Source organism: Verrucomicrobiota bacterium (assembly GCA_019247695.1).
Classification (GTDB): Bacteria; Verrucomicrobiota; Verrucomicrobiia; order Chthoniobacterales; family JAFAMB01; genus JAFBAP01.
In genome coordinates, this window is sequence record JAFBAP010000154.1 from 1 (window position 1) to 45,057 (window position 45,057).

Genomic DNA, 45,057 nt, shown 5'->3' on the forward strand with positions numbered 1-45,057 from the left:
ACGACAGAGTTCACACGGCGAACACGGCGAGCCACGGCGACCACGGCGGGAAGAGGGGGAAAGAGTTCGGCGTTCGGGGCTCGGAGTTCGGAGGCGTCGTAGAACCGGGTCCGATCTTCCCCGAAGGTCGCGCTCACCCGGCGGAAAGACAGAATCATCCGCAGAACACGCAGAAGAACGCAGAAAAGAGAAAACATCCACAGATTACACAGATTGACACAGATTAAGGGGATCTGGCGACAACTCAAAGGTTGACACTCGCACCCGCTCCCCATGCTGCCGCTCCGAACTCCGAACTCCGAACTCCGAACTCCGAACTCCGAACTCCGAACTCCGAACTCCGAACTCCGAACCCTTTCCTCTTCCCGCCGTGTTCGCCGTGTGAACTCTTACGTGGTGGCCGCCGTGTCCGCCGTGTGAACTCTGTCGTCGTGCCCGCTTTCTCCCGCTGCGGCCGCCGTGCGACCGAAAGCCTTGCAAGCCGTGGGATTAAGTCGATAATCGGTGCTTATGTTGCATACCCTCAAGGAGCCGACGAGGGAAGTTGTTACTCCTGCATTTAAAGAGCAGTACATTAAGGCTTTCAACTGGATGATCCTGGCGCGAACCGTGGAGGAAAAGCTGGCCAATCTATGGCGCGCGGGCAAGGTTGCCGGCGGGGTGTATACCGGCAAGGGCCAGGAGGCGGTCAGCGTCGCGATCGGCATGGCACTGAAGCCGGGCGACTTGTTTGGGCCGGCCATACGTGACCAGGCCGGGCGGCTGGCCTTTGGAGAGCCTTTGCTTGATGCGGTTCGCACTTACCTCGGGTCACGGCTGGGGCCGATGCGCGGCCGGGACGGAAACGTTCACCGGGGCAGGCTGCGCGAGGGTACCTTCGCCATGATCAGCCACCTCGGCTCACTCGTATCGGTGGTGGCCGGGGCTTTGCTGGCGCGGCGCATGCGGGGCGAACAGAACGTGGTCGGGGCGACTTCGCTCGGCGACGGGGCGACTTCGACCGGTGCATTCCACGAAGGCCTGAATCTTGCCGCGGTTGAAAAGCTGCCCCTGGTTGTGGTGGTGACGAACAATCAGTACGCGTACTCTACTCCCAACGGCCGTCAGTTTGCCTGTCATGATTTGGTCGATCGTGCGATCGGGTACGGCGTCGAGGGTTACGCCATGGATGGGACCGACGTTAAGGAATGCCTGGAGATGGTTCACCACGCGGTCGGCCGGGCCCGCGAGGGCAACGGGCCGCAGTTGATCGTGGCGAATTGCCTCCGTTTGTCCGGGCACGCGGAGCACGACGACGCCAGCTACGTTGACCCGCACCTGTTTGCCAGCCCGCTTGGCCGGGACTGTATCGACGTGGCCAGAGACTATTTGCTCGAGCAGGGTTGGGCCGACGCCGAAACCGTTCGCCAATGGCGTGAACACGCCAAGGCTCAGGTCGAAGAGGTGGCTCTGAAAGCCCAGCGCGAATCCGGCCCCGATCCGGCCGACGAGGATTGGTGCGCCTACGCGACGAGGGGCTTTGCGAGATTGGAAGCGTCTGTTTCGTGAAATGAGCGTCACGTACCTGGAAGCGATTCGTGAGGCGCAGGCGGCTGCGTTGCGGAACGATCCTCGCGTTTATATCTACGGTCAGGATATCGGGCACCACGGCGGGGCCTTTAAGGCAACCAAAGACCTGGCCCGGCTCTTCCCGGGAAGGGTGCTCGATTCGCCGATCAGCGAAGATGCGATGGTAGGAAGTGCCGTCGGCGCCGCGATCGAGGGTATGCGCCCGGTCATCGAGATGCAGTTCGCAGATTTTTCTTCCGTCGGGTTCAACCAGATCGTAAATCAAGCCGCCACGCTCTATTGGCGAACGGGGGTTCCCTGCCCGATTACGATCCGGCTTCCGTCCGGAGGCAACCCCGGCAGCGGGCCATTTCACAGCCAGACGCTGGAGGCCATCTATTCACATTTTCCCGGGCTGGTGGTGATGACGCCCGCGACGGTCGAGGACGCTTATTCAATGCTCCTCGAAGCGATCCGATTGGATGATCCGGTCATTTATTGCGAGCATAAGTTCCTGTATAACCGTCTGAAAGCGGATTCTCTCCCCGAGGACAGCCTGCCGACGGGCCAGGCGCGCATTGCCCGGAGCGGGCGCGATGTGACGGTGGTGGCGTACAGCGCCATGGTGCACGAAGCGCTGGCTGCAGCGAACAAACTGGTTCAGGAGAACATCGAGGCCGAGGTCATCGATTTGCGTGCCGTGAAGCCCTTGGACGCCGATACGGTCCTGGCTTCCCTGGCAACCACCGGCCGCTTGCTCTGCGTGGCGGAAGCGTGGCCCTGGGGCGGGGTTAACGCGGAAGTCATCGCCCGCGTGGTGGCCGAAGGTTTCGAGTTCCTGGATGCACCGCCCATGCGGATCAACAGCCTCGATACACCCGTGCCGTATAACCCGAAACTTTGGGCGGCCCACAAACCCTCGGCTGAGCTGATCGCCCAAAAGATCCGGGAACTGCTCGCCTGGTAATCATTTTCCTCCTATGTCGCAAGTCCCCATCGTCATGCCTCAGCTCGGCGAATCGATCGCCGAAGCCACGATCATCCGGATTCACGTGTCTGCAGGCGAACCGGTCGAAGCCGAACAGGAAATCATGGAGGTGGAGACCAACAAAGCGGTGATGGCGATCACGGCGCCGTGCACCGGCACCATTGCGGAGATTGAAGCGGACGCCGGAGAGACGTACGCGGTCGGGACGGTGCTCGGGCACATCACCAGCGATTCTCCTCTGGAGGAGGTTTTCGAAACGCCTCTGGCCCCGAGCACGGCTCAGTTGTTCCGCATGGAACCGCCGACAAGCGCCCAGGCAGCGGCTGGAGCGGCCGTCAAACCTGTCCCAGCCTTACCGAAAAGCGGCAGCTTCGTTGCCCCACGGGTACGCGCGCGCCTGGACGAGGGGGCGTTGCACGCGTCGGAACTCGACGTGGTTGCCGGCACGGGACGCGCCGGGCGAGTCACCATCCGGGATTTTGAAAAGTACCTGGAGAGTTTTGACGGCCTTCCGAGCCGGAAGTGTTCGTCGCTTCGTCTCGGGGTCGCCGATTCCATGCGCCGAAGCTGGTCCCGCCCCCTGGCCACGGTCGGCACGCCTCTGAATCTGGAACCAATCCTTGCGCACCGGCGGCAAGGCGGCGCGAGTGCTGCCGGGGTCGCACTTTACCTGGTCCGGGCGCTCGGGATGGCCCTCGGTGAAAACCCCGGGTTTGCAGGCCGCATTTTAGCTGATCGCCTGGTGCTTCCCGAGTCCATCGACATCGGCGTGGCCGTGGAGGTGGAGGATGGCGTCATGGTGCCGGTCCTCCGCAAAGTGGACGCGACGGGTCTGGGACAGCTCGCCGAAAGCTACCGCGACCTGCTCAGCGCCGCCAAGGTCCGGCGGCTTCCTCCCGAAGCGCAAGGGCCCGCGGTGGCGTCAGTCACCAATTTCGGACCGCTTGGGATCACCTGGGGAACCCCGATTCCACTACCGTATGAAACACTCATCATCGGCCTCGGACGCGGGGAAATCCGTCCGTTCTGGGATCAGACGAAGCAGGCCTTCATCCCCCGACGGGAGGCAGAACTCACGGTCACGTTCGATCATCGCGTACTGGATGGCGGAGCGGCCGGTCGTCTCGTGGGACGACTCCTTGGATTGTTGGGCAAACCCGAACAGCTTTGAACCGATCTTTAACCGTTTCCGCACCGCGCTAAGATCAGCCGGGTAGAGGCCGCTCCACCCGGAATGGCAACGCGAGGCTCAAACCGACATGGACTGGTATGCCGATCCTGGTGCTCGTAACCGTTTCTGCCTACACCGATCGGGCTAAAAAGCTGGTGCGTTCAGCTGCCCTCCTGTTTGAAATACCTCCGGACGAGTCTGCCGATTCCCCCCACGCCACGGCCAAAGCGGCTCAATTGGCCGTTCGAAGCGCCACCGATCGACTGAATGAGATGTGGAACCTGGAACAAACGGCAACCGGACTCATCATCAGACACCTGATCGTCCCGTCCAAGCCGCCCTGGGCACAATTTCGCCCCGCAGACTGGCATTTACCCGGCGGGGTCGAAGTCTGGGTCAAGTGAGGAATGCCACAAATGCCACAAGCGGAAAAATACCCCAATTCAGCGGATACCCTGATTTGCAGCTTTCTCTGCCTTTTCAGCTGGCGGCGCTGGGTCCCTGCCATGAATCACGGAAACAGAAGAATGCCCCGACTTAGTTCCTCATCCGTGCGGCCTCAGGAACTAACGTTGCACTCGGGTTCTCCTCACTTACGGCATTTCACTCGACATCCGGCACCCGGCCCTCGCCGCTTCTGCATTTGAGGGGTTTTTCCGATTGTGGCATTTGTGGCATTTCCGTGAAGCAGCGCGTACGGGATTCGAACCCGTGTACCAGCCTTGAGAGGGCTGTGTCCTAGGCCTCTAGACGAACGCGCCATTCTTAATGAACACCTTAAACACCTTGAACAACCCGTGGTGACCTTGCCGTTGTCTCCCCTGTATTTAGGCGAGACCGGCAAAACTGCAAAGACATTCGGTATCGGTTGCCGATCATGATAACTTCGGGTGACTCCGCCGCTCAGGTGCGGTAACGTCAGCCGCATGGAAATCGACTGGAACACCGTTTCGGCGGTCGCCACCGTGGTCGCGGCGATTGGTTCGTTTGTGGCTGCAAGCATCGCCGTTTTCACCGCGTCATCTGCGAGGAGACAAGCGGAGAGCACGCAAAAGCTGATAATGGAACAGAGCAGGGTTTTGTTAGAAGCCGCCAAGGCGAATGCCCTCGCTACCCGATTGCGCTACTATGAGGAGCAACGCAGCCGGGCGATGCGGACGGTCCAGGGCTCGAGTTTGAAGCAGTTGACGGATGAACAGGAACATCTCGTGTACCAGCTCGATGAGGTTCTCAACCAGCTGGGGGTAGGGATAAACCGCGAGTCAGCCCATTCACCCCATAATGAACTGGCGAAACGGGTTCGCGCCGACCGGCAACCGGCTGACGCTGAGGCAGCAGCTTCCGGGACCCGCGAGTAGCGGCCGGCCGGCCTCTCGGGCGGGACGCAAGGGGCTTGCATTGGCCGGTACCGGCGGCTCTGAGCGCAGCGGCGTGCAACGAAGGCGCGCAGCGGCGGTCATTGTGACGCGCGTGCGTTCTTCGCGTTGGCCTTGCGCTTGTCGAGTTCGCGCAGCGGAATCGTGCGACGGATATTCGCCTGAGTCATAAGGCCTACCTGTCCCCACTCGAAGCCGTTGATCATTCCGGCCAGGCGCGGCTCCAGTCTTCGCATGCGCGCCCCGAGGTAATGGTAATAGAGCCTGAGGTATTGCCGCCTGTCTTCAAAGGTGGCGGCGCGACCCGCGTAGTACTGGAGTGAGATCGCGTAAGGATCCCGCTCGGCCAGGGTACGAATTTCCCGGAAGCGAATTGCATCCTTAATCTTTTGCCCGGCGCTCGACTCGGTGGTCGGGGGAATGGTGCCTTGCGGTACAGGCCCGCCGGGCAGCAAATCGAACGGGTTCGGTGCCGGCGTGCGGCGCGGCTGGGGCAGGGCGTTGGTTTCGGGCAGCAAGTCCGGGGCAGTGCTCTCCGGAGGGGTAGGCAGGGGCGTCATCAACGGCTCCGGGAGAGCGGGCGCTTCGGCCGCGGGAGTGGTGGTGCCGGTCGCCTCCGGCACCGGCGTTGGCTCCTGCGCATGGCTGACGCCGAGGACGCCTGAGAGAGCGACACCAAACAGACTTCCGAGCCAAAACCTAGCCGCCTTTGCCATCAGTCGGGCAGCTTAGCGAAGCCGCGGCCGAAAGAAAGCATGGACCGAAAAATTTGACGCTAAATCGTCCGGGACCATCGACGAGAGCGCTCGCGCCCTATGCGGTTCGGAGGGCGTAAGGGGTTGTTCTTTGCCTTACCCTCCACTTCCTGCCCGCGGCACCCCTGCCTTTATTTTCCCCTACCCCCGCCAACGTGCAGCATCTTGGGTAGGTGGGTAGGTGTTAGGTCCCGCAGGATTAACCGTTCGTAGTTGGCAACCCCCTGAATTGGACGTGAAACAAACAGTTAGGATTTTCAGCGCCTTCTACCTTGATACCCTTCTCAGGAGAGGCAAGCGTACAAAGCCGAGCCCCTGAATGCGCCGGGCGTCGTGCCCTCAGCAGGAGTCGGACCCGCGCTGCCGTCAGAGCTCATCTTCGCCGTAGGATTATATTACCGCACGGCGCCGCCCGAGGGTGCCGCGGTCCTCGGGGCGGGGCCGATGCCGGCGGTTCAAATGTGGCCGGCCAAATTTTATTGCTTGGGCCTTTTGCGGGCTTTGGTTAATCTCTCAGTCCCCCTTGTAAACCGATGACCCCTTTTACCGTGCCCGAACGGATCCAGCTCAAACGCATCAAGGGCTGGCGCCTGCCCCCCAATTGCGTTGTGGTCAGCCGGCCAAGCCCTTTCGGCAACCCTTTCACCCTTGAAGACGTCATCCTGGAGCGCGGGGGCGAGCTCAACCCCCGGGTGGCGCGGGCCGAGGCGGTCCGGCGCCTCAAGGTTTGGCTTGGGCTGGAATCAGACCCCAGCGGGCGGTTCGCCGGCCTCTATCCTGACCGTCGAGCCGCGGTGCTGCGACGCTTGCCGGAACTTCGGGGCAGGCGTTTGGCCTGTTGGTGCCCGCTCGTCTACCCGGATGGCTCCCGTTGCCCGTGCCACGCGGACGTTCTACTCGAGCTCGCCAACCGGTAACAGCCCTCAGGCGTGATCCCAGGACCATTCACGCCGGTGTGCACCCCGGTTGAGCCGGGGTGGGTGTTTGCCCCGGAAGGGCACCTGACCTTAGCGCGGCACTACCCTCGCAACTTCCTCAACCTCAGGGAAATCGGGCCGGCGGGATTTGAACCCACGACCTCTTGAACCCCATTCAAGCGCACTACCAAGCTGTGCTACGGCCCGGAGGAAATGAGGCGGAAAAGGTGGGCTGAAGGTAAGGTTTTTGCAAGCGCAAACTAATCCCGCGCCTCGAGCAAGCGGCGGGCGCAACCTTCATCGGTAACCAGCCCATTGATCCAGCCCCCGCGCACGGCCCCTGAAACGGCGCGGACCTTGCGAATCCCCGCGGCGAAGGCAATGACCGGCCGGCTGGGCGGAGACCGCAGGGGAACGCTGGTCACCCTCGCATGCGTGCCGGCCTTGACGATCTGGCCCTGGAGATTAAAAGCCCAGCCCATGATTTCACCAACGGCGCCGGCCTGCTGGAGTTCGATCACCTCCTCCTTGGTGACGAATCCATCCCTTTGGACCGGGCATCCCGGGCCGATCTCCCCGACCCCGACGAAGGCGACGTCCGCCTGAGCGGAAAGGTTCTCGACGACGCGATAGAGCCGATGATGGCACCATTGTTTCCTCTCCTCCGGCGAATCGGCGAACATAGGGGCCGGCAGCAGAAAATATTTGCTTCCGGTCTTTTCGGCCGCGCGGAGGGTGACATCGTACCGGTTGCTCGAACCGTCCTTGGCGAACGCACCCACAAGCGAGACAAGACGATGCTGAGGCCGCGGGATCTCGGAAAGCTCCTCAACCACGGCCTTGAGCGTACGTCCCGTGCTCAGGGCGATAACCTTCGGTTCTCTCGCCGAGAAGTACGTTTCCATGACCTGGGATCCCGTTACGGCGAGTTTGCGTAACAGGTGCTCCGTGCCGTCACCGTTCGTGGGTACGATTTCACAGAGGCTCAGGTTGAATCGACGGCAGAGCTGATCCGCCAGTTCGACGCAATCCGCAATGCGGTGGTGCACCCGCACTTTGACGATTCCTTTTGCCAGCGCCATGGCGACCAGCCGCTGCGCTGCCGGACGAGATATCTTGAGCTTGCGGGCGATCGTCTCCTGCGTATTTCCGGCAACGTAGTAGAGCCACGCGGCGCGGGCCGCGAGATCAATCTTTTCGTCCTGTCTTGAAGACGCCGACATGCAGTTCTGGGTTTATTAAGGCGGAAAAACGGCCGCAGGCGCAAGCCATCTCGTATCCAACCGCTTCGGCCAGGCAGGAATCACCGCGCCAGCCGTCGTTCCCGGGGTTTTCATTCATGCGTACCGGATTCGGGTGGACATCTCGCCCAGTTCCAGGAGACGGCGCTTGATTTCCTCAGAAACAAGTTGCCCGTCATCAAAATCCGCACCGGTGGCAAAGACAAAGCGGGGGATGACCAGGCACCGGAAATCAAGCATGAGGCTGTTGGCAAACGCCATGACGGACATGTAACTGGTGTAACCCCCGGCCGCACAGGCGAAACCGACGATTTTGCTTTCCCACGCCTGGCCGGTGAGCTCGAGCAAATTCTTGACCGTAGCGCTCAGGTCGTAGTTGTAAATCGGCGCAGCCACCACGATCACCCGGGCCGCCGCCACGATCTGATTGCACCGGATCACCTCGGGATGCCCGTAAGCCGCGTCGCCGTCGCACAGCGGCAGGTCAAACTCACGCAGATCCAGAATTTCCGCTTCAAGCGCATTCGTCTCGTAATAGTCCAGCAGGTACGAAGCAAGCATCCGGCTGCGGCTCTGCGGCTTGCGCGATCCCGCTACAACGAGGTATTCAGAAGCCATGCGCACACTTAAGGGCGAACTTGTTTGCAAGCGCAAGTATTTGCGGCCGGTCGCCCGGTGATAAAAATTGTTCGTCAAAGGCGGGGCGTGCGTTATGGTAGCGCCCTTCGCATCAGTTTCGGGGCGTAGCTTAGCTTGGTAGAGCGCCTGCTTTGGGAGCAGGAGGTCGCGCGTTCAAATCGCGCCGCCCCGACCACTCGTAACCATGCTGCGGATCGACGTCCTTACCCTGTTTCCCGGGCTCATCGAAGGGGCTTTTCGGGAAAGCATGCTGGGGAAAGCCCAGGAGAACCGGCTGATTCAGATTCAATGCCATAATCTGCGGCGCTGGGCGCCCGGGCGGCACCGCGTCACCGATGAGCCGCCGTACGGCGGCGGCCCCGGCATGGTTATGAAAATCGAGCCGATTTCCGGCGCGATTGATGAACTGCGAACGGAGGAAACGTACACCATCCTCATGGGCCCGGCCGGTCGCAGGTTCGACCAGGAGCACGCCAGGCGCCTCACGAATAAAGCCCACCTGATTCTCGTCTGCGGACATTACGAGGGAGTGGATCACCGCGTGGCTGAACACCTGGTCGACGAGGAGCTTTCAATCGGGGACTATATCCTGACGAACGGTGCGATTGCCGCTGCCGTCGTCGTCGATGCGGTTTGCCGGCTGGTGCCCGGCGTTCTCGGCAGCGGAGAGTCGGCCGGTGAGGAATCATTCTCACACGATCTCCTGGAATACCCGCAGTACACGCGTCCGGCAGAGTTTGCCGGCTGGCGCGTGCCGGACATCTTGCTATCGGGAAATCATGAGGGAATCCGGCAATGGCGAAGGGAACAGGCGCTGAAAATGACCCGGGAGCGGCGGCCTGACCTTTTGGGCGACAGCGAAAAGATGTAAAGTCAAGGGAAAGGGTGTCCTGACGCTGAAGGGGAACCGTGATCAAATTATTTTCCAAAAGAGAGCCGCGCAACCACCGCAAGCTTCTTTTCTTTTTTGTCTTGGGAACGGCCGGAGTGATCGCGGCGGCCCTGGTATTCGCTTTCTATTTCTGCTGGTCCCTCCGCTTTGATTTGAAGCAGGTCGGCGAGATCCCGGAGCGCTCCTGGATCTACGACATGGACGGCAAGCTGTACACACGATTGTACGGCGAGAACCGGATCCTGGTCGAGCCGGGCAAAGTTTCGCCCTGGTTCAAAAAAGCGTTGCTTGCGCGGGAAGACACCCGCTTTTACAAACATCATGGCGTCGATTTTGTCGGCATCGCTCGTGCCATGGTCCGCGACGTGACGCACGCCTCGATCCGCGAAGGCGGGAGTACCATCACCCAGCAACTGGCGCGCAACAGTTTTCCGCTAGGGGGCCGGAACCTGAACCGCAAGATTCTGGAGGCCTTTGTGGCCTGGCGGATTGAACGCGCGTATTCCAAGGATCAAATTCTCGGGTTTTACCTCAACCGCATTTACTTCGGGTCCGGCGATTACGGCCTCGAAACGGCGTCGCAGGCATATTTTGGGAAGGGCGCGGCCAACCTGACGCTGCCTGAAGCGGCCCTGCTGGCGGGGCTGATACGGAGCCCGAACCGGTACTCGCCCCTGCGCAATCCCAAAGGGGCTGTCGAGCAGCGGAACGAGGTGCTGGACCGCATGGCGGAGCTCAAGGTCGTTTCCGCCGCTGAGGCTGACCAAGCCAGGCACGCCGCCCTCAAGCTGGCGACCCGGCGCTCCCCTGCCCCGCAGCAGAACTATGCGATGGATGCGCTTTACCGCGAGTTGCAGGGGTTGGTCAGCCAGGACGCCATCGATGGCGGCGGGCTCCGCATCTACACCACGCTCGACCCGGCGCTGCAGTCGATCGCGGACGAGGCCGTCGACGTTTCCCTTAAGCAGGTCGAAGGCAAATCCGGGTACGGCCGTCCGACCAAGGCCCAGTACGATGCCAAACCCCACAGTGACGAAGACGCGACGACCTACCTGCAGGGAGCCGCGGTGGTCCTGGATAACCGGTCCGGCGCGGTCCGCGCCCTGGTCGGGGGGCGCGATTACCACGAAAGCAAGTATAATCGTGCGTTGCAGGCCAACCGGCAGGTCGGCTCCACGTTTAAGCCGTTCGTGTACGCCGCAGCCTATGCCCGCGGGATGATGCCGGGTTCAAGCATCAATGATGGGCCGATCGTCAAAGGCGAGATTGCAGAGGCGCCAACCTGGAATCCGGCTAACTCCGACCGGAATTTCGGCGGGATGCGGCCGGCCCGGGACGGGCTGATCTTCTCGCGAAACACGATGACCGTCCGCGTGGGGGAACTCGCTACGCTGGATCGAGTACGCGCACTCGGGTTGGCGGCCGGGTTTGCCAAAGATATCCCGCGGTTTCCATCGGCTTACCTGGGCGCCTTCGAATCCGACCTGAAAGACATCACGGCCGCGTACAGCGCCCTGGCGGCGGGCGGAGTCCGGCGCGAGCCCTACCTGGTCGAACGCATTGACGACGCCGATGGCCATATCCTGTACCAGGCACACCCGGACCAGAAGCAGGTGTTATCGCCCGCGGTCGCCTGGATGATCTCGGAAACGTTGCGCGGCGTCATCGAACGCGGAACGGCGGCACCGGCCAAGGGCATGGGGCTGGATCGCTACGCCGCCGGTAAAACCGGTACGACCGACGATTACAAGGATGCCTGGTTTCTCGGGTACACCAACTCGCTCACCTGTGGCGTCTGGGTCGGCTTCGACCAGCCTCAAACGATCCAGGCGCGCGGCTACGGGGCCACGCTTGCACTGCCCATCTGGGTCAGGATCATGGAAAAGGCAGGACGCCAAAAGTATCCGGACGGCGAATTCGTCTGTCCGGAACCGCTGGTGCACACCAGGCTTTGTTCGATCTCAAACCAGATTGCCACGCCCGCTTGCGATGCAGCCGGAACCGCCTACGATATCATGCTTCCGCAATCGATGTGTCCGCAGCAGTCCTGCCCGGCTCACCGGGGCGAACCGGTGCCGCTGCAGACCGAGGACCGGCCGGAAGACGATAATTTGGCGAGGCGGGTATTCCGAACTTTCCGGCACTTATTCGGCGGCTAACGAGATTCGGCGTTCGGCGCTCGGCGACGGAACTCACACGGCGGTCCACAGCGGCAAGAAGAGTTCAGAGTCCGGCACTCGGTTGGGAATGTCGAGTCCGGGGTCTCTGGATCCTTCTGCATGTTCTTCATACGGGCTGCACGCATCACATAGCGTCTCCGAACCCCGAACACCGAACTCAGAATTTATCCGAGCTGGTGCCAAACGTCAGGTACGGGTAACCGTTCAGTGCGCGCTCATACGAACTTAACATCCGCATCGCCTCCGTCGGTTTCAGCCGGTCGGATTTGATTGCGGCATCCAGCTGTTTTTTGAGCCGGCGCACGAGCTCGTTATTTTCCCATTGTGTAAGCGAGAGCACATTGCCGATGGTGCTACCCTCGATCACTTCCTCGATGTACCAGCCGGACTCCTCGTGTTCGTCCAGGAACAGGTGCACTTCGTTCACCCGGCCAAACAGGTTGTGCAGGTCGCCCATGATGTCCTGATACGCGCCCAGGAGGAAAAATCCGAGGTAGTAAGGCTCGCCGGGCCGCACCCGATGAAGCGGCAGGGTTTCCTTTACGTCCTGCAGGTCGATAAACTTATCTACCTTGCCGTCCGAATCGCACGTGATGTCGACCAGCGTGCCGTTGCGATCGGGCGGCTCATCGAGGCGATGAACGGGCATGATGGGAAACAGGTGGCCTAGCGCCCAGTGGTCCAGGAGCGATTGGAACACCGAAAAGTTGCAAAGGAACTGGTCGCCCAACGAGGTTTCGAGTTCTTTGATTTCATCCGGCACATAACGCATGCCGCGGCACAACTCGACGATGGAGCGCGCGACCTGCCAGTAAATCGTCTCGATTTTGGCTTTGCTTTCGAGATCAAGCAAGCCGAGTTCAAACATTGATTGCGCCTGTTCTTTCACCTGCTGAGCGTCGTGGAGGTTCTCCATCCGGTTCTGCTTGGTGAGCGTCCGCTGGATCTCGATAATTTCCTGCAGCAGTTTCGGGTCCGACGACTTAATCTCGAGGGAAAGGTCAGCCGGTCCTTTTTCGATCGCGCCAAGCGCTTCGACCACCAGGACGGAATGGTGAGCGACGATCGCCCTTCCGCTTTCGCTCACGATCGTCGGGTGCGGGACCTTCTCGGAGTCGCATACGTCCATGATGTTGTAGACCACATCGCGCGCGTACTCCTGCAAGGTATAGTTTATGGAACTGACAAACGCCGTCCTGGAACCGTCGTAGTCCACCCCGAGTCCGCCGCCGACGTCCATGAACTCCATCGGGTGCCCCATCTGATGAAGTTTGGCGTAGAAGCGGGCCGCCTCACGCACCGCGCGCTTGATCACGCCGATGTCGGGCACTTGCGAACCCACATGAAAGTGTACCAGACGAAATGCCTCTGTCAGGCCTTGCGCCTTGAGGTAGGTGCTCGCCGCTACCAGATCCGCCGTGGACAGGCCGAACTTGGCGTTTTCGCCGCCGCTGGTAGCCCATCTTCCGGAGCTCTTGGCCTGCAACCGGACGCGCAACCCAAGCAGCGGCAGGACATTAAGCTCTTTGGAGATCTGCACGATCTGCTGGATCTCCTCGAGTTTCTCGACCACCATAATCACCTGTTTGCCCAGCTTGTTGCCGAGCAGCGCCGTCTGGATAAAGGCCGCGTCTTTGTAGCCGTTGCAGATGATCAGGCTATCCGGATCCTCATGGGCGGCCACCGCGGCGATGAGTTCAGGTTTGCTGCCCGCTTCGAGGCCGAAATGGAATGGGCGGCCGGCGTCCAGAATCTCTTCCACGACCTCACGCAGCTGATTGACCTTGATCGGAAACACCCCTTTGTAGGTGTTGCGATAACCCGCTTCCGCAATCGCCGCGCCAAAGGCACGGTTGATCGTCTCAACGCGGTTACGGAGCAGATCCTGAAATCGGATCACGAGCGGGAAGGTCAATTTGCGATCCCGGGCTTCTTGAATCACCTCCATCAGATCGACCGCCAGGTTTTCGTTCTGGGTCGGCATGACCTGAACGTTCCCGTGCCGATTGATCGTAAAATAGCCGTTGCCCCACCGATCAACGTTATACAGCGCAATGGCCGAAGGTATGTCCCAGATTTCAGACATGATTGCGCCAACGTATTGGGCGCACCCTCCGATTGCAACGAACAGGTCCAAAAAATCTGGACCGGCCGTGCCCGATTCCGCAGGGGTTACTCTTCCTCTTCTTCTTCGCCCGTTTCGGTGCTTTCCTCTTCCATTTTCCGCAGCACCTCGGACATGTCCTCCACCTCGTCCCAGACCTCCCTGCTCACATAAAGCGGTGAGTTTTGCTGGGTCGCCATGGCGATGCAATCGCTGGGCCGGGCATCGATCTCGATGATCTTTTTCTGATGCAGCTCGTTTTCGGCGCTCAGAATCATCCGCGCGAAGTAAGTGCCGCGCTTCAGGTCATTGATGATGATCCGCTCGACCTGTGCGCCCAATGCGCGGAGGATGTTCGCCAGCAGGTCATGCGTCAACGGCCGCTCTTTTTGCGTTCCCCGCATGAACATCGTGATAGCCGCGCCGACGCTTTGATCGACGTAGATCACGAAAACCTTTTCCGGATTGCCGAGGAACACCGCGCACCCACCGCTGGTCGGGATGACGGCTCGCACCTGCACCTCTACAACCGCTTTACTCATGACAGCAGCCTAGCCACGGAAAGTCAGCAACGTCAACGGTTCGACCGTTTAAATCCGCCGCCCGCAAGCCCGGCCGCCGGAAACCGTTGCGAAAACGGTGGATGCTCATCTCAGGCGGCCCTCAAGCGCCTCAATCAAGCGCTCCTGGATGGCGGCGTAAAAATTGATCTGCAGCAACGCAAGGTCACGTCGCGAAAAGATGACGGGCGGCTCATACTGGAGCAACTCGGTGTCGGTGAATTCGTAGCGGGTTGCGAGAACCAACCGGGCCTGGTTCAACACGTTCAGCCAGGCATCGGCGTGCGCCAGGGGGAGCGACAGCGTGGCGAAACCACGTCGCTCCCGAATCAGCGCCAGATCTTCCTCAACGACTCGCCGCGAGGAAAGGAACAGGTGTTCCAGGTCGGGACGAACCAGTTCCTCCCAGTCGGCGGCGAGGCCGGCTTCGGCGCTGCCGCCCGGGTCCGGGTACAACCGCGACTTTACCTTCGGATCGTCCTCGCCCTGGGTCGCGGCCGGAATCTGCTTCAGGAGTTCCGCTTCGATCGGTTCAACCTGGCTGAAATCGATTTTTTCGCCTTTCCCGCGGTTGATCCTCATTGCTCTGCCTTTTCCAACGTCGCCAGGAGCAGATAACTATGAAGGTGCTGCACGAACAACTCAGCCTTTTCCCGGGCGCCCGTCCAAAGAATAGACCGTCCCCGGTGATGCACCTCGAGCATGTGGCGCTCGGCCCGGTCCCGTGAATACCCGAAGACGCGCTGGAAGACCATCGTGACGTAACTCATCAGGTTTACGGGGTCGTTATGGACGACCACATTCCAGGGTAAATCCAGCGCGATTTTCGCCTTTTTCTCGGCCAGCGTTTCAGCCATAACGCGGCGCACCTCCTTGGGCGCGGATCAGGTTATCACCGAGCGCAGCGTTTACTGCCGGGACGGCCAGGTTCATTGCCCGGTCAACCGAGGCGGCAGGGCAGCCGCCGCTGAATAACTCCTGCATCAAATAAGCCAGGAGCGCCGTTCGCAGCGGGACCGAGAAGCCTGCTGCCCGAAGCACAAAAAACGTGGCGAAATGTCCCGGAACCCTCCCGGCGCGTACCTCCGCGGCGAACCGCTCCTGAATGCGGTCACTTAGGGGCGGCTTTTGAAAGAGGAGCACGGACCCGGCATTGAGGCTGCGGGCGCGTTCGGCGGGTGAAAGCTGAGCATCCAGTGCCGCGGCCGTTCCGCACAATTCACGCAGCGCCTGCGCCTGGGCGGACTGGAAACCTGCGATCAGATGCGGCAACAGGACAGGCTGGAAGCGGAGGCGCACCCATTGCTGCCAGGATTCCGTTACCTCGGCGGGCGACCCCGGCGCCCAGGTGATTTGACCAACTGCACCCGCGTTCGGATTACAGCGATAAACGATCTCGATCAATTGCTGCATGCACCCTGTAAGAACCAATACACTCGGATCTTACCACGCTTGCGGGTGAGCGCCACTTCCTCTGAGAAACCGGCACGGACTCCCCGCCCGCTCATCGCGCAGGGCCGGCAAAACGATGCCCGACGGCAACGGCCTCGCCTACGTCCCGATGAACCAAAGAAGCGCTCCCGTCGCAGGCTGGACGGCGGATGCGGGATAAACCGGATCGCGCCGCAAGACAGCCTCGATGATGTGCGCCTTCTTGGGATCGTTAACCAGGAACGCAACTTTGCGCGCCGCATTGATCAACGGGTAGGTCGTCGTGATCCGGTAGGTATTGAATTTCGGAACGAAATTGGCCACCACGCTTCGCTGCGTCTCCGTCAGAGCCTTGGTGTCGGGAAACAACGAAGCGGTATGCCCATCGTCGCCGAGCCCCAATAAAATCAGGTCGTGCCGGTACGTCTGTTCGCCAAAACGCATGGCCACCTGCTGCAGGATGTTTTCGTATTCCAGGGCGGCTTCTTCGGGCGGATGGTCTCCATGCATCCGCAGAACTTCACCCGGCGTGGTGACCAAGAGAAACGCTTCGGAAGCCATCCGAAAATTGCTCTGTGGATCGTCGGGCGGCACGCAGCGTTCGTCGCCGAAGGTGATAATCCATTTAGACCACTCGCAGTCGAGCAAAGCTAACGCGGCATAGACCGCCCGCGGGGTGTTTCCTCCGCTCAGGGCCAAACGGAAATGGCCGTACTCATCAACGGCTTGTCTCGCACAGTCCGCGATGAAATGGGCGGCATCGTCTGCAAAGGACGTGGTGCGAATGATTTCAGGCTTCATAGCAAGTTCACTGGAACAAGGAAATCGAGGGTCGCAAGTTCAAGTTTTGCTTCTTCAAAACACAGGCGCAAAAGCGTCGCTTTCTTCACCCGCACCCGCTCCGGCTCGCACCCGAGCAGGTCGGCAACCGCCCGGCTGAGATCGGGTTCGTGGCCTACAATCAAGAGGCTGTCGCAAGACTGGTGCTCCCGCAAAAAAGCGCGCAACCGTCCCGGCGTCATCCCGGAAGCCAGATCGCGACTGGTTTTGACCTCCGTAGCGAGCGGTTTGGCCAGGAACTCCGCCGTTTGCACGGCCCTGACGAGCGGGCTGCTGAAGATCGGACCCACGTCAAGCTCCTGTTCCGCACAGAACCGTCCGATCTTCGCTGCCTGCCGTTCGCCTTTTGGGGTCAGGCGACGCTCCGCGTCCGTGGTCTTCGTGGGTTCCGCATCGGCGTGCCTCACAATGTAGAGCTGCTGCATGGGTCTGGTTGATCAAGTCTGAGGGTCGGGACGAAAAGCGAGTCAAAGGGAGTCAGGGACCGCAGGTCCGCCGCGGGCAGGCAGCCGTTGGTCAGGAAACGCCGCTCTTAATCGGGTTCACCGCCGGAAGGGGCCCGAAAGCACGCAGAAATCCCGCCTCGATGGCCAGGGCTTCCTGCACGTTACGGCCGAGATGGTCCTGTAATTGCTCCAAACCGCGCATTCGCTCCAGCAGGTCCCCGGCGCACCAGCGTTCACTCATCCGCCGGGTGCACTCCTGGTATTCCGGCAGCGACGCACCGGTGCCGGTGAAAACGGCGCGCAGGGCGTCACCGAATAGTTCGATGAGTCGAAAGAGCAACTTTGCGCGCGCGTTGACGTACCGGCTTTCGGTCAGCACCGACAGGCGCGCCTCTTCATTCTCCACCCAGCTGCCGTCCGTCGTTTTCTGGTACACCTCCAGCTGGCGCTTTAAATCTTCTTCATGCTCAGCTTCGATGCGCCCCCGCAACCGGTTCAGCGACTCCTCAAAGCTGCGGGCCAGCCTCAGGCTGCCGGCTACCGACAGCTCGGCCCCGGCACAATACCGCGCCACCCGGTCAAGGACGGCGGCGGCTTCCGGGTCGAGCTCCGGCGGCTTCAGGCGCCGCAAAGATACGTGCACACACCGTGACCGGATCGTTTCCAGGAGTGCGTCGGGCAGGGCCGTTGCCAGAATCAGCACGGAATTAGCCGGTGGTTCTTCCAACGTTTTCAGAAACGCGTTGGCCGCCTGCGGCATGAGGCGATCGGCATCGCTGATCAGCCCAAACTTCCACGGTACACGCGCCGCTTTCATCCGGAGCGCGTTCTCCAGCGACCGGATCTGGTCGACAAGGATGCGGCGCGACTTCGATTCCGGCTCGACCTGGTGGTAGTCCGGATGGTGAGGGTCGAACTTCTGCTGGTTGATCGCCTCAAAAAATCCCGCCGTCAGCTGCCGCTTGCCGCTGCCCTCCTCTCCCGAAAACAGAAAGGAATGCGGCAGGCGCTGATGACGGTACGCGTTTACCAGGTATTCAAGCGCTTCGTGGGCAGAGAAAGCCATGGACAAGTTTCCAGATTTCCTCTTCGATTTCGTCCCGTTTACGGCTGCCGTCAATGACGCAGAACCGATGCGGCTCGGCCCGTGCCAGGCGGAGGTAACCTTCCCGAACTTTTTCGAAAAAGGACGGCGGCTGCGATTCCATGCGGTCTTTGGGTCCAACCGGCCGCACCCTTCGCAAAAGGCGCGCCTGCGATGCCGGCAGATCGAGATCAAGCAGAAACGTGAGGTCCGGCCGGAGCCCGTCCGCAGCGAACCGGTTCAGGGCGTCAATGAAGGCCGGATCGAGTCCCCGAGCCACGCCTTGGTAGACCACGGTCGAATCCGTAAACCGGTCCGAAAGGACGATTGCGCCGCGCGTCAGCGCAGGTTTGACGACCTGCTGAACCAACTGGGCCCGGCTCGCCGCGAAAAGCAACAGTTCCGTGCGCGCATCCAGCTCATGCCCTTCTTCGGCGTGCAGCAATAAATTACGGATCCGGCAGCCTACGGCGGTCGATCCCGGTTCGCTGACTTCAACCGCCTCGCGGCCGGCGGCGCGTAAGCGGGCCGCCAACCGGGATGACTGAGTCGACTTGCCGCACCCTTCGCCACCCTCGAACGTGATCAATGCACCCGGCATATCGCGGTTATCGCGCTATGTGCCGCGAAAAACAAATCGCTCCCGGCACGAAACAGCGCTGGCCCGTAAAACAGGAACCATCCACAGATTACACAAATTGACACAGATTAGGGTCACACGGCGGCCGCAGCGGGTGTGGCGGGCACAACGTAAGAGTTCACACGGCGAACACGGCGAGCCACGGCGACCACGGCGGAAAGACAGAATCATCCGCAGAACACGCAGAGAACGCAGAAAAAAAGATTACCAGACCCGGCGCCTCTTCATTTGTGGCATTTTTCCGCTTGTGGCATTCTCTGCCGCCCCGGACTCCGAACTCTTTCCCCCTCTTCCCGCCGTGGTCGCCGTGGTCCGCCGTGGTCCGCCGTGTTCGCCGTGTGAACTCTTACGTCGTGCCCGCCTTTTCGCTGTGCCCGCCGTGTGACCCGACACCCGACACCCGACACTCCTCTTTTCCATTTGTGGCATTTTTCGGCTCGTGGCATTTGTGGCATTTCATATGAGAACTCTGGGCGAGATTGCTCGATTTGTGGATGGCGAGTTGCGCGGGGATCCTTCAGTACAGGTCACACGGGTGCTGCATCCGAGCCTCGTCGAAAGCGCGGAAGACCTTGCACTGGTCCTTTCCCCCAACGCCGTCTCCTTCCTGCACACGGGAAAAGTCCGGAACGCCGTGATCCCGGCCGAAGTCGGCGAATTGCAAGTGCCGACGGCCAATCAGATCATCGTGAGGCGTCCCCGCCTGGTTCTTGCGTTGCTGATGCAACTTTTTGAGCGGCCCGCGTTCGTTGAGCCTGGCGTTCACCCTTCCGCGGTGATCGACGGTTCCGCCCAACTCGGTTTGGACGTGTGCGTCGGGCCCCATTGCTGGGTCGGCCCCCGCAGCGTGGTGGGTGACGGCACCCGGCTTGTGGCGCACGTTTCGATTGGGGCGGAAGTCCGGATCGGCCAGAACACCTTACTGCACGCCGGGGTTCGGGTCGGCGACCGTTGCTGCCTCGGCCACCGGGTGATCATTCAGCCGAATGCGGTGATCGGCGGAGACGGGTTCGCGTTTGTCACGCCGGAGCGCGGCAGCGTCGAATCGGTGCGTGAAACGGGCGAGGTGCAAGCGTTCAACACCGACATCGTCCGGATCAATTCGATCGGCCACGTGGTGATTGAAGATGACGTCGAGATCGGCGCCAATACCTGCATCGACCGGGGGACCCTGGGCGAGACGCGCATCGGCAAAGGCACGAAACTCGATAACCTCGTGCAGGTCGGCCACAACGTCACCGTCGGCGAAAATTGCCTGATCGTTGCGCAGGTCGGTCTCGGTGGGAGTTCGAAAGTCGGTGACCGGGCGGTAGTGGGCGGCCAGGCCGGGCTGCCCGATCACCTCAGCGTCGGAAGCGACGCAGTGGTGCATGCTCAGGCCGGCATCACGAACCACGTACCCGAGCGTTCCGTCGTGATCGGAGCGCCTGCCCAGCCCAAACGCGCCTTTCTCGAACGCGAGGTTCACCTTAAACGGCTCCCGGGAATGTTCAAGATCGTCAAAGACCTCCAGCAACGGCTGGAACGGCTCGAAGCGCAACTCGCCGGCGACGAGCGACCCGAAGCCGATGAATCCGGTTAGCAGGGTGCGAGATTGACACGGTGGACGGTCTGAATACCCTTGAGCGCCTGGATGAAGACCGTCGTTACCAGCCCAGATGCTCCGGCCGCGTTGGGACCTTATTCCCAGGCTATCGCCGCGGGCTCCCTGCTTTTTTGCTCCGGGCAGGTCCCGATCGATCCCCGGACCGGCGAACTGGTGGCTGGTGATATCCGCGCCCAGACGCAGCGGGTCCTGCAAAACCTGGCCGCCGTCCTCGGAGCCCACGGTTTGGAACCGGGTGATATCGTTAAAACGACGGTTTTTATGACCGACCTCAGCCGGTTTGCCGAAATGAACACGGTTTATGGCGCGTTTTTCAAAGAAGCTTTCCCGGCGCGTTCCACCGTTCAGGTGGCTGCCCTGCCCAAAGGAGCGCAAGTGGAAATCGAAGCCATCGCCCTTCAACGATCACGATCCTGACCTGTGCCGGAGTCTCTGTTAGATACCTTCACCCACACCGGAGCACTGCTTTCAGGGCACTTCGTCCTGAGCTCAGGACTGCACAGCCGCCGCTACTTTCAATGCGCGCTGGTGCTCCAGCACACGGATCTGGCGGCTCGAATTTGCGGTGAACTCGCGGCCAAACTGGCCGATGTTGAAGCGGATGCCGTGATTTCTCCTGCTCTCGGCGGCATCATCGTCGGGCAGGAGGTCGGCCGGCATCTGGGTAAACGGCACATTTTTGCGGAGAAAGCAGACGGGAAACTCACCCTGCGGCGAGGTTTTCAAATCGTCCCGGGGGAACGTCTCGTCGTCGCAGAAGACGTCGTGACGCGGGGTGGAAAAGTTAAAGAAACGATCGAGATTGTTAAGGCGCACGGCGGCCGAGTGGTGGCCGTGGGCAGCATCGTGGATCGCAGCGGGAACGTGAAACCGGATTTTGGATGTCGCTTTGAGAGCTTGATTCAACTTCAGGTTGAGACTTTTGAACCCGACCGCCTGCCGCCCGACCTGGCTGCCATTCCTGTAACTCGACCCGGGAGCAAGTGAAATTGGTGTTATGGTAAGTTGGATTTTAAAGGCAGTGCTCGGTTCTAAGAATCAGCGCGAGCTCCGGCGCATTCGGCCGATTGTAGAAAAGATCAATAAGCTGGACAAGGAGTTCGAATCCTGGTCCGACGAGCAGTTTCGCGAGAAGACGGCGCAGTGGAAAGCCGAATTGGGCAAAATTGACGACCCGGCGGCTTTGGCCCGTCGGCTCAACGAAATCCTGCCCGAGGCGTTTGCCGCCGTGAAAAACGTGGCTCGGCGCCTTTGGGGCAAGACGTGGCCGGTCTGCGACCAGCCGGTCACGTGGAATATGGTGCATTTTGATGTCCAGCTGATCGGGGGCATCGCTTTGCACGAAGGCAAGATTGCCGAAATGGCCACCGGTGAGGGTAAAACCCTTGTCGCCACCTGCCCGCTGTACCTCAATGCGCTTACCGGACGCGGGGTTCACCTCATAACGGTTAACGATTACCTCGCCCGGCGCGACGCCGAGTGGATGGGTGAAATCTTCAAGGCGCTCGGGGCCACGGTCGGATGCATCCAGCACGACCAGGATCCCTCCGAGCGCAAGGCGCAGTACGACTGCGACATCACGTACGGGACCAACAGCGAGTTCGGGTTCGATTACCTCCGCGACAACGGCATGGCCACCACCAAGGACCAACAGGTGCAGCGGGGCCATTACTACGCAATTGTCGATGAAGTCGATTCCATCCTGATCGATGAAGCCCGTACCCCGTTGATCATCAGCGGGCCGGCCACGGTTTCATCCCACCAGTACGACCGGTTTAAACCGCTCGTGGAACAGCTGGTGAGACGCCAGACCATGCTTTGCAACCGCCTTATCAGTGAGGCGCGCGAAGCCCTCGACAAAAAGGATTTCGAAACCGGCGGCAGACTGCTGTTCAAGGTCAAACTTGGCCAGCCGCGCAACAAGGGCCTGCTTCGTAGCATGGAGGATCCTGAGAACCGGAAGGCGCTCGATAAGGCCGAGCTCTCCTTTTACCAGGATTCAAGGAAAGAAGATTTGGTGGCGCTCAAAGAGGAACTCTACTTCACCATCGACGAGAAACACCAGGAAGCGGATCTCTCCGAGCAGGGCCGCAGCTTTCTCAACCCGGATGACCCCCAGGCGTTCACCCTGCCTGACCTGATCCACGAGTTTACCGAGATCGACCTCGATCCCAACCTGGTCCCGGCGCAGAAGGATGAGCACAAACGGCAGCGCCAGCAGTATTGCGACGCCCAGGCGGAACGGATCCACAACATCTCGCAACTCCTGCGCGCGTACTGCCTGTTCGAAAAGGACGTCGATTACGTCGTCGAGGAAAATAAGGTCGTCATCGTCGACGAACATACCGGGCGCAAAATGCCGGGGCGCCGCTGGAGCGACGGGTTGCATCAGGCGGTGGAGGCCAAGGAAGGCGTGCAGATCGACCGCGAGACGCAGACGCTCGCGACCATCACGATCCAGAACTATTTCCGCCTGTATCATAAGCTCGCAGGCATGACCGGTACCGCCGAGACCGAGGCGAACGAGTTTCACGACATTTATAAACTCGACGTGCTGGTGATCCCGACTAATCGGCCGGTAATCCGGAAGGATAACAATGACCGGATCTATAAGACCCGGCGCGAAAAGTACAGCGCCGCCCTGGACGAGATCAAAGGCTGCCACGCGAAAGGCCAGCCCGTCCTGGTCGGTACCGCGAGCGTCGAAGCGTCCGAACTGCTTTCCCGGATGCTTAAACGCGAAAAAATCCCGCACAACGTGCTGAATGCGAAATACCACCGGCAGGAAGCCGAAATCGTGGCGCGAGCGGGCCAGCGCGGTACCGTGACGATTTCGACCAACATGGCGGGCCGCGGCACCGACATCAAACTGGGTGACGGCGTGGCCGAACTGGGCGGGTTGCATGTGCTCGGCACGGAGCGTCATGAGTCTCGCCGCGTTGACCGCCAGCTGCGGGGACGCTGCGCGCGTCAAGGCGACCCCGGTTCCTCGCGTTTTTACGTGAGCTTCGAGGATGACCTGATGCGCAATTTCGGTGCTTCGGAACGCATGACGTCCATGATGGAGCGTTTCGGGCTGAAAGACGGCGAGGAGCTGGAGCACCCCTGGCTCAATAAAAGCGTCGAAACGGCCCAGAAACGGGTTGAACAGCGCAATTACCTGATTCGGAAACGCACGCTCGATTTCGACGACGTGATGAACAAGCAGCGCGAGGTCATCTATTCCCTGCGTAACGAAACGCTGGAAACGAGCGAGCCGCGCAAGCTGATTTTTGAAATCGTCGATGAAGTGATCCCCGACCGGGTGAAATCCTTTGTTGAGAATCCGGACGGCAGCGACCCCGATTACGATGGCCTGCTGCACTGGGCGAACACCACGTTTCCGCTCGGTCTGACTCGCGCCGCGACGGAACTGGACAAGAAGACGCCGGACGAAACCGCCCAATTCCTCGTCGAAAAGGTCAAGCAGTCTTACCTCCAAAAGGTGGGTCACGAGGAAGCGGACGCCGTGGTCGGGCTGGAGCGCTACATCATTCTTAACGCCATCGACCGCCTCTGGCAGGAGCACCTCTACGCGATGGACGGGCTGCGCGAAGGTATTTACCTGCGCAGTTACGGTCAGAAGGATCCCTTGGTCGAGTACAAGGCGGAAGCGTACGACATGTTCAGCCAGTTGATGGCCAGCATCAAAGGCGAGGTCTTGAGTAATCTGTTCCGGAGCACGACCAACCTGATGGCGTTCGAGCATTTCCTGGCCACCTTGCCGATTAATGTGATCGCGCCGGCTGACACGCCGCAGCCGCCCGGACCTCCTCCTTCGGAGCCGGCGGCCGGCGCCGGCCTGCCGCGTCCCCCATCTCCGTCAGGTTCGCCTCGGCCCGCTGCAGCGCCGGCAAGACCCGTTTCGGGCCCGGTGCCCGGCCGGGAAAAGCCGGCCTCGGCCCATGACAAGCCCGAAAGCGATGCCAATGGCGAGTTTGAACTGGTCTTTCCGACCAGCCGCCATGATCCGCACAAGGTGGGCCGCAACGACCCCTGCCCGTGCGGCAGCGGTAAAAAGTTCAAGAATTGCTGTGGCCGGCAGGCGTAAACCTGCATTTTAAGGCTGGAAGGACCTCGCAACAGGCAACTATCAGGTTGCGAGAGGCGTTTTGTGCCTTTATATTGCGCAGGCAACCCGGGAGTTTGTGGGTCCGAAGCGTTGGAGAGTCCTGATTAGCGGGGCGTCGCGTCATTGGTTCCATGCTCCCTGATTGGACGAGGATCCCAGGCGTCGAGGCTATCGCGGCTCCGGGCATTTCAGCTCACGTTGTAAACGCTGAGCCCTCGTGCGGTTGCGGTGAAGGTGTTGGGTTTGAGGGTAAGTTCGGCCCAACCTGTTCTTTCTCAGTGTGCATAGTGCATGCCCTTCACCTGATGAACTTCACAATGGTGAATCAATGAAATCTCAATCTATGCAACAATCGGGACGACGGCACCGCCGTAGTCGCCGTCGACGTCCAACCAACGGAAGCAGTGCTCCTGGAGCCCCTGTGAAAACTCCTCCCACCCTGCTGCAACGTATCCTCGACTTTTTCCGTGGGAAGAAACCGCCAGCCCCGGTCGTGCCTGCCAAGGCCGTAGAAAAACCGGGTCCGAATGGGGCGCCGAAAGAGCGAATCAGCCGCAAGCCTGAACTGGTCGAAGTCACTTCTCCCCGCTTGTATGTTGGTAACCTTTCCTTCGATGCCACTGAAAGCGACCTCTTCGAACTTTTCAAAGGCGTTGGCCAGGTGCGTAACGCCGAGGTTGTGTGTCACAAGTACACGCAGCGGTCAAAAGGGTTCGCATTCGTCCAGATGACCACGATCGAGGAGGCTCGACGGGCCGTTGAAGAACTTCACGATAAAGAATTCCTTGGACGCAAACTGGTGGTTAGCGGCGCCAAGACTCCGGACATGGAGCAGCGGGCCGCCTGACGCCGATCAAACGCTGTAAACCCGCACTCGAAAGGGTGCGGGTTTTCTTTTCTGCCCTCGACGATGTCCACGACCCCGGTCGCCAACTCTGGTCTGCGCTACGTGATCTTGGGTGGTTCGACGGCTGCGGGCAAAACCGACCTGGCGGTACGAATCGCCGAAGGGCACGGCACGGAAATCGTCAGTGCGGACGCCTTTCAGGTGTACGACGGGCTCGACTTGTTGTCGGCAAAGCCGTCGCGGGAACAACGCAAACGGGTGCCCCATCATCTTGTCGGCTTCGTGCCGTTACCCCAGCCCTACGATGCGCATCAGTTCGGGCGGCACGCGCGGGAGGCGATCGCGCGAGCAAATAGCGCCGGCAAAATCCCGCTGGTGGTTGGCGGGACCGGTTTTTACCTGCACGCGTTAACCTCCCGCCTGCCTGAACTGCCTGCTCCCGACCCGGAACTGCGGTCCCGCCTTGAGGCCATGGCCCCAGAGCACCTGATAAAGGAGCTTCACACGCTCGATCCGCACGGTTTCAACCGGATCGATCTGCAAAATCCTCGTCGCGTTCTGCGTGCGGTTGAAGTCTGCCGGCAGACCGGAAAACCATTCTCCTCCTTTGCCATCGTCCCGGAGAGCGCGCCGCCGTCATTCGTCCTGGTCCGGTCGAGGGCTGAACTCCGGCAGCGCATTGACAAACGCGTCGAGGAGATGTTCGCGAAAGGCGTGGTCGATGAAGTGGCTTCCGCCGGACAAGCCGGCCCAACCGCCTCGCGGATGATCGGCCTTTATCTGATCTGCGATTTATTGGCCGGACGGATCTCGGTGACCGAGTGCGTCCGAGCCATCCAGCAGCAGACCCGCCAGTACGCCAGGCGACAGGAAACCTGGTTTCGCGGCAAGTCTTATGTGCCGGTCAGCGCCGAGGAGGCCGCCGATGTCGTCGGTCGTGCGTTGGATAATTGCCACGAATGAAAACAAAGGAAGCGGCCACACCCCCCGGCCCTTCACTAAACGGCAGTGCCTCTATGCCTTGGCTTCGGCCCCGTCGTCCGCGTTGTTTTCCTCGCGGGCTGGCGTCGGGCGCGAACGCGCCGGCGCCCGTAAGGCTGCAAGCTCTTCAGGACGCAGTTCTCGGAATTCGCCCGGCTTTAATCCCCGCGCCATCAGCGGGCCGATCCTGATCCGCTGCAATCTGCGGACCCGATAGCCCAGGGACGCCAGCACCCGGCGGACTTGCCGTTTGATGCCCTGGGTGAGAACCACCCGAACCTGATCCGAACCGATTTTATGCAGTTCATCAAAGCGTGCACGGCCTTCGGCCAGGTAAACGCCCTGCCGCACTTTCGGCAAGTCGGCCATGTCAAACTCCCGGTCAAGCGTGACCAGGTATTCTTTTCGCAACTTGTAGCGCGGATGCGTCAGCTGGAGGGCAAGCTCACCGTCATTGGTCAGAAGCAGTAATCCCTCGGATTCCAGATCCAGCCGGCCGACATGCGCCAGTTTCGGGAGACCCGGCGGGAGTATATTGTAAATGGTCTTTCGCTTCCTGTCGTCGGACCGGGTGGTCAGGTACCCTTTGGGTTTATTCAGCAGGACGTAAACAAACCCCTGCGCGCGCACGGTCCGCCCGTCGACCCTGACCTGATCGGCCGGGGAAACTTGGGTCACCAGATCCGATGCGACCTTGCCATTTACCCTTACCCGTCCGGTCCGGATGAACGTTTCTGCGCCGCGCCGTGAAGCGACACCGGCCAAAGCGAGAAAACGGTTGAGCCGCATAAATGCAAAAGCGCTGGCGTCGACGAGGACGACAGCGCTCCACTAACGTCGCACCAATTCTTCTAAGCGTCGGGCTTGGTCTTGGGCAGCCCGATGACCCGGTCACCCGGTTTGAACAATCCGCGTTTCTTCAACAGTTCGACCCGCTCAAAGCGCTTCAAAACGTTCCGCTTCGCCTGGATCGCACTGGCCCCTTTTAAACTCCGATGCTGTGACATGGGTTGCTCCTGGTTGAGCCGCAGAAACTACCGGCTAAACCTGCAAAAGCAAACGGTTTCAGATCAGCCCGAGCTTCATCCTGCCGACTTCGCTGATCATATTCTGGTTCCACGGCGGGTCCCAGACCAGCTCAACATCGGCTTCGTCCACACCCGGGATCGCAAGGATCTTGCTGCGCGCATCCTGGGCGATCGCCGGCCCCATGCCGCATCCGGGCGCCGTCAGGGTCATTTTCACCTCAACGCTGGTGCCGGTTTCAGGCGTTTTCGTCACCTGACAATCGTAAACCAGGCCGAGGTCAACGATGTTCACCGGGATTTCGGGGTCGTAAACCGTCCGAAGCTGGTCCCAAACTTCCTTCTCATCCACGTCGCCACCGGCGCGCTGCTCCTGCCGGCTCGCCCGTCGCTCCAGGCCGAGAGAATCGGCATCCTCTTCCTTGATCCGGAACAACCCGTAGTCGCAGGCGATCGTGTAGCTGCCGCCAAGATCCTGGGTGATCACTACTTTGGTTCCCGCCGGTATGGTCGTTTTCAAGCCGGCTGGAATTTGGATCGCTTCGCAATCGCGCCTGAGTTCGATCTCGTTCGTTTCGATCATGATTTCTTGGTGATTACTACTTTCTTCGGCGTTCCACTGGTAAACTGCTGAATCAGCGTCGGCGCGGACGTGGCCGGGCCGTCCTTGGTCCCCTCACCGGCTTCGGAGCCGAGCGCCGAACGCAGCGCGCCTTCCACCAGCTGGGCACAATGAATCTTTACGGGAGGCAACGGTCCCAAAGGCGCGGCGAGTTCCTGGCCCGACATCGCCAAGGCTTCTTCCGGCGTTTTCCCGGCAATCAGCTCCGTTGCCAGGCTCGCCACCGCGATCGCGGTTTCGCACCCGAAGGTCTGGAAGGTCGCCCGGTCGATCACCCGTTTGCCACCTTCCTCCCTGAACTTCACCCACATGCGCAGCATGTCGCCGCAGTCCCCCCTACCGACGGTTCCAACCGCGTCAGCCCCTTCCAGTTCCCCTACGTTCTTCGGGTTCCGGATGGCCTGTTCAACCTTTTGTGCAAAAGCGTCGGGAACACTCATCACTCGTATGCGTTGTTCACTCCAAATCGTATCGCGGAAGTTCAGGGTCGATCTGAACGCTCCATTGGTCAATGCCCCCCTGCAACGATTTCACCCGCGTGAAGCCGTGGCCGGCGAAGTATGCGGCAGCATCCAGGCTGCGAACCCCGTGGTGGCATAAAAATACGAACTCACGATCTTTAGGCCAGGAAACCAGTATCTCCTGCATGAGTTCCTGGGTCAGAAAAACGGATTGCGGCAGGTGAACCGCGTCCCATTCCTCCCGGCTCCGCACGTCAACGACGGGGATTTGTTCACCGGCTTCCAGCCTTGCCGCCAGCTCCGCCGGTGGGATCTGCATGGCCAGATCGGCCTGGTGCGCCTGAAGAATGGTTTCAATGGCTTCGTTTACCGGCAGGTCCTGGTTGCGGCGGCAAACTTCAGCCAGGGTTTCATCAGGCCGGAACCCGCAGCTGGAACAGCCGCCAATGTGGTAGGCCCGGAATAGCGCTCGCTGGGCGCCCGGATATTCCTGCAGAAGGTCCGCCATCATGATTGCAGGGTCGATCGTGGAAGAAACGCTCACGACAGGAAGTTTGCACCGGTACCTGGGAAAAGCAAAAACCGCAGCCTTGAGGAGGTTCCCCGCCCGGCCGATTATCGGGGAATGGAAAAGGTGTATTACCAATGCCGGCGCTGCGCCAATTGTTGCCGTTGGCCGGGGTTCGTCCGAGTAACCGATCGCGAGATCGCAGCCATCGCGCGGCACCTTGGGATCGACGAAGACGCCTTTATCCAGCGTTACACCCGTCTGCGGCCCGATCGCGACGGCTTGGCCTTGATCGATAAACCAAACGGCGAATGCTTTTTCCTGGACGGCAACGTTTGTACGCTGCAACCGGTCAAGCCCGGGCAGTGCCGCGAGTTTCCGAACGGATGGAACTTTCCAGGCTGGCGGGACGTCTGCGAGGCCATCCCCATTAGAGAGTAACGGGTAACGGGTAACGGGTAACGGGTAACGGGTAACGAATAGCGGGTGTCGAGTGTCGAGTGTCGAGTGTCGAGTGTCGAGTGGCGGGTGGCGGGTGGCGCATCGAAGGCCACAAGCCGAAGTTGTACCCGGTGGAGAGTGCCGCGCGTCAGCCCAGGAAGAACTGTTCACCGGCGGTGTGGAATCGACGCCATGAGCATGAGCCGTCGACGTCACCCCTCCGCGGCATTTACTCAACGCGACACCCGACACCCGACACCCGTCACCCGCCACTCTCCTCCATTTGTGGCATTTTTCCGCTTGTGGCATTTGCTCAGCGGTGGAACGGGTAATCGTGCATCGTGCGCCAGACCCGGCCACGCATCGAGACGATTTCCGCCAGCATGCCCAGGCTGTCGCGGATCACGCGAACCTTTGAATCGGGCGAGTTGGACCAGTGTACCGGCATTTCGCGGATGGAAAATCCCATCGCGCGAGCCAGCAGCAGGACCTCGACGTCGAACGAAAAACCGTCCGTTTGTTGCCGGCTGAAAATTTCACGCGCGGCGGTTTGCCGGAAGCCTTTGAAGCCGCACTGCGTGTCCTCCAGGTCCAGACCGGCCAGGACTTGAACGAGGCGGTTGAAGGTCTGCCCCATCCGTTCGCGTAACGGGCTTTGCCGGTGCAGGATGCGGCTCTGCGGATGCCGGCGGCTCCCCACAACCACGTCGATCCTTGGATTTTGCTCAAAAATGCGGAGCGCAGTTTCCAGGTCTGAGAGCGGGGTACTCAGGTCTGCGTCGGTGAAGAAAACGAGTGGCGCCCGGGCCTTCAGCATGCCGGTGCGGACCGCGTACCCTTTTCCCCGGTGCATCTCGTTTGCGATCACCCGGAGCTCCGGAATTCGTGTTTGCGCCGACTTTGCCACTTCCAAAGTCGCGTCCGGACTCGGTTCGATCACGAGCAAGACCTCGGTGGGAAAGGTCCACTTCGCGGCGTACTCGTGTACAACCGACAAGGTCTTCGGCAAACGTAGGGCCTCTTTATACGCAGGGATGATGAGAGAAAGGTACGGCCGAAACTGTTTGGACATGGCGCAGAGTTCGCATATATATCAGGTCCTTTTGGCGAAAGCTCGAAATGGTGAGACGTAATTTTTTTCTTCCTCTTCTCATCCTGATCGTTGCAGCCGTTCTCCGTTTGATCTGCCTCGATCTAAAGCCTCCTCATTTCGATGAAGGCATCAACGGCTGGTGGAGCGACGAGATGGCGAAAAAGGGCTTTTACGCCTATGACCCGAGCAACTACCATGGCCCGCTGCATTTTTATGTTTTGTTTGCCTTTCTGCGGGTGCTCGGACGCAACCTCTGGGCGTTGCGCCTCCCGGTGGCCATTATGGGCACCGCGACGGTCGGATTGGTCTTGTCTTTCCGGCGTTACCTTGGCCCCGGGATAGCGTTCCTTGCCGGGTTGGCCCTTGCAATCTCGCCGGGATACGTGTTTTACAACCGTTACTCCATTCACGAAACGTGGCTGGTGTTCTTTTTGATCCTGTTCTTCTGGTCGCTTTGCCGGCTGAATGCAGGTGCCGACAAGCTCGCCACCTGGACTCTGATACTAAGCGCGGCGGGCATGATCCTGACCAAAGAGACGTACGTCATTCACCTGTTCGCAACGCTTGTTGCAGGCGTTTTTGTGATCGTCACAGGACTCGCGAATCGAGGCGAATCAGCGCTGCCCCGATGGCGCCACCTTGACCGGACCGCCTTCCTCGGTTCCGCCCTGGTCGGGGTTTTTCTGATCGTCCTTTTCTATTCCGGCACTTTTCTCAATTTTGCGGGCCTGCGCGGGCTTTTTGAAACCTTCACGCCGTGGACCAAAACCGGGCTGGAAGCCGCCGGTCACGGCAAACCCCAGTACGATCTGTTTAGCCTGGTTCCTGGCGGCCTGGCCGCCATCGGACCGTTCGCGAGGCTGCAGGCGTTCCGGTTAAACTGGTATTGGATCAAGCTCCTTACCGTCTATGAATGGTTCGCGCTGGCCGGGGTGATTCTCAGCCTGCCTTACCTCTTTACCGGCCGGCGCGCGCTACGTTTTCTGGCTGTCTATGCCTGGTTGACGCTGGTCGCCTACAGCCTGATTCCGTACAAGACCCCGTGGTGCATCATTTCCATCGCATGGCCCTTTTTCTTCCTGTGCGCGGCCGGCCTCGTCTGCCTTCGCCGTCTGGTCGGACTCATCCCTGTCGTGGTGGTTGCGACGGCGCTGCTCGGACACGACGCATGGTGCATGTTCCGGCTGAACTTCCGGCAGTACGATGACCCGCGCCAGATGTACGCGTACGTTCAGACCTATCGCGATTACCGCGCCTTCGTCGGACCGATCCTGCGCGAAATCACCCTGCACCCTCAGCTCAAGAACCAGTTGAAGGGTGAAATCCTGCTTTCCAGCTATTTTCCGATTCCCTGGGTCCTGGGTGACATCTCGCACATCGGCTACTACGATAAGGAAGAATCGTGGCCGAAGAACCTGGACGCGGATTTCATCGCCGCCCCCGATGAGGTCGCGCCCGAGGTGGAGGCCAGTCTCACCCAACCCTACCTTGAGACCGCGTTTCGTCTCCGGGACGGGATGGGCATGTGCCGCGCCTTCTTTCAATATGAGCGGTTCAAGGACGTGTTTCCCGGGCGGCAACCTGACTTTGTTCCGGAACAGGCTCAATGAGGTCCCTCGCTGCGGTTCTGAACTGGATCACGCTCGCCACGCTTCTCGGCCTCGCATTTGCGTTCACCCCCCTCCGCCTTACCATGGCAACCTCGGCGGCCGCGCTGGCGGCTGCTCTCGTGGTCGTCATCGCTTCCTGCCTGCAGCGCCGCCGGCCGCAGATCCCTTGCCGGCAGCAACCGGACATAGTTTGGCCGGCGATGATTCTCATTTTCGCCGCGTTCGCCCTGCGTGCATTCTTGGATAATGTCTTCGTCGCAGACGACTCCGTGTGCGTGCTTTCTCCTAACAACCTTGGGGACGCCTGCCTGCATCTCACGCAGATTAACTTTCTGGCGCGAGGACCCGCTTTCTGGCCGGCAAACCCGATTTTCGCTTTCGACAAACTTCATTACCCGCTCGGCATAAACCTTTTTAATGCCGAACTGAAGCTGCTCGGAATTACTCCGCGGGCAGGTATCGTGCTGGTCGGCCTGCTCGGTTCGGTGCTGACCCTCTGCGCGCTCCTGAAGTTTAACGGCCCGTTCGGGGTCGCCGCTTTCTTATTCAACGGGGGCCTGATCGGCTTCACCATTTTTCACACGCTCACCTGGAAAGATTATCAGGCCGAGGTGGCCTGGAAGGCGATTCCGCTGGCCATGTTTGTGACCCAGCGCGGCCTCTTGTACGCCATCCCGGTCGGCTTGCTCCTCCTGACCCATTGGCGTTCGCTCTTCTTCGAGCCGCAGCCCGGGAGCACGCTGCCGTTTTGGACGGAGTGCCTGCTCTACTGCAGCTTGCCGCTGTTTCATCTGCACACGTTCCTTTTCCTGTCGTGGTTTCTGCTTTGCTGGTTTCTCTTCGGTGATCCGCGCTGGAGACGGCACGTGTTTCGGCTGGTCCTGGTCTCCTTCCTCCCGTCCACCCTCCTCGTTTATTTCGTGACCGGATTTGAGAAGACAAATTCGCTGGGCTGGTGCCCGGGGTGGATGGCAAAGCCCGGCGAGCCTGCCTGGCAGTTCTGGCTGGTCAACTTCGGGTTGTTCCTGCCGCTTACCGCTGCGCTCCTGATTTATTTGATCAGGCCGACGCCACCCATCGACCGGCAGGAACGCAGGCTGTTGCGGCTGTTCGCGTTCCCGGCCGCCGGCGTCCTGCTGGCCTGCACTTTCATCAAGTTTGCGCCTTGGGAATGGGATAACACGAAGCTGATTTTCTGGGCCTACATCGTGCTGATGTTTTGCCTCTGGCGCGCTTTTCTGGCCCACTGGCCGGTCTGGCTTCGGGTCCCGACCATCATCATCCTCTTTTTCTCCGGCTTTGTCAGCGTGGCCGGCGACGCCGTCAGCACCCCCCGGGGAGGTTACGAAATCGGGGTGGCACCGGAATGGAAGTCAGTGGAAGAAGCCTTGAAGCAAACCTCCCCGGAAGCCGTGTTCGCCGGTTACCCGACTTACAACCATCCCGTGCTCGTCACCGGTCACCGGATGGTCATGGGGTTCCCGGGACACCTCTGGAGCCATGGCCTCGACTATCGTTCGACGGAAATCGACCTGAATTCGTTCATGGCAGGCAGCCCGGAGTGGCGTCAGATCGCCCAACGGCTCCGTATCGATTACCTGTTCTGGGGCAATTTCGAGCAGCGGGAGTACCCCCAGTCCACACGCCCCTGGGAAAAAGAATGCCCGGTAATTGCTGAAGGCGACTGGGGCAGGGTTTTTGCCGTCCGAAAGTAGAATGCCGCAAATGGATGAGGGTAACGGGTAACAAGTAACGGGTAACAAGTAACGGGTAACGGGTAGCGGGTGCCGGGTGCCGCGTCGAGTAAATGCCGCGGAGGGGTGACTTCGACGGCTCGTGCTCACGGCGTTGATTCCATACCGCCGGTGAGGGACGGGCGGGGGGGCGTCGAGGCCTCCAAGTCATTCCCGGCAATTCTTCCTGGGCTGACGCGCGGCACTCTCTACCGGGAACAACTTCGGCTTGTGGTCTTCCACCCGACACCCGACGCCCGGCACCCGTTACCCGCCACCCTCTTCCATTTGTGGCATTCTCCGCCGCGGCATTCCCTTCGTCCGTCACGGCAGCAGGACCAACTGTTCCAGGCGCGCTTTCTGGTTCACAAAATACGGAATGCCGTAGCCGCGTTCGACGTGGCCGCGGCCGGTCAGGACAACCACTTTGGTCTGGGGCTCGCGCGCGTGGAAGTCCAGGATCACACTTGCCATGGTTTGATCCCAGAGACTCTGAGCCTTGAAAAACCGTCTCAATGAATTCGTGTCCATTCCGGGGTGCGCGCCCATCATCCGGCTAAAATTACGAAAGGCCCCTTCATCGGTGGAAAACCCGCGTGGCACCTCCGCTGCTTCGGCGGGCGTCATTTGGATTCCCTGGCTGACCTTGTGCGCCAAAGCCGGCCGGGCATTCAAGGCAAGGTTGCGAATCCCGAACCGGCGCGTCTCGTCCAGAATCCGGCCGTACCACGGCGAGTAGACTGCCCAGGCGCGCTGGAAACCGGTCTGTTGAAACAGCTGGGCCCGGGTCAACCGTCCACGCTGCCACGCATCGAGAACAGGCTGCTGGGAGCGGTCGAACATCTCCCAACCGACTACAAAAGGGACCCTGTTCCGGGCAAGGATCTCAATCAGGCGGCCCTCGAACCTGTGATCGCCCGGACGGTCATGGATTTCGCCGACGTAGATCGCCTCGGCACGACTCAAAGCCTGCCGGAACCCGGCGTCCTTGCCCGCCAGGGATGCAGGCGTCACGCCGGCCAGCACACGAGTGCCGGAGGCTTCCTGTGCGGATGCGCCGGGCAGGGGCAGCAAAATGACGGCTGAAAGCACAAGCGCGAGAAATCGCATGCGGGGACCCATAGCGCGTTGCGGGCCGTGCGTCACGCTAGACTCGTGAACGGTTTCGGACGAAGATCCGGGATGTCCTCGTTCGACCTTATCGTGCTGGGTGGCGGTCCAGCGGGTTACACCGGCGCTATCCGTGCGGCTCAACTGGGCCTTAACACGGCGATCATCGACAAGCGTGAGGTGCTGGGCGGCACGTGCCTGAACATCGGATGCATCCCGAGCAAAGCTCTGTTGATGTCATCTGATCACGTCCTTTTTGCGAAACATCAGGCGGCTCATCATGGGATCACGTTCAACAACGTGAGCTTTGATCTGGCCAAGATGATGCAGCGCAAAAACGGCGTGGTGAAGCAACTGACGCAGGGACTCGAGTTCCTGATGAAAAAGAACAAGATCACACGCCTGCACGGCGTCGGTCAGGTTGTTGCCCCCGGAAAAGTGCTGCTTGGCAAAGCCGATGGGAAACAGGAGGAACTGACGGCCAAACACGTCGTCCTGGCGACCGGCAGCGTGCCTTCAGAACTTCCGAATTTGCCGGTCGATCGTGAGACCGTCGTCACCAGCGACGAGGCGCTCTCTTTCGCAGAAGTGCCGAACGAACTGGTGGTGGTCGGGGGCGGGGCAATCGGCCTGGAACTGGGGTCGGTTTGGAGCCGCCTGGGTTCGAAGGTCACGATCATCGAGTTTCTGCCGCGCATTGCGGCGTTTTTCGATCCGGACGTCACGCAGGCCTTGCAAAAGGCCCTGGAAGCGGAAGGGCTTGCCTTTTTTATCGACACAGCGGTAACCGGCATCGCCAAAAAGAGCGGGAAAGCCCTGGTGCAGGCCCGGAGCAAAGACGGCAAGACCCACGAGTTCACGGCAGACAAGGTGTTGGTCTCGGTCGGCCGCAGGCCGTACTTGGAGGGCGCCGTCGTCAAGGATCTCGGGCTCAAGTTAACGGACCGCGGCCAGGTGAAGGTGGACGAGCGCTACCGCACGAATGTGCCGGGCCTCTACGCGATCGGCGACATTATTGAAGGACCGATGCTGGCCCACAAGGGCGAGGAAGAAGGCATTGCGTGCGTCGAATTTATCGCGGGGAAGGCCGGGCACGTGAATTACGGGGTCATTCCGAACGTGGTCTACACCAGCCCGGAAGTGGCCGCGGTCGGCCTGACTGAGCAAACCGCGAAAGAGCGCAACGTAGCCGTACGGAGCGGCAAGTTTCCGTTCGCGGCGAACGGCCGTGCGTTGGCCAACGACCTCTCCCAAGGCTTTGTGAAGGTTATCGCTGAGGCCAGGACGGACCGGCTTCTCGGTGCGCAGATCATCGGCGCGGGCGCCTCGGAAATGATTGCCGAGGTGGTCACGATCATGGAATTCGGCGGCAGCGCCGAAGACCTGGGTCGCACCGTACATGCTCACCCGACGATGAGTGAGGCGGTGAAAGAGGCGGCCTTGGCCGTTCACAACGAGGCGTTGTCGATTCCCCCACGTTAAAGGAAGGAAGGACGGACCACGGCAGCGCCGCGACCGGGCGCTGCCAAACCGGTCTGATCTCCAAGGATCGCCCGGCTTCGACCTCAGGAGAGACCGGGTATGGCCAACCATGCCCACTATCGCTGCGCAAGGAATCCTGCTTCGTCGATCCCGTTTTTCCGACACGACCCTGATCATCACCTGGCTCACCCGCCAGCAGGGAAAAGTAAAGACCATCGCCAAAGGCGCGCTTCGTCCGAAGAGCCCTTTCCTGGGTAAACTCGACCTGTTTTTCCAGTGCGAATTACTCTGGGCCCAATCGCGCCGGGCGGAGTTGCACGTTTTGCGGGAGGTCAAGGTGCTGGAACCTTTTCCCCGAATCCGGGCCACTTACCTGCAGACGTTGGCGGCATCCTATTTCGTCGAGTTGATCGACGAGGCAACCGAGCCGGAGCACCCGGTTCCCGACCTGTACGATCTGCTATTCCGCGCCCTAAACCACCTTAACCAACGTTTACCCGACGCCCGCGGCGTCCTGTTTTTCGAACATGAACTCTGCAAGTGCATGGGGGTAGAAGCCGAATCCGAAGAGGCGGCGGCTCGACGGTTGTACGAGGCGCTCGGCCGTTTGCCCAAGAGCCGGGCCGAGTTGCTCCAGCAGCTGTGAGGACGCTTAAGAGACTTCGTGGGGATAGCGATGCACGGTGTCGAAGATGAAGTCGACCGCATCTGTTTGCGGGCCTGGGTATGCGTGGCGAACCTATCAGGGGGGTGGCACCAACTGGTGTGGATTGGGTGGCGGGCCGGCGTAAGCACCCGCGTAATCAATCGGATGGCCAAATAGAAGTACTTCGTAAAGGAACGACTTATAGTCATGCAAAAGCGGGTACTGCGCACCGGCATAGACCTTCACCCGGTCTTCGATTCCAAGGCGTTCTACCGCCTTCAGGCACTCAGCGCGTCCGTCACAAGTCCCGCACCATGTGAACGTAGTCCTGCCTTGCGATTCGCTTCGTGTAATCCGCGCGAAACCCGAACCGCTCGTACAGGCGCCTCGTATCCGGGCTGTCCACCTCCACCAGAAGAGCAATGCGGGGGTGGCCGAGACAGCGGGCACGATCGCAGGCCGCTTCGACTAACCTGCCCCCGTAACCCTTACGCTGGTGACCCGGACTCACGCTCAGGGTATCAAGGTAAAACTCCGACTTTTCCGGTTCAGTCGGGATCTGATAATCACTCCGGCCGGACCTCCTGGCGGCCGCGCGTTCAAGCGGCGCATCCAGCTTATGCGCGTCGGCGCCGTCATAGAATATTACCAACCCAGCCACCTCCCGGTCTTCTTCCAGCACAAGGGTATTTTCATAACTGACGCGGTTCTGCTCCTGCCCGAAAAAATCGCGCAGAACGGAAGCAGCTTCTTCCGTATCGTCGGTTCCGGTCAAAACAAGGGCGATGGCACCGATCGCCTGGAGGATTAGCGGGACAACCTTTGGCGCGTCACCGGGAATCGCGGGCCTGATGGTCATGCGACCAGTGTAAGGTGAGCAACTCGTCGAACCAATCCCAAAGCGATGCAACTCGGAAGTTCTTCAGACAGGAAGAGGAGGTATAGCCGGGGCAGCCGGCAAAAGGACGAAAGCAACGCCCTGGGCCCAGCGCAGCCATCGCTCTCCGGACCGATCGTTTGAGGTCGACCCGACGATCTATGTGCATTTACTTGAATTCCTACCATCCTCCTACTCGGAGTCTATATCCGCTGCTGACCTGCCTAACTCCGCGATGGCGCGCTGGGCCACCGGGCGGTCTACGGGTCTGGCAAGCCTCTTGATGTTTAGCGCGTCGGCTTGCTTGACAACATTCCAGACATCACCGCCAAACTTCCGATCAGTCTTTACCGCCGACGGGTCGAGCACAATCTGCCCCCCTCTCCCGTACAGAACGCGTACTTCAATACCTCTGCCGGATCAGGTGGACGCAACTCCTTGCGGTCCCCGCTCAAGAGCGTCCGGTGCCCGGGTTGTTCCTGGCCTTCGGCGGCCATTTTCGATACCGGTTGCAGCAAAAGGTTCGAGAGGGCCAGCAGGCGCGTCCGGTAGGCGGAACGCAGTAACGGACACAAGGTCGCCAGCGCGCGACCCACGCCGGAAAGGCACTCGGAATCCATTTCCGACTCGTTTCCCAGCGTCGCCGGACGTAAGGCACCTCGCCGGGCGACCTCCGCGCCGGCCGACTGCTGCATCCTGGCCGCCAGCGCGCTTCCGGCGAACTGCCGAGCGCTTCGGGGCGCCCGGGATCCGCGTCATCAGGCCGGCCGCTGCGCCGGCGCGGGGCGTGACCGTCGGGTTGGACGCAGCGGGTGCGAACTGCCTCCAAGCCCCGGGGTTCGGTAAAACGATGAGAAAACGATGGAAGACATCATGCGGTTTGTGGTTGTATTCAGACTCGGCTCGTACAGACGGGAGTGACGAATGGCATGAATGGTGAACTGGAACCCTGCAGTGACGAGCGCCTCGCGGTGTGAGAAGGGTCATATTTGCAGTATTGCTGCTCTTCGTCGTGGCAGGCTGGTGGGCGGCCGTGCTGCGGCGCCCTCGTCAAGGCGTCCAGTATTACCATTGCCCGATGCATCCCGACTACGTTGCAACCAAACCGGGTACTTGCCCGATTTGCGGGATGGAACTGGTCTCTGTTGGCGAAACACCGCCGCTGGCGGCGCGTCATGAGGAACGGGTACCCGTCCCGATCGAGCCCGACCAGCAACGCGTCCTCGGCCTCTCGGTTGACGACGCCAAACCCGTGTCGCTGGAGAGGACCATTCACGCCGCCGGCCGCGTCTCGCTGGCGGCTCCCGTTCGCATGCCGGCCCCTGAGACCGGGACCGTTGAAGAGGTTTATCGAAATCCCGGAGCGATCGGCTCATTGCGGGTCAGAGCGGCGGAACCGATTCTGTCGCTGGCGGGGGATTCTTCGAACCGCTTCATCATCCGGGCGCCCGGCCCTCTGGTGCTCCTTTCCGTTCCGCAGCCGGGGGTTCATCTGGAGAAAGGGAAGGATGCCTGCGTGTACGTCGATCTCTCAACGATGTATGTCTTCGCTGAGATCAGGAGCGGCGACCTGCCGTTTGTCAGGGCCGGGCTGGAGGCCATAGCCACTCTTCCGGCGTCCCCGGGTAAGCTGTGGCGAGGCAGCATCATGGAAGGTTCGGAGCAATTTGATGAGCGAATGCAGACGCTCAAGGTGAAGTTGGAATTCCAGAATGATCAGCCGGAAGTGTGGCAGGGAATGTTCGCCGACATCGAAATAGAGAGCCGGACCGCCCGCGTGTTGGCGATACCGGAAAGCGCGGTGATCACGGACGGTGAAGGCGCGGTGGTATTTGTCGAGCGTCCGGACGGCGTGTTTGAACCGAGAAAGATCGCAACCGGGCTGAGGGCGCAATCCCTGGTCGAGGTTACGCGAGGGCTGTCGAAGGGGGATCGCGTCGTAACGGCCGCAACGTTTCTGCTTGATTCTGAATCCCGGTTGCGGGCCCTCTCGCCAACGGGTTACGGACGCTGATGCCAGTCTGGTTGATCCGGTGGTCCGCAGCGCATCCGATCCTGGTGATCGGCCTTGCTGCCGCGTTGGCACTCCTGGGACTTTGGACGGCGCCGCGTCAGCAACTGGATGCGATCCCGGATGCATCCGATACGCAGGTCATCCTGGCGGTCCGATGGGAACAACCACCCGACCTCGTCGAGGCCCAAGTAACCTACCCGCTCACCACGGCTCTGCTCGGAACGCCCAAGGTCACGTCCGTACGTGGTTTTACGGATGCAGGACTTGCGTTGATCTATGTGCTTTTCGAAGACGGTACCGATCTTTACTGGGCCAGAAGCAGGGTAGCCGAAATGCTTTCGAGGACCACGTCCGTTTTGCCCGCCGGTGCGCACGTGGAAATGGGGCCCGATGCGACCGGCGTCGGGTGGGTATTTCAATACGCACTCGTGGACAACACGGGAAAACAGTCCCTCGCCGAGCTGCGGGCGGTGCAGGATTGGACCCTGCGGTACGCGCTCCAGGCGACGCCGGGCGTGGCGGAAGTGGCCACGGTAGGAGGTTTCGAGAAGGAATACCAGGTCACGGTCCAACCCGGCGCGCTCGAGCAGTACCATCTGACCTTCAAGGCGGTCGTCGACGCGGTCCGCAATTCCACCATGGAAACCGGCGGCCAGCAGATCGAGCTTTCGGGCCGCAATTTTACCGTGCGCGGCCGCGGTTTGGCGCATACGGTGAACGACCTCGAGAACGCGGTCGTGTATGGGCAGAACGCGACGACCGATCTGACGGCGGGTATGGTGCCGGTACGATTGGGCGACATCGCGCAGATCGAACTAGTGCCGCGCAGCCGCCAAGGGCTCTGCGACCTGGATGGGAAAGGCGAGGTCGTCGGCGGCGTGGTGGTGATGCGGCAGGGCCAGAACGCCTTGGAAGTGATTCACAGGGTAAAGGAGCGGCTGCAGGCGCTGGCGCCATCGTTGCCTCCGGGGGTCCGGATCGTGACGACTTATGACCGCTCCGAGCTGATCCGGCGGTCCATCAAAACGCTCGAACGGGAACTGCTGCTTGCCGCGTGCGCGGTCAGCCTGGTGATCTGCATCTCGCTGCGGGACGCCATCCCGGCACTGGTGGCCGTGATGGTAATCCCGGCGACCCTGCTCATTTCGCTGCTGCCGATGCTCTGGTTCGGCCTGAACCTGAACATCATGTCTATCGGCGGCATCATCCTCTCCATCGGAGTTCTGGTGGACGGGGCGATCATTCAGGTAGAGAACGTTCACCGGAAACTTCAGACGGCGGGCGGCGGGCGAATCAAGGTCCTCCGTGCCCTCGAAGAGGTCACGCCGGCGATCTTTCTGTCGTTGCTGTCGATAACCGTGACGTTCTTCCCGATCTTTGCGCTTACCGGCCAGGAGGGACGGCTGTTTCAACCTCTTGCCGCGGCCAAAACGACGGTGATGGTGACGGCGGCGCTCATGACGCTCACGCTCGCGCCGGCGTTGCGCGTGCTCTTCTTTCACGGCAGCACCCGTCCGTCTCTCACGAAGGCCGGCCCGTCGTCACCGGCGGCGTTTCGGCCGAAGCTGTACGAACGCACGGTACGGCTGGCGTTGCGGTTTCCGGCCATTACCATCGCGGGTGCTGCTCTTTTGTTCGTCGCGACCGTCCCCGTTTATTTCCAACTGGGACGCGAGTTTATGCCGCCGTTGAATGAGGAAACGGTTTTGTACATGCCGACCATGCTTCCAGGCGTTTCGGCAACGCAGGCGCTCCAGGTACTGCAGCGGCAGGACGCGGTGCTGGCCTCTTTCCCGGAAGTGGTCCGGGTGTACGGCAAGGCCGGCCGCGCACAAACCGCCACCGACCCGGCGCCGCTGAGTATGATCGAGACCACGCTGGTTCTGAAGCCGCCAGAGCAGTGGCGTGAACGGCGCCGGTGGTATTCCGGATGGTCGCCGGAGTGGCTCAAAAGGTTGCTGTTCCGCAGGCTCGCGAGTGATCGGATCACGTACGACCAATTGGTTTCGGAGATGAACCGGGCGGTTACCCTGCCGGGAGTCATCAACTCGTGGACGATGCCGATTCGTGGACGCATCGACATGTTGACCAGCGGTGCGCGTACCCCGCTGGCCGTAAAGGTCTCGGGACCAGACCTGAAAACAGCCCAACAGATTGGTGAGCAGGTCGAGGCATGCCTGCAGCGCGTCGCGGGCACGCGTTCGGCGTTGGCCGAGAGGCCGGCAGAAGGTTACTTCATCGACATTCAGATCGACCGGGAACGGCTGGCGAACCGGCGGTTGCAAGTCGCCGATGTACAGGAAGTTGTCGCGGGTGCAATTGGCGGTGAACCGGCTGCGGAAATCTTCGAAGGCGGAGGTCGCTACCCGGTGACGGTGCGCTACCCGAAGCGTTTTCGGGACAACCTCGACGCGATCGGCCGGATCACGGTCGTCACCGAGGACGGGGAACGTGTCCCGCTGGAGGAGGTCGCTACGATCCGGCCGGTCCGCGACACGGGCACCATAAGGACGGAGGGCGGGATGCTCGCTGCCTATGTCTTCGTCGATTGTGACGCGGATGACATCGGGCACTATGTGGGCCGTGCGCAACAGGCGATTTCGCAGACGGTGAAGGTCCCGCCCGGCTATTTGCTCCAGTGGAGCGGCGAGTACGAGAACATGATGCGCGCCAGACAACGGCTCCAGGTCGTCGTTCCGGTGACCTTGCTTCTGCTGCTGGTGCTCCTGTACCTCAATACACAGTCCTGGATCAAGACGAGCATCGTTTTGCTGGCCGTGCCATTCTCGTTGGTCGGCGCCGTCTGGCTGCTTTATGCGCTCGGCTACAACCTTTCCGTGGCGACCTGGGTAGGAATGATCGCCCTGGTGGGACTGGACGCCGAGACCGGGGTGTTTATGCTCCTCTTTCTTGACCTCGCCTATGCGGAAGCCCGCCGGCAAGGTTCGCTGAGCCAGCCGCAGGGTTTGGCGGATGCCGTGGTGGACGGCGCAGCCAGGCGCCTGCGTCCGAAGCTAATGACTGTGGCGGCCGCCTTCATGGGCCTGTTACCGGCGATGCTTTCGACCGGTACCGGATCTGACGTCACCAAGCGGATTGTTGCCCCGATGATCGGCGGGCTCGCAGCGTCGTTCATTCTTGAACTGCTGGTTTACCCGCCGATCTATTTTCTCTGGCGCCGGCGGACGGATGGGCCTCACGCCACGGCGCAACGGGAAAAGAGCCCCATTGCGATGTAGCGGGAGCCGTTACCATCGCGGCGCAAGGTAGTCGTCATTGCAGCTGCATGATCGGGGCGACCGACGGCACACCCGTGGCGTTGACGATGAACAGCATGTACTCGCCGGGCGGCGCCAGTTTCGCGTCCGCAGGGGCCGTGATGGTCAAGCCGCCCGCGGCGGGTTGAAACGTCACGGGCACGTAGCGGGTGTTTTGATCGAAAAAGTGCGTCACCGCGCCTGTTCGGATCAGCACGGCCTGGGTGATGCTCGCGGTATCCGGCGTCGCGACGAAGAAGTTCGTCCCGTACCCGATCTGCGCAGGGGCCTGGGTGATCGTCGGCCGCGCACCCTTGAAAAGGTACGGTGGCGAGTAGAATTCGGCGTTCTTCTCATCAGGGACGTTGCCGAAGTCCGAGCCCATGCCCGACACCAACACCCGGGCATCCGGCAGCAGGAGGGCAGTGCCGTGGTATTCCCGGGGCGTGTGCATTGACGCCATGGTGGTCCAGGTCTGCGTCTGGGGCGACCACAATTCCGCCGCGTAAACTGCGTTGGCGATGTTGCCGCCGTTCTTGTCCGTTTCCCCGCCTACCACCAACACCGTGTCATCCGGTAACGTGACCACGTTACAAAAGCTGCGTGGATAAGCCATTGACGGCGTCTGCTGCCACGCAGGTGTCGGCTGGGTCATGTCGAGTACGTAGGTGGTGTTTGCGGATGGACCCGTAAATTGGCTGTCAGCGGCGCTACCCGTCTTCATAATTTTGCCGGGCAGGTACATCGAAGCACTCCCCCCGTCCGCAACGTTCGGGTCCACCACGGACCAGGTTTGCGTGGTTAGGTCGAGGATGTCGGTGACGGTAGCGTATTCGCTATTCCCCACGTGGACGAGCCGCCCATCCGGGAGTTGATAGATAAACGGGTAGGTCTCGAAGGGATTGTTCGCGCTGGTCAGCTGCGTCCAGGTGTTGGTCGACGGGTTATAAATCTCCGGAATGCCGGCATTGGAATGTTCGGTCGTCTGCCAGCCGGCGGTCACAAGGATCCGGCCGTCTGACAGGGTGGTGGCGGTAGGATACCAGCGCTTGTACGCCATGTCCGGCACGGCGCTCCAGCTATTCTGGCTCGGGTCGAAAATCTCGGCGCTCGCAATGCCGATCGAGTGACTCTCGCCGTAGCCGCCAACGACCAGCACTCGGCCGTCGGCCAGAAGGGCGTGCCCGGAGCAGAACAGGTCGGCCGAAGTGGGGACACCCGTGAAAGTGTTATTCACGTAATCCCAGACCGTCGGCGAGGAACCGTCTTCGTAAAAGAGCACCTTGCTGTTCTTCAGGAGGATCAGGTCGACGGCAACGGTGGGCAGGTTAACCACCGAGGACCAACTGCCGACCACGGCGGGGTTTCCTGAATTATCCACCGTAACGGTGACCGATGAAGAGGTAGTCGTCAGGCCGGCGGTATTGCGGGCACGGGCGGCCAGGGTATGGGTGCCACCGGCAACGGTCGTCGTGTCCCACGTCAGCGAATACGGCGCCGCGCTGACTTCGGCGCCCAGTGGAGAACCGTCGAGCAGGAACTGGACACCGGCTACACCGTGGGTGTCGGAGGCGACGGCCCAAAGCGTTGACCGCCCGGTGACGGTAGCGCCCGGCGCCGGTGCAGTCATTGAGACGGTCGGAGGCGTTGGAGGGGTACCACCCCCGCCGTTGCCGGGCAGCACTTCGCAGATGGTAAGGTTGTAACGGTCCGTTGTGGGTACCGTGTCATTGATGCTCACGCTGGTGCCGCTGGCCGCCGTCGCCGCGTTTTGCCGTTGCACCCAGTAGGTGTCCCCCGTCGGCGAGAGGTATTGGTGCA

At 60.8% G+C, this 45,057-nt stretch carries 43 protein-coding genes and 3 tRNA genes; 22 read left to right on the forward strand and 24 right to left on the reverse strand.

Features of this window, described 5'->3' with window-relative positions:
* The first annotated feature begins 591 nt into the window (after positions 1–591).
* The 4 genes from JO015_17745 (at position 592) to JO015_17760 (ending at position 4,111) form a co-directional block, all read left to right on the forward strand.
* On the forward strand, positions 592–1,548 hold the full coding sequence (locus tag JO015_17745) for a thiamine pyrophosphate-dependent dehydrogenase E1 component subunit alpha (protein ID MBW0000942.1): 957 nt from the start codon (positions 592–594) through the stop codon (positions 1,546–1,548).
* A gap of 1 nt (position 1,549) precedes the next feature.
* Positions 1,550–2,515: an alpha-ketoacid dehydrogenase subunit beta gene (locus tag JO015_17750; protein MBW0000943.1), complete on the forward strand. Its 966-nt coding sequence runs from the start codon at positions 1,550–1,552 to the stop codon at positions 2,513–2,515.
* A gap of 13 nt (positions 2,516–2,528) precedes the next feature.
* On the forward strand, positions 2,529–3,707 hold the full coding sequence (locus JO015_17755; protein ID MBW0000944.1) for a 2-oxo acid dehydrogenase subunit E2: 1,179 nt from the start codon (positions 2,529–2,531) through the stop codon (positions 3,705–3,707).
* Positions 3,708–3,805: 98 nt separating this feature from the next.
* A complete protein-coding gene (locus JO015_17760; GenBank protein MBW0000945.1) occupies positions 3,806–4,111 on the forward strand; it encodes a hypothetical protein in 306 nt (101 codons plus the stop codon).
* Positions 4,112–4,395: 284 nt separating this feature from the next.
* Here the strand turns inward: JO015_17760 and JO015_17765 are convergent.
* Positions 4,396–4,468 (reverse strand) — tRNA-Glu (locus JO015_17765).
* 165 nt (positions 4,469–4,633) lie between these two features.
* Here JO015_17765 and JO015_17770 point away from each other — a divergent pair.
* Positions 4,634–5,065 carry a hypothetical protein gene (locus JO015_17770; GenBank protein MBW0000946.1) on the forward strand — a complete coding sequence of 144 codons (432 nt, stop codon included), beginning with the start codon at positions 4,634–4,636 and terminating at the stop codon, positions 5,063–5,065.
* A gap of 98 nt (positions 5,066–5,163) precedes the next feature.
* Here JO015_17770 and JO015_17775 read toward each other — a convergent pair whose 3' ends face one another.
* On the reverse strand, positions 5,164–5,799 hold the full coding sequence (locus tag JO015_17775) for a hypothetical protein (GenBank protein ID MBW0000947.1): 636 nt from the start codon (positions 5,797–5,799) through the stop codon (positions 5,164–5,166).
* Between the two features lie 572 nt (positions 5,800–6,371).
* On the opposite strand from JO015_17775, the gene JO015_17780 reads away from it, so the two are divergent.
* Positions 6,372–6,755, forward strand: a complete 384-nt coding sequence (locus JO015_17780; protein MBW0000948.1) for a DUF4326 domain-containing protein — start codon at positions 6,372–6,374, stop codon at positions 6,753–6,755.
* Positions 6,756–6,888: 133 nt separating this feature from the next.
* On the opposite strand, the gene JO015_17785 is transcribed toward JO015_17780, so the two are convergent.
* From JO015_17785 to JO015_17795, 3 genes are all read right to left on the reverse strand, one after another.
* Positions 6,889–6,962, reverse strand: a tRNA-Pro gene (locus tag JO015_17785).
* A 53-nt stretch (positions 6,963–7,015) separates the two neighbouring features.
* Entirely contained in the window at positions 7,016–7,978 is a 963-nt protein-coding gene (locus JO015_17790) for a sugar-binding transcriptional regulator (protein MBW0000949.1), read from the reverse strand.
* A 114-nt stretch (positions 7,979–8,092) separates the two neighbouring features.
* The gene (locus JO015_17795) at positions 8,093–8,614 is read right to left on the reverse strand and encodes an NAD(P)H-dependent oxidoreductase (protein MBW0000950.1); all 522 of its coding nucleotides are present in this window, start codon (positions 8,612–8,614) and stop codon (positions 8,093–8,095) included.
* Between the two features lie 119 nt (positions 8,615–8,733).
* On the opposite strand from JO015_17795, the gene JO015_17800 reads away from it, so the two are divergent.
* The 3 genes from JO015_17800 (at position 8,734) to JO015_17810 (ending at position 11,686) form a co-directional block, all read left to right on the forward strand.
* Positions 8,734–8,810 (forward strand) — tRNA-Pro (locus tag JO015_17800).
* Positions 8,811–8,822: 12 nt separating this feature from the next.
* The gene (gene trmD / locus JO015_17805; GenBank protein ID MBW0000951.1) at positions 8,823–9,506 is read left to right on the forward strand and encodes a tRNA (guanosine(37)-N1)-methyltransferase TrmD; all 684 of its coding nucleotides are present in this window, start codon (positions 8,823–8,825) and stop codon (positions 9,504–9,506) included.
* A 38-nt stretch (positions 9,507–9,544) separates the two neighbouring features.
* Complete coding sequence (locus JO015_17810; protein MBW0000952.1) at positions 9,545–11,686, forward strand: PBP1A family penicillin-binding protein; 2,142 nt, start codon at positions 9,545–9,547, stop codon at positions 11,684–11,686.
* Positions 11,687–11,864: 178 nt separating this feature from the next.
* Here the strand turns inward: JO015_17810 and speA are convergent, their stop codons facing one another.
* The 9 genes from speA to tmk form a co-directional block, all read right to left on the reverse strand.
* On the reverse strand, positions 11,865–13,793 hold the full coding sequence (speA, locus tag JO015_17815) for a biosynthetic arginine decarboxylase (protein ID MBW0000953.1): 1,929 nt from the start codon (positions 13,791–13,793) through the stop codon (positions 11,865–11,867).
* 86 nt (positions 13,794–13,879) lie between these two features.
* Complete coding sequence (locus JO015_17820; GenBank protein MBW0000954.1) at positions 13,880–14,353, reverse strand: bifunctional nuclease family protein; 474 nt, start codon at positions 14,351–14,353, stop codon at positions 13,880–13,882.
* 105 nt (positions 14,354–14,458) lie between these two features.
* Positions 14,459–14,953 (reverse strand): DUF2017 family protein, encoded by a 495-nt coding sequence (locus JO015_17825; protein MBW0000955.1) that lies wholly within the window; start codon positions 14,951–14,953, stop codon positions 14,459–14,461.
* On the reverse strand, positions 14,950–15,228 hold the full coding sequence (gene clpS, locus JO015_17830) for an ATP-dependent Clp protease adapter ClpS (protein ID MBW0000956.1): 279 nt from the start codon (positions 15,226–15,228) through the stop codon (positions 14,950–14,952). The genes JO015_17825 and clpS overlap by 4 nt, the downstream gene beginning before the upstream one ends.
* Positions 15,221–15,784 (reverse strand): hypothetical protein, encoded by a 564-nt coding sequence (locus JO015_17835; protein MBW0000957.1) that lies wholly within the window; start codon positions 15,782–15,784, stop codon positions 15,221–15,223. Before JO015_17835 ends, clpS begins: the two co-directional genes overlap by 8 nt.
* A 138-nt stretch (positions 15,785–15,922) precedes the next feature.
* Positions 15,923–16,603 carry a 6-phosphogluconolactonase gene (pgl, locus tag JO015_17840; GenBank protein ID MBW0000958.1) on the reverse strand — a complete coding sequence of 227 codons (681 nt, stop codon included), beginning with the start codon at positions 16,601–16,603 and terminating at the stop codon, positions 15,923–15,925.
* Complete coding sequence (gene sixA, locus JO015_17845; GenBank protein ID MBW0000959.1) at positions 16,600–17,067, reverse strand: phosphohistidine phosphatase SixA; 468 nt, start codon at positions 17,065–17,067, stop codon at positions 16,600–16,602. The genes pgl and sixA overlap by 4 nt, the downstream gene beginning before the upstream one ends.
* A 91-nt stretch (positions 17,068–17,158) precedes the next feature.
* A complete protein-coding gene (locus JO015_17850) occupies positions 17,159–18,154 on the reverse strand; it encodes a DNA polymerase III subunit (GenBank protein MBW0000960.1) in 996 nt (331 codons plus the stop codon).
* Positions 18,126–18,773 carry a dTMP kinase gene (gene tmk, locus JO015_17855; GenBank protein ID MBW0000961.1) on the reverse strand — a complete coding sequence of 216 codons (648 nt, stop codon included), beginning with the start codon at positions 18,771–18,773 and terminating at the stop codon, positions 18,126–18,128. Before tmk ends, JO015_17850 begins: the two co-directional genes overlap by 29 nt.
* A gap of 499 nt (positions 18,774–19,272) precedes the next feature.
* Between tmk and lpxD the strand changes: the two genes are divergently transcribed.
* The 6 genes from lpxD (at position 19,273) to miaA (ending at position 26,339) form a co-directional block, all read left to right on the forward strand.
* Positions 19,273–20,394, forward strand: coding sequence for a UDP-3-O-(3-hydroxymyristoyl)glucosamine N-acyltransferase (gene lpxD / locus JO015_17860; GenBank protein ID MBW0000962.1), 1,122 nt, complete (start codon positions 19,273–19,275; stop codon positions 20,392–20,394).
* A gap of 51 nt (positions 20,395–20,445) precedes the next feature.
* Entirely contained in the window at positions 20,446–20,835 is a 390-nt protein-coding gene (locus JO015_17865; GenBank protein ID MBW0000963.1) for a RidA family protein, read from the forward strand.
* Between the two features lie 3 nt (positions 20,836–20,838).
* Entirely contained in the window at positions 20,839–21,405 is a 567-nt protein-coding gene (locus JO015_17870) for an orotate phosphoribosyltransferase (GenBank protein MBW0000964.1), read from the forward strand.
* A 10-nt stretch (positions 21,406–21,415) separates the two neighbouring features.
* Positions 21,416–24,508, forward strand: coding sequence for a preprotein translocase subunit SecA (secA, locus tag JO015_17875; GenBank protein ID MBW0000965.1), 3,093 nt, complete (start codon positions 21,416–21,418; stop codon positions 24,506–24,508).
* Positions 24,509–24,872: 364 nt separating this feature from the next.
* Complete coding sequence (locus JO015_17880; GenBank protein MBW0000966.1) at positions 24,873–25,376, forward strand: hypothetical protein; 504 nt, start codon at positions 24,873–24,875, stop codon at positions 25,374–25,376.
* A gap of 63 nt (positions 25,377–25,439) precedes the next feature.
* Positions 25,440–26,339 carry a tRNA (adenosine(37)-N6)-dimethylallyltransferase MiaA gene (miaA, locus tag JO015_17885; protein ID MBW0000967.1) on the forward strand — a complete coding sequence of 300 codons (900 nt, stop codon included), beginning with the start codon at positions 25,440–25,442 and terminating at the stop codon, positions 26,337–26,339.
* A gap of 51 nt (positions 26,340–26,390) precedes the next feature.
* Here miaA and JO015_17890 read toward each other — a convergent pair whose 3' ends face one another.
* From JO015_17890 to JO015_17910, 5 genes are all read right to left on the reverse strand, one after another.
* Complete coding sequence (locus JO015_17890; GenBank protein ID MBW0000968.1) at positions 26,391–27,146, reverse strand: rRNA pseudouridine synthase; 756 nt, start codon at positions 27,144–27,146, stop codon at positions 26,391–26,393.
* Positions 27,147–27,208: 62 nt separating this feature from the next.
* Positions 27,209–27,364 carry a small basic protein gene (locus JO015_17895; protein ID MBW0000969.1) on the reverse strand — a complete coding sequence of 52 codons (156 nt, stop codon included), beginning with the start codon at positions 27,362–27,364 and terminating at the stop codon, positions 27,209–27,211.
* A 58-nt stretch (positions 27,365–27,422) separates the two neighbouring features.
* Positions 27,423–27,965, reverse strand: coding sequence for a putative Fe-S cluster assembly protein SufT (gene sufT / locus JO015_17900; GenBank protein ID MBW0000970.1), 543 nt, complete (start codon positions 27,963–27,965; stop codon positions 27,423–27,425).
* The gene (locus JO015_17905; protein MBW0000971.1) at positions 27,962–28,444 is read right to left on the reverse strand and encodes an iron-sulfur cluster assembly scaffold protein; all 483 of its coding nucleotides are present in this window, start codon (positions 28,442–28,444) and stop codon (positions 27,962–27,964) included. The genes sufT and JO015_17905 overlap by 4 nt, the downstream gene beginning before the upstream one ends.
* 16 nt (positions 28,445–28,460) lie before the next feature.
* A complete protein-coding gene (locus JO015_17910) occupies positions 28,461–29,009 on the reverse strand; it encodes a rhodanese-like domain-containing protein (protein MBW0000972.1) in 549 nt (182 codons plus the stop codon).
* Positions 29,010–29,090: 81 nt separating this feature from the next.
* On the opposite strand from JO015_17910, the gene JO015_17915 reads away from it, so the two are divergent.
* Entirely contained in the window at positions 29,091–29,414 is a 324-nt protein-coding gene (locus tag JO015_17915) for a YkgJ family cysteine cluster protein (protein MBW0000973.1), read from the forward strand.
* A gap of 313 nt (positions 29,415–29,727) precedes the next feature.
* On the opposite strand, the gene JO015_17920 is transcribed toward JO015_17915, so the two are convergent.
* Entirely contained in the window at positions 29,728–30,486 is a 759-nt protein-coding gene (locus tag JO015_17920; GenBank protein MBW0000974.1) for a glycosyltransferase family 2 protein, read from the reverse strand.
* 47 nt (positions 30,487–30,533) lie between these two features.
* Here JO015_17920 and JO015_17925 point away from each other — a divergent pair, with 47 nt between their 5' ends.
* Together JO015_17925 and JO015_17930 are read left to right on the forward strand one after the other, a co-directional pair.
* Positions 30,534–32,117 carry a TIGR03663 family protein gene (locus tag JO015_17925; protein MBW0000975.1) on the forward strand — a complete coding sequence of 528 codons (1,584 nt, stop codon included), beginning with the start codon at positions 30,534–30,536 and terminating at the stop codon, positions 32,115–32,117.
* Complete coding sequence (locus JO015_17930; protein ID MBW0000976.1) at positions 32,114–33,832, forward strand: hypothetical protein; 1,719 nt, start codon at positions 32,114–32,116, stop codon at positions 33,830–33,832. The genes JO015_17925 and JO015_17930 overlap by 4 nt, the downstream gene beginning before the upstream one ends.
* A 342-nt stretch (positions 33,833–34,174) precedes the next feature.
* Here JO015_17930 and JO015_17935 read toward each other — a convergent pair whose 3' ends face one another.
* A complete protein-coding gene (locus JO015_17935; GenBank protein ID MBW0000977.1) occupies positions 34,175–34,960 on the reverse strand; it encodes a ChaN family lipoprotein in 786 nt (261 codons plus the stop codon).
* Positions 34,961–35,032: 72 nt separating this feature from the next.
* Between JO015_17935 and lpdA the strand changes: the two genes are divergently transcribed.
* Together lpdA and recO are read left to right on the forward strand one after the other, a co-directional pair.
* Positions 35,033–36,442, forward strand: a complete 1,410-nt coding sequence (gene lpdA, locus JO015_17940; GenBank protein MBW0000978.1) for a dihydrolipoyl dehydrogenase — start codon at positions 35,033–35,035, stop codon at positions 36,440–36,442.
* Positions 36,443–36,551: 109 nt separating this feature from the next.
* A complete protein-coding gene (gene recO / locus JO015_17945) occupies positions 36,552–37,088 on the forward strand; it encodes a DNA repair protein RecO (GenBank protein ID MBW0000979.1) in 537 nt (178 codons plus the stop codon).
* Between the two features lie 298 nt (positions 37,089–37,386).
* Here recO and JO015_17950 read toward each other — a convergent pair whose 3' ends face one another.
* Positions 37,387–37,947, reverse strand: a complete 561-nt coding sequence (locus JO015_17950) for a GNAT family N-acetyltransferase (GenBank protein MBW0000980.1) — start codon at positions 37,945–37,947, stop codon at positions 37,387–37,389.
* Positions 37,948–38,312: 365 nt separating this feature from the next.
* Positions 38,313–38,585 carry a hypothetical protein gene (locus tag JO015_17955; GenBank protein ID MBW0000981.1) on the reverse strand — a complete coding sequence of 91 codons (273 nt, stop codon included), beginning with the start codon at positions 38,583–38,585 and terminating at the stop codon, positions 38,313–38,315.
* Between the two features lie 377 nt (positions 38,586–38,962).
* Here JO015_17955 and JO015_17960 point away from each other — a divergent pair, with 377 nt between their 5' ends.
* Both JO015_17960 and JO015_17965 read left to right on the forward strand, forming a co-directional pair.
* Positions 38,963–39,979, forward strand: a complete 1,017-nt coding sequence (locus tag JO015_17960; protein ID MBW0000982.1) for an efflux RND transporter periplasmic adaptor subunit — start codon at positions 38,963–38,965, stop codon at positions 39,977–39,979.
* On the forward strand, positions 39,979–43,218 hold the full coding sequence (locus tag JO015_17965) for an efflux RND transporter permease subunit (protein ID MBW0000983.1): 3,240 nt from the start codon (positions 39,979–39,981) through the stop codon (positions 43,216–43,218). Before JO015_17960 ends, JO015_17965 begins: the two co-directional genes overlap by 1 nt.
* A 34-nt stretch (positions 43,219–43,252) precedes the next feature.
* Here JO015_17965 and JO015_17970 read toward each other — a convergent pair.
* On the reverse strand, positions 43,253–45,057 hold a 1,805-nt coding region (locus JO015_17970), incomplete at its 5' end, for a DUF1929 domain-containing protein (GenBank protein ID MBW0000984.1).

Excerpts from the sequence above, each read along its gene's own strand:
- JO015_17745 (MBW0000942.1), top strand. The coding sequence starts at position 592 with ATGATCCTGGCGCGAACCGTGGAGGAAAAGCTGGCCAATCTATGGCGC.
- JO015_17750 (MBW0000943.1), top strand. The coding sequence starts at position 1,550 with ATGAGCGTCACGTACCTGGAAGCGATTCGTGAGGCGCAGGCGGCTGCG.
- JO015_17755 (MBW0000944.1), top strand. The coding sequence starts at position 2,529 with ATGTCGCAAGTCCCCATCGTCATGCCTCAGCTCGGCGAATCGATCGCC.
- JO015_17760 (MBW0000945.1), top strand. The coding sequence starts at position 3,806 with ATGCCGATCCTGGTGCTCGTAACCGTTTCTGCCTACACCGATCGGGCT.
- JO015_17770 (MBW0000946.1), top strand. The coding sequence starts at position 4,634 with ATGGAAATCGACTGGAACACCGTTTCGGCGGTCGCCACCGTGGTCGCG.
- JO015_17775 (MBW0000947.1), bottom strand. The coding sequence starts at position 5,799 with ATGGCAAAGGCGGCTAGGTTTTGGCTCGGAAGTCTGTTTGGTGTCGCT.
- JO015_17780 (MBW0000948.1), top strand. The coding sequence starts at position 6,372 with ATGACCCCTTTTACCGTGCCCGAACGGATCCAGCTCAAACGCATCAAG.
- JO015_17790 (MBW0000949.1), bottom strand. The coding sequence starts at position 7,978 with ATGTCGGCGTCTTCAAGACAGGACGAAAAGATTGATCTCGCGGCCCGC.
- JO015_17795 (MBW0000950.1), bottom strand. The coding sequence starts at position 8,614 with ATGGCTTCTGAATACCTCGTTGTAGCGGGATCGCGCAAGCCGCAGAGC.
- speA (MBW0000953.1), bottom strand. The coding sequence starts at position 13,793 with ATGTCTGAAATCTGGGACATACCTTCGGCCATTGCGCTGTATAACGTT.
- JO015_17820 (MBW0000954.1), bottom strand. The coding sequence starts at position 14,353 with ATGAGTAAAGCGGTTGTAGAGGTGCAGGTGCGAGCCGTCATCCCGACC.
- JO015_17825 (MBW0000955.1), bottom strand. The coding sequence starts at position 14,953 with ATGAGGATCAACCGCGGGAAAGGCGAAAAAATCGATTTCAGCCAGGTT.
- clpS (MBW0000956.1), bottom strand. The coding sequence starts at position 15,228 with ATGGCTGAAACGCTGGCCGAGAAAAAGGCGAAAATCGCGCTGGATTTA.
- JO015_17835 (MBW0000957.1), bottom strand. The coding sequence starts at position 15,784 with ATGCAGCAATTGATCGAGATCGTTTATCGCTGTAATCCGAACGCGGGT.
- pgl (MBW0000958.1), bottom strand. The coding sequence starts at position 16,603 with ATGAAGCCTGAAATCATTCGCACCACGTCCTTTGCAGACGATGCCGCC.
- sixA (MBW0000959.1), bottom strand. The coding sequence starts at position 17,067 with ATGCAGCAGCTCTACATTGTGAGGCACGCCGATGCGGAACCCACGAAG.
- JO015_17850 (MBW0000960.1), bottom strand. The coding sequence starts at position 18,154 with ATGGCTTTCTCTGCCCACGAAGCGCTTGAATACCTGGTAAACGCGTAC.
- tmk (MBW0000961.1), bottom strand. The coding sequence starts at position 18,773 with ATGCCGGGTGCATTGATCACGTTCGAGGGTGGCGAAGGGTGCGGCAAG.
- lpxD (MBW0000962.1), top strand. The coding sequence starts at position 19,273 with ATGAGAACTCTGGGCGAGATTGCTCGATTTGTGGATGGCGAGTTGCGC.
- JO015_17865 (MBW0000963.1), top strand. The coding sequence starts at position 20,446 with ATGAAGACCGTCGTTACCAGCCCAGATGCTCCGGCCGCGTTGGGACCT.
- secA (MBW0000965.1), top strand. The coding sequence starts at position 21,416 with ATGGTAAGTTGGATTTTAAAGGCAGTGCTCGGTTCTAAGAATCAGCGC.
- JO015_17880 (MBW0000966.1), top strand. The coding sequence starts at position 24,873 with ATGCAACAATCGGGACGACGGCACCGCCGTAGTCGCCGTCGACGTCCA.
- miaA (MBW0000967.1), top strand. The coding sequence starts at position 25,440 with ATGTCCACGACCCCGGTCGCCAACTCTGGTCTGCGCTACGTGATCTTG.
- JO015_17890 (MBW0000968.1), bottom strand. The coding sequence starts at position 27,146 with ATGCGGCTCAACCGTTTTCTCGCTTTGGCCGGTGTCGCTTCACGGCGC.
- JO015_17895 (MBW0000969.1), bottom strand. The coding sequence starts at position 27,364 with ATGTCACAGCATCGGAGTTTAAAAGGGGCCAGTGCGATCCAGGCGAAG.
- sufT (MBW0000970.1), bottom strand. The coding sequence starts at position 27,965 with ATGATCGAAACGAACGAGATCGAACTCAGGCGCGATTGCGAAGCGATC.
- JO015_17905 (MBW0000971.1), bottom strand. The coding sequence starts at position 28,444 with ATGAGTGTTCCCGACGCTTTTGCACAAAAGGTTGAACAGGCCATCCGG.
- JO015_17915 (MBW0000973.1), top strand. The coding sequence starts at position 29,091 with ATGGAAAAGGTGTATTACCAATGCCGGCGCTGCGCCAATTGTTGCCGT.
- JO015_17920 (MBW0000974.1), bottom strand. The coding sequence starts at position 30,486 with ATGTCCAAACAGTTTCGGCCGTACCTTTCTCTCATCATCCCTGCGTAT.
- JO015_17925 (MBW0000975.1), top strand. The coding sequence starts at position 30,534 with ATGGTGAGACGTAATTTTTTTCTTCCTCTTCTCATCCTGATCGTTGCA.
- JO015_17930 (MBW0000976.1), top strand. The coding sequence starts at position 32,114 with ATGAGGTCCCTCGCTGCGGTTCTGAACTGGATCACGCTCGCCACGCTT.
- JO015_17935 (MBW0000977.1), bottom strand. The coding sequence starts at position 34,960 with ATGCGATTTCTCGCGCTTGTGCTTTCAGCCGTCATTTTGCTGCCCCTG.
- lpdA (MBW0000978.1), top strand. The coding sequence starts at position 35,033 with ATGTCCTCGTTCGACCTTATCGTGCTGGGTGGCGGTCCAGCGGGTTAC.
- recO (MBW0000979.1), top strand. The coding sequence starts at position 36,552 with ATGCCCACTATCGCTGCGCAAGGAATCCTGCTTCGTCGATCCCGTTTT.
- JO015_17950 (MBW0000980.1), bottom strand. The coding sequence starts at position 37,947 with ATGACCATCAGGCCCGCGATTCCCGGTGACGCGCCAAAGGTTGTCCCG.
- JO015_17955 (MBW0000981.1), bottom strand. The coding sequence starts at position 38,585 with ATGGATTCCGAGTGCCTTTCCGGCGTGGGTCGCGCGCTGGCGACCTTG.
- JO015_17965 (MBW0000983.1), top strand. The coding sequence starts at position 39,979 with ATGCCAGTCTGGTTGATCCGGTGGTCCGCAGCGCATCCGATCCTGGTG.